The sequence below is a fragment of the Candidatus Nitrospira nitrosa genome, from assembly GCF_001458735.1.
GTDB classification, from domain to species: Bacteria; Nitrospirota; Nitrospiria; order Nitrospirales; family Nitrospiraceae; genus Nitrospira_D; species Nitrospira_D nitrosa.
The window spans coordinates 1-57671 of record NZ_CZQA01000014.1 but is presented as its reverse complement, the minus strand read 5'-3'; the positions used below and the strand labels follow the sequence as shown (position 1 = coordinate 57671).

At 54.4% G+C, this 57671-nt stretch carries 48 protein-coding genes and 1 tRNA gene (1 of these 49 running past the window's edge); 27 read left to right on the top strand and 22 right to left on the bottom strand.

Going from position 1 to position 57671, the window contains the following annotated elements:
- Together COMA1_RS19750 and COMA1_RS19745 are read left to right on the top strand one after the other, a co-directional pair.
- Positions 1–310: the 3' portion of an ABC transporter ATP-binding protein gene (locus COMA1_RS19750; RefSeq protein WP_218055438.1), read on the top strand. 392 nt of this gene lie to the left of the window's left edge; the window shows 310 of its 702 coding nt (coding positions 393–702); its start codon lies beyond the left edge, outside the window; the stop codon is at positions 308–310.
- A complete protein-coding gene (locus COMA1_RS19745) occupies positions 304–1233 on the top strand; it encodes a dihydroorotate oxidase (protein ID WP_176698215.1) in 930 nt (309 codons plus the stop codon). Before COMA1_RS19750 ends, COMA1_RS19745 begins: the two co-directional genes overlap by 7 nt.
- Position 1234: 1 nt before the next feature.
- Here COMA1_RS19745 and COMA1_RS19740 read toward each other — a convergent pair whose 3' ends face one another.
- Positions 1235–1522 carry a response regulator transcription factor gene (locus COMA1_RS19740; RefSeq protein ID WP_090751253.1) on the bottom strand — a complete coding sequence of 96 codons (288 nt, stop codon included), beginning with the start codon at positions 1520–1522 and terminating at the stop codon, positions 1235–1237.
- A 118-nt stretch (positions 1523–1640) separates the two neighbouring features.
- On the opposite strand from COMA1_RS19740, the gene COMA1_RS19735 reads away from it, so the two are divergent.
- Complete coding sequence (locus tag COMA1_RS19735) at positions 1641–4292, top strand: FtsX-like permease family protein (RefSeq protein ID WP_141654434.1); 2652 nt, start codon at positions 1641–1643, stop codon at positions 4290–4292.
- 55 nt (positions 4293–4347) lie between these two features.
- On the opposite strand, the gene COMA1_RS22055 is transcribed toward COMA1_RS19735, so the two are convergent.
- Positions 4348–4719 carry a DUF3703 domain-containing protein gene (locus tag COMA1_RS22055; protein ID WP_090751316.1) on the bottom strand — a complete coding sequence of 124 codons (372 nt, stop codon included), beginning with the start codon at positions 4717–4719 and terminating at the stop codon, positions 4348–4350.
- 479 nt (positions 4720–5198) lie between these two features.
- Here COMA1_RS22055 and COMA1_RS19725 point away from each other — a divergent pair, with 479 nt between their 5' ends.
- From COMA1_RS19725 to COMA1_RS19705, 5 genes are read left to right on the top strand one after another with little or no spacing between them, the layout of a single operon-like run.
- The gene (locus COMA1_RS19725; protein WP_090751251.1) at positions 5199–12413 is read left to right on the top strand and encodes a cupredoxin domain-containing protein; all 7215 of its coding nucleotides are present in this window, start codon (positions 5199–5201) and stop codon (positions 12411–12413) included.
- A gap of 23 nt (positions 12414–12436) precedes the next feature.
- Positions 12437–14332 carry a YncE family protein gene (locus tag COMA1_RS19720; protein ID WP_090751250.1) on the top strand — a complete coding sequence of 632 codons (1896 nt, stop codon included), beginning with the start codon at positions 12437–12439 and terminating at the stop codon, positions 14330–14332.
- Positions 14329–14904 carry an SCO family protein gene (locus COMA1_RS19715; protein ID WP_090751249.1) on the top strand — a complete coding sequence of 192 codons (576 nt, stop codon included), beginning with the start codon at positions 14329–14331 and terminating at the stop codon, positions 14902–14904. The genes COMA1_RS19720 and COMA1_RS19715 overlap by 4 nt, the downstream gene beginning before the upstream one ends.
- 15 nt (positions 14905–14919) lie before the next feature.
- Positions 14920–15537 (top strand): SCO family protein, encoded by a 618-nt coding sequence (locus COMA1_RS19710; protein ID WP_090751248.1) that lies wholly within the window; start codon positions 14920–14922, stop codon positions 15535–15537.
- Positions 15538–15548: 11 nt separating this feature from the next.
- Positions 15549–16949 carry a c-type cytochrome gene (locus COMA1_RS19705; RefSeq protein WP_090751247.1) on the top strand — a complete coding sequence of 467 codons (1401 nt, stop codon included), beginning with the start codon at positions 15549–15551 and terminating at the stop codon, positions 16947–16949.
- Positions 16950–17048: 99 nt separating this feature from the next.
- Here the strand turns inward: COMA1_RS19705 and COMA1_RS19700 are convergent.
- Positions 17049–17124: transfer RNA gene (locus COMA1_RS19700), tRNA-Met, on the bottom strand.
- Between the two features lie 210 nt (positions 17125–17334).
- On the opposite strand from COMA1_RS19700, the gene COMA1_RS19695 reads away from it, so the two are divergent.
- Both COMA1_RS19695 and COMA1_RS22250 read left to right on the top strand, forming a co-directional pair.
- Positions 17335–18234: an integrase core domain-containing protein gene (locus COMA1_RS19695; RefSeq protein WP_090742504.1), complete on the top strand. Its 900-nt coding sequence runs from the start codon at positions 17335–17337 to the stop codon at positions 18232–18234.
- Between the two features lie 383 nt (positions 18235–18617).
- A complete protein-coding gene (locus tag COMA1_RS22250) occupies positions 18618–18821 on the top strand; it encodes a transposase (protein ID WP_090751245.1) in 204 nt (67 codons plus the stop codon).
- Here the strand turns inward: COMA1_RS22250 and COMA1_RS21260 are convergent.
- The 3 genes from COMA1_RS21260 to COMA1_RS19670 all read right to left on the bottom strand — a co-directional run bounded on the left by COMA1_RS21260 (position 18771) and on the right by COMA1_RS19670 (position 22452).
- On the bottom strand, positions 18771–18968 hold the full coding sequence (locus tag COMA1_RS21260) for a hypothetical protein (protein WP_176698203.1): 198 nt from the start codon (positions 18966–18968) through the stop codon (positions 18771–18773). The genes COMA1_RS22250 and COMA1_RS21260 overlap by 51 nt on opposite strands.
- A 413-nt stretch (positions 18969–19381) precedes the next feature.
- A complete protein-coding gene (locus COMA1_RS19675; RefSeq protein ID WP_090751243.1) occupies positions 19382–19651 on the bottom strand; it encodes a hypothetical protein in 270 nt (89 codons plus the stop codon).
- An 86-nt stretch (positions 19652–19737) separates the two neighbouring features.
- On the bottom strand, positions 19738–22452 hold the full coding sequence (locus COMA1_RS19670) for a two-partner secretion domain-containing protein (protein ID WP_245631171.1): 2715 nt from the start codon (positions 22450–22452) through the stop codon (positions 19738–19740).
- Positions 22453–23112: 660 nt separating this feature from the next.
- Between COMA1_RS19670 and COMA1_RS19665 the strand changes: the two genes are divergently transcribed.
- Positions 23113–23976 carry an SDR family oxidoreductase gene (locus COMA1_RS19665; protein WP_090751241.1) on the top strand — a complete coding sequence of 288 codons (864 nt, stop codon included), beginning with the start codon at positions 23113–23115 and terminating at the stop codon, positions 23974–23976.
- Here the strand turns inward: COMA1_RS19665 and COMA1_RS19660 are convergent.
- The 6 genes from COMA1_RS19660 to COMA1_RS19640 form a co-directional block, all read right to left on the bottom strand.
- Complete coding sequence (locus tag COMA1_RS19660) at positions 23970–24944, bottom strand: hypothetical protein (protein ID WP_141654432.1); 975 nt, start codon at positions 24942–24944, stop codon at positions 23970–23972. The two genes, COMA1_RS19665 and COMA1_RS19660, sit on opposite strands and share 7 nt — an antisense overlap.
- Entirely contained in the window at positions 24928–25314 is a 387-nt protein-coding gene (locus tag COMA1_RS20840; protein ID WP_141654431.1) for a hypothetical protein, read from the bottom strand. Before COMA1_RS20840 ends, COMA1_RS19660 begins: the two co-directional genes overlap by 17 nt.
- 94 nt (positions 25315–25408) lie before the next feature.
- Positions 25409–25849: a hypothetical protein gene (locus COMA1_RS19655; protein WP_090751239.1), complete on the bottom strand. Its 441-nt coding sequence runs from the start codon at positions 25847–25849 to the stop codon at positions 25409–25411.
- 49 nt (positions 25850–25898) lie between these two features.
- Positions 25899–27080, bottom strand: a complete 1182-nt coding sequence (locus tag COMA1_RS19650; RefSeq protein ID WP_090751238.1) for a hypothetical protein — start codon at positions 27078–27080, stop codon at positions 25899–25901.
- An 86-nt stretch (positions 27081–27166) separates the two neighbouring features.
- Positions 27167–27388, bottom strand: coding sequence for a hypothetical protein (locus tag COMA1_RS19645; protein WP_090751237.1), 222 nt, complete (start codon positions 27386–27388; stop codon positions 27167–27169).
- Positions 27389–27593: 205 nt separating this feature from the next.
- Positions 27594–28316, bottom strand: coding sequence for a chlorite dismutase family protein (locus tag COMA1_RS19640; RefSeq protein WP_090751236.1), 723 nt, complete (start codon positions 28314–28316; stop codon positions 27594–27596).
- A 165-nt stretch (positions 28317–28481) separates the two neighbouring features.
- Here COMA1_RS19640 and COMA1_RS19635 point away from each other — a divergent pair, with 165 nt between their 5' ends.
- The 3 genes from COMA1_RS19635 to thpR are packed head-to-tail and all read left to right on the top strand — an operon-like array spanning position 28482 to position 30964.
- On the top strand, positions 28482–29057 hold the full coding sequence (locus tag COMA1_RS19635; RefSeq protein WP_090751235.1) for a hypothetical protein: 576 nt from the start codon (positions 28482–28484) through the stop codon (positions 29055–29057).
- Positions 29058–29072: 15 nt separating this feature from the next.
- A complete protein-coding gene (locus COMA1_RS19630) occupies positions 29073–30368 on the top strand; it encodes a competence/damage-inducible protein A (RefSeq protein ID WP_090751234.1) in 1296 nt (431 codons plus the stop codon).
- On the top strand, positions 30365–30964 hold the full coding sequence (gene thpR, locus COMA1_RS19625; RefSeq protein WP_090751233.1) for an RNA 2',3'-cyclic phosphodiesterase: 600 nt from the start codon (positions 30365–30367) through the stop codon (positions 30962–30964). Before COMA1_RS19630 ends, thpR begins: the two co-directional genes overlap by 4 nt.
- A 285-nt stretch (positions 30965–31249) precedes the next feature.
- Here the strand turns inward: thpR and COMA1_RS19620 are convergent, their stop codons facing one another.
- The gene (locus tag COMA1_RS19620; RefSeq protein WP_090742504.1) at positions 31250–32149 is read right to left on the bottom strand and encodes an integrase core domain-containing protein; all 900 of its coding nucleotides are present in this window, start codon (positions 32147–32149) and stop codon (positions 31250–31252) included.
- Between the two features lie 124 nt (positions 32150–32273).
- Between COMA1_RS19620 and COMA1_RS19615 the strand changes: the two genes are divergently transcribed.
- Together COMA1_RS19615 and COMA1_RS21910 are read left to right on the top strand one after the other, a co-directional pair.
- The gene (locus COMA1_RS19615) at positions 32274–33389 is read left to right on the top strand and encodes a hypothetical protein (protein WP_090751232.1); all 1116 of its coding nucleotides are present in this window, start codon (positions 32274–32276) and stop codon (positions 33387–33389) included.
- Between the two features lie 347 nt (positions 33390–33736).
- The gene (locus COMA1_RS21910; protein WP_281176280.1) at positions 33737–33859 is read left to right on the top strand and encodes a hypothetical protein; all 123 of its coding nucleotides are present in this window, start codon (positions 33737–33739) and stop codon (positions 33857–33859) included.
- 657 nt (positions 33860–34516) lie between these two features.
- On the opposite strand, the gene COMA1_RS19600 is transcribed toward COMA1_RS21910, so the two are convergent.
- The 7 genes from COMA1_RS19600 to COMA1_RS19570 all read right to left on the bottom strand — a co-directional run bounded on the left by COMA1_RS19600 (position 34517) and on the right by COMA1_RS19570 (position 39100).
- Complete coding sequence (locus COMA1_RS19600; protein ID WP_090751229.1) at positions 34517–35062, bottom strand: ankyrin repeat domain-containing protein; 546 nt, start codon at positions 35060–35062, stop codon at positions 34517–34519.
- A gap of 205 nt (positions 35063–35267) precedes the next feature.
- Complete coding sequence (locus COMA1_RS19595; protein ID WP_090751228.1) at positions 35268–36494, bottom strand: ankyrin repeat domain-containing protein; 1227 nt, start codon at positions 36492–36494, stop codon at positions 35268–35270.
- 128 nt (positions 36495–36622) lie between these two features.
- The gene (locus COMA1_RS19590) at positions 36623–37693 is read right to left on the bottom strand and encodes an alkene reductase (RefSeq protein ID WP_090751227.1); all 1071 of its coding nucleotides are present in this window, start codon (positions 37691–37693) and stop codon (positions 36623–36625) included.
- A gap of 70 nt (positions 37694–37763) precedes the next feature.
- A complete protein-coding gene (locus COMA1_RS19585; RefSeq protein WP_090751226.1) occupies positions 37764–37994 on the bottom strand; it encodes a YgiT-type zinc finger protein in 231 nt (76 codons plus the stop codon).
- Between the two features lie 2 nt (positions 37995–37996).
- Positions 37997–38305 (bottom strand): DUF4258 domain-containing protein, encoded by a 309-nt coding sequence (locus COMA1_RS19580; protein ID WP_090751225.1) that lies wholly within the window; start codon positions 38303–38305, stop codon positions 37997–37999.
- A gap of 208 nt (positions 38306–38513) precedes the next feature.
- Complete coding sequence (locus COMA1_RS19575; RefSeq protein ID WP_090751224.1) at positions 38514–38807, bottom strand: type II toxin-antitoxin system RelE family toxin; 294 nt, start codon at positions 38805–38807, stop codon at positions 38514–38516.
- Positions 38804–39100 (bottom strand): type II toxin-antitoxin system Phd/YefM family antitoxin, encoded by a 297-nt coding sequence (locus tag COMA1_RS19570; RefSeq protein WP_090751223.1) that lies wholly within the window; start codon positions 39098–39100, stop codon positions 38804–38806. The genes COMA1_RS19575 and COMA1_RS19570 overlap by 4 nt, the downstream gene beginning before the upstream one ends.
- Positions 39101–39683: 583 nt before the next feature.
- On the opposite strand from COMA1_RS19570, the gene COMA1_RS19565 reads away from it, so the two are divergent.
- Complete coding sequence (locus COMA1_RS19565) at positions 39684–40445, top strand: hypothetical protein (protein ID WP_090751222.1); 762 nt, start codon at positions 39684–39686, stop codon at positions 40443–40445.
- A 548-nt stretch (positions 40446–40993) separates the two neighbouring features.
- Here the strand turns inward: COMA1_RS19565 and COMA1_RS19560 are convergent.
- Positions 40994–41545: a hypothetical protein gene (locus COMA1_RS19560; protein ID WP_176698201.1), complete on the bottom strand. Its 552-nt coding sequence runs from the start codon at positions 41543–41545 to the stop codon at positions 40994–40996.
- A 537-nt stretch (positions 41546–42082) separates the two neighbouring features.
- Here COMA1_RS19560 and recA point away from each other — a divergent pair.
- The 10 genes from recA to COMA1_RS19510 all read left to right on the top strand — a co-directional run bounded on the left by recA (position 42083) and on the right by COMA1_RS19510 (position 56022).
- Positions 42083–43162 (top strand): recombinase RecA, encoded by a 1080-nt coding sequence (gene recA, locus COMA1_RS19555; protein WP_090751221.1) that lies wholly within the window; start codon positions 42083–42085, stop codon positions 43160–43162.
- The gene (locus tag COMA1_RS19550; RefSeq protein WP_090751220.1) at positions 43137–43673 is read left to right on the top strand and encodes a regulatory protein RecX; all 537 of its coding nucleotides are present in this window, start codon (positions 43137–43139) and stop codon (positions 43671–43673) included. The genes recA and COMA1_RS19550 overlap by 26 nt, the downstream gene beginning before the upstream one ends.
- Positions 43660–46296 carry an alanine--tRNA ligase gene (gene alaS, locus COMA1_RS19545; RefSeq protein WP_090751219.1) on the top strand — a complete coding sequence of 879 codons (2637 nt, stop codon included), beginning with the start codon at positions 43660–43662 and terminating at the stop codon, positions 46294–46296. The genes COMA1_RS19550 and alaS overlap by 14 nt, the downstream gene beginning before the upstream one ends.
- Positions 46297–46302: 6 nt before the next feature.
- Entirely contained in the window at positions 46303–46887 is a 585-nt protein-coding gene (gene ruvX, locus COMA1_RS19540) for a Holliday junction resolvase RuvX (RefSeq protein WP_090751218.1), read from the top strand.
- Complete coding sequence (gene mltG / locus COMA1_RS19535) at positions 46802–47884, top strand: endolytic transglycosylase MltG (protein ID WP_090751217.1); 1083 nt, start codon at positions 46802–46804, stop codon at positions 47882–47884. The genes ruvX and mltG overlap by 86 nt, the downstream gene beginning before the upstream one ends.
- Positions 47885–47887: 3 nt before the next feature.
- Positions 47888–48565, top strand: coding sequence for a deoxyribose-phosphate aldolase (gene deoC, locus COMA1_RS19530; RefSeq protein ID WP_090751216.1), 678 nt, complete (start codon positions 47888–47890; stop codon positions 48563–48565).
- Between the two features lie 1126 nt (positions 48566–49691).
- Positions 49692–50849 (top strand): phosphopentomutase, encoded by a 1158-nt coding sequence (locus COMA1_RS19525; RefSeq protein ID WP_090751215.1) that lies wholly within the window; start codon positions 49692–49694, stop codon positions 50847–50849.
- Positions 50850–50891: 42 nt separating this feature from the next.
- Positions 50892–51353 (top strand): RidA family protein, encoded by a 462-nt coding sequence (locus COMA1_RS19520; protein WP_090751214.1) that lies wholly within the window; start codon positions 50892–50894, stop codon positions 51351–51353.
- Between the two features lie 599 nt (positions 51354–51952).
- Positions 51953–54175 carry a hypothetical protein gene (locus COMA1_RS19515; protein WP_090751213.1) on the top strand — a complete coding sequence of 741 codons (2223 nt, stop codon included), beginning with the start codon at positions 51953–51955 and terminating at the stop codon, positions 54173–54175.
- Complete coding sequence (locus COMA1_RS19510) at positions 54172–56022, top strand: hypothetical protein (protein WP_090751212.1); 1851 nt, start codon at positions 54172–54174, stop codon at positions 56020–56022. The genes COMA1_RS19515 and COMA1_RS19510 overlap by 4 nt, the downstream gene beginning before the upstream one ends.
- 544 nt (positions 56023–56566) lie before the next feature.
- On the opposite strand, the gene COMA1_RS19505 is transcribed toward COMA1_RS19510, so the two are convergent.
- A complete protein-coding gene (locus COMA1_RS19505) occupies positions 56567–57583 on the bottom strand; it encodes an IS110 family RNA-guided transposase (RefSeq protein ID WP_090751211.1) in 1017 nt (338 codons plus the stop codon).
- Between the last annotated feature and the right edge of the window lie 88 nt (positions 57584–57671).

Genomic DNA, 57671 nt, shown 5'->3' with positions numbered 1-57671 from the left:
GAGTCATCGGCGCCGCCATCGTCCAGGTGAGCTCTCGGGTGGCGAGCAGCAACGAGTGGCGATTGCGCGGGCATTAGTCCACCAACCACGGCTTCTGTTGGCTGATGAACCGACCGGCAACGTGGATTCGCATCAAGGTGCAGAGATCATGACACTGATCCGTGGGCTCGCCCAGTCTGGGGGACAGACGGTGCTGTTGGTGACTCATAGCACACAGGCTGCGTTCGCGGCTGACTATACGTGGGCGATGCGTGACGGTAGACTGGTTTCACGCACGACCCCTGTTACTCATTCGGTTTGCCCATCATGAACCTCTCGACGACGATTGCAGGCGTGATGTTCCCCAGCTGTTTTATGAATGCAGCTGGTGCGCTTTGTGTGACGCGAGAAGAATTGGAGGCCCTCGGAGGGTCCACCGCAGGGGCGATCGTCACAAAATCGATGACGATTGAGCCGCGTCAAGGGAATCCAGAGCCGAGGTATTATGGGTTTCCGGGAGGCTCTATCAACTCCATGGGACTGCCGAATCTTGGCTATCGAGCATATGCTGAATTAATTCCGCAGCTCAAACGATTTGGCAAGCCCGTCATTGCCAGTGTAGCCGGACTGACGGAGGACGATTTTCCGACGATTGCGGAAACAATCAATGCCGCACAACCGGATCTTATTGAGGTAAATTTATCCTGTCCCAACATCCCTGGGAAGCCGCAGATCGGGTATGACCCGGACGCCTCTGAGCGAGTACTCAAAAAGGTGCGTCCAAAAATCACCGTTCCCATGGGGGTCAAGCTGCCGCCCTACTTTGATCCAGCCCATCATCATGCGATGGGCACCATGCTAGGGCGATGTGGCGTGGACTTTCTGAACCTGATCAATTCAGTCGGCAATGGACTCGTGGTTGATTCGGAGCGGGAAACGGTCGTGATCAAGCCGAAAGGTGGATTTGGTGGATTAGGCGGACGCCTGATCAAACCCGTGGCTTTGGCGAACGTCCGTGCCTTCTATAAGATCTTTGGAGAGAAGATGCCCATCATTGGCACGGGTGGAGTGATGGATGGCGGTGATGCGTTTGAACATATTCTCTGTGGAGCGTCAGCGGTGCAGGTTGGAACAGTATTGGTGGAGGAGGGGTTGGGCGCCTTCCGTCGTTTAGAGGCAGAACTCGGGGCGGTATTAACCCGAAAGGGATACCGATCGATTCAGGAGTGCCGCGGACGTCTCAAGGAACTCTAGCTCATTTGGTGCCGAAGTTGCGCGGCAAGAGATTTTGCTGCAATGCTTGGCGTAGCAGCTGGGCCACGTTGCGAACGTTCAGCCGCCGCATCAAGTTGAAGCGGTGGACCTCAACCGTCCTGACACTGATCCCCAACGATCCGGCGATTTCGCGATTTGTATGGCCGAGTGCGACGAGTCTCAAGATTTCACGTTGCCTGGGGGTGATGGACACTGCAGACTTAGGGGGGCGGGTGGTTCGTACGAGATGTTTGGATGCTTTTGCTGCTGTGCGAGAGTGTCTTGCCATTGGTGCTCCTTCTGTATAAGTACGCGTCAGTCTAGCAAACGGTCCTCAGCGTGTAAACGAAACTCAAAGAATTTGCAGAAACAGGTTGGGACTGTCAGCTTCGGATAATCAGTCTCTGGTGTGTGTCCCTCGCGGTTCCGCTTCTTCTACCTTCATGCTGTCCTTTATTAAAGTCGTTCTTCTGATTCTTCTCTCCCACCTGCGACAATGGCCATTGCGGACCGCACTAACGATCGGCGGTGTGGCCCTTGGGGTTTCAGCATCCGTGGCCGTGCGTACGGCCAATGTGGATGTGCTGAGCTCATTTGAGCAAGCGGTGCTGACCGTGGCCGGTCCAACCACCTTGGAGGTGGCAGGAGGTGAGGCAGGTCTTGATGAGCGACTGATCACGCACCTACGTACTGTTCCCGGCGTGACCACAGTATCTCCCGTAATTCTTCAAACCGCCGTTCGAATAAGAAGGGATCAACCTGAACAGGCGATTCAAGTGCTTGGTCTGGATCTCTTGGCTGAATTCAATACGAGAGGGTTTCGTGTGAGTCAGCCGACTACCGAACGCCAGATGCTTGACATGATCCATCCATACTCGGTGTTTATGGGGGAAAAACTAGCGACCGAATGGAACCTGTCGGTAGGGGATGAGGTTCATCTTCTCATTGGGACCGGCAGCTGTCGTTGCCGAGTCGCAGGAATTCTTCACGGCGAATCCGATCAACGTTCGTCCTGGGAGCGTCTGGCGGTCATGGATATTGCTGCCGCTCAGGTGACTTTTGGCATGGTTGGTCTGGTCGATCGGATTGATCTCGTGACCGCTCCAAACCTGTCTGTTGAGGAGGTGGCAGAGAAGGTACGAACGGTCTTGCCGCCACATGTGACGGTCGAGCGACCGGTGAACCGGACGAGTCAGGTCGAGCAAATGATCAGTGCGTTCCGCTTGAATCTCACGGTGCTCAGCTGGGTTGGCCTGTTGGTGGGGATGTTTTTGATTTATAACACCATGGCCTTCGCCGTTGCACAAAGACGGCGGGAAATTGGTATCTATCGAGCGGTGGGGATGACTCAAGGGCGGGTGGCGCTGTTGTTTCTCATTGAGGCTGGGCTGTTCGGTATCTTGGGAGGTGTTCTCGGAAGTATCGCGGGAATGGTGTTGGCGCAGCAGCTGATCGCACTGCTGAGCCGAACCATCTCAGATCTCTACGTTCCGGTGAGTGCCGGTGGATCAGAATCATTATGGGCCGGACCATGGTTCACGATGGGGGTGGAAGGCGTGCTCATCGGTTGTGTGGTGTCCATGATCGGAGCAATCGGCCCCAGTGTGGATGCCAGCCGGACGGCGACCGTTCGTGCTCTTGCTCCGGGAGATTATGAAGCGAGTCAGCAGTTGCGAGTGGGCCGTCTCGCTCTCATGGGATGTGCACTGCTTGGCCTGGCAGGATTCCTGAGCTGGCCAGGGCCGATTCAAGGGGTTCCGGTCTTGGGCTACATGGCCACGCTCTGTCTCTTAGCTGGGTTGGCTTGTCTGGCTCCATTATGTGTCACGAGAGGAACGCATCATCATCGATCGATCGGTCCAATAACCGGATTGCCAGGGGTGATGAGAACGATTGCGGTGGAGCACGCGTCGAGAAATCCCGGTCGAAACGGTGTTACGGTCTCAGCGTTTATGGTGGGGCTGGCGATTATGATCGGGGTGCTGGTGATGGTGCGCAGCTTTCGGCATACCGTGGAGGTCTGGGTTGCCGATACGGTTTTAGCCGATGTGGTCGTGGCGCCGTCACTCTGGTTGCGAGGTACGGAGATCGGGACCATCGGGCGGAGCCTGCCGCCGGCGTGGACGACCATACTATCCTCGATTCCTGAGGTGGCGGCAGTAGATACCTACCGCGATGTACGTATTACGCTACAAGGCCATCGGGTGGCCGTTGTTTCGAGAGATTTGCGCTTACATGCGCAGTGGAGCCAGTATCTGGTCCGAAACGGTGATTCGTCAGAACAGCTCAATCGAGCGGCTGAGATCGGTGGCTTGCTCGTTTCCGAAGTGTTGGCCGATCGCTTGGGTGTGCGGGAAGGGTCCTCCCTTGACATCATGACGCCAAGTGGGGTGAGGCAGTTTCCTATTGTCGCAGTGTTTTATGACTATTCAACGGACGGGGGTAAGCTCCTCATGGATCGAGCCCTCTATCAGTCCCTGTGGCACGACGAGTTCGTGACCGTCTTTCCTGTATATCTGCGCGAGCGAGCCAGTCTGGATCGTGTACGAGCCAGGATCGGCGAACAATTGAGCGTTGTGACCAAAGGAGGACTTCCCCCATTAGTCATCAGTAATACCGAACTGCGGAAAGAAATCCTTGAGATTTTCGATCGGACCTTTCTCCTGACCTATGTCTTAGAGGCTATCGCCGTCGTCATTGCGATGCTGGGGATCGTCAACACACTCATTACCTCCGTGCTCGAACGACGTCGGGAGTTCGCCACTCTCCGGGCCATCGGTGGCAGCCCGGGGCAGATTCAACAGCTGGTACTCTGGGAGGCCATCTATCTTGGTGCGATAGGGATTGTGCTGGGACTTATTGGAGGAGGTCTACTGTCGTTGTTGCTGATCAAAGTGATCAATAAGCAGTCGTTTGGATGGACCATTCAAATGATCATTCCGATCGGCTCGCTCCTTCAAGCCGTGGCACTTGCCGTATTGGCAACATTGGTAGCCGGCTATTTTCCGGCCCGATGGGCCGCGCGGCAACCGGTTGTGGAGGGCCTGAGGGACGAATAGATTTCGGGCTGGATTTGCCCGCGATAGTCGAAGAAGTGAAATATTCACATGATGTTCATAAAGTCAGCCATTTATTTGGCTTATGCCCATACCTATCAAGTAGTACTTGAAGTTCATGTGGGATAGGCATCGTCTTAAACAGAGGCACTCGAGCGCCTCCGGTATTGCCGATTGGAGCCCAGATTCTCGAGAAAAGTAACGCCCCCAGAATCCTTGGAATCTGGCCCAGAATCTCTACGATATCTCGATTTCGCAAACCAACCCTCAACATCCACCAGTGCGTTCGTGCATGAGCAATATTGTAGGACTGGCCGAGGATATGCGCACGTTCGAGATTAGTGAATGCAAGTTTCAGGTAGCCGCTATGGTACTGCTCTATAGCGGCTACCAATTCTTTGTCATAGGCTTCTTTTAAGAAAGGATGCATCTTGTATGTCATAGAGATCAAACCGTGGAGTTTTTCTCCTGCTCTGCCAGATCTAAAAGCTGCCTCGCAGTTTTCCTTATGCGCGATTGACTTATTAGACCACTCCTAACAAAACGACACGTACTGGCGTTCATACCTTGACATGTCAGAGGACCCCTCTGATGCGATTGCACTGAATCTGTTTAGATACGGGGTGGATCAAAAAAGATTCACCTCAACTTATTCTCATCATTAGATATCCGCAGGATTGTAGGTGAGTGTGTAAAATCTCCTTCAGGTCCGGTCCTTGCTTTGGGCACACGATAGCAACGTTCTCTCTAAGAATACGAGTGAAAAAATGAACTTGACTCATCACGCGAAAGTGCGTAAGTAGCACGCGGATTGTAATGAATGCGTATTGATTACGAAGATTGCCTCATTAGCCGGTTCTATAAATAATCATGCAGGATGGGTTAGTTGGTTTGGTGAAGGAGGATTTTATGACGGCGCGTTCCTATCCGAATCTGGGTGTGGCGGTCTTCATGGCACTGACCTTCGCGGGGATTGTTTTTGCGGAGCCTCCAACAGGAGCCACGGCGCCAGTAAGCAAACAGATTAACGCAGGTCGAGCTGCACACCCCGAAGCTGGCCTTAATAAGCCAGGGGTAACAATACCTGGGATCATAAAGCCACCGATTGTGATCAAACCACCTGTCGCCTCCTGTCCGGCTGATGTACTTCGAGCCGATGTCGTGGCGATTGACCATCCGATGGTGTTCAATCGTCTTGGTGCGCAGAATGTCAATTGGATGATGTATGCGCTGAGGCATGATCTTATTGATTTAAAAACTAATAAATCCCTCGATTATTCGACGAAAGGGGAGGAATTATTCGGCGAAGTTGTGAAGCGTACCACAAGCCGCGACATTGCATTGCGGCCCGATCTACGGCCAAGGCCGTTGGTGTTGCGAGTCGCCGAGGGTGGCTATCTCAAGGTGCGGTTTACAAATTTGCTTGAGGACAAGGCGGTGCCACCGCACCACACACCAGGGAATCCATTTAATTCGTTTCCAGACCCGTTGCCCAACGTCGATCATCCGATGGAGCATGCAGCTAAGGATCCCATCGGTACGCCTGATGATCAGCGGCTCAATCACATCGACGATCAAGTTGCAAGCCGAGTGGTTGGGTTTCATCCACAAGGGTTGGAACTAGTGAGAAACATTGACGACGACAGCTCCTATGTTGGGAAGAATAACAATAGCCTTGCGAGGCCAGGAGAAACAAAAGAGTATTGCTTTTTTGCTCCTAAAGAAGGGGCGTATCTTGTCAGTAATGGTGGCGCGGTGTTTGGGGGGGAAGGTACGGCTGGCAATAGTGGCGTCGGGTTATTTGGTGCCGTGGCAGTGCAGCCGAAGCAGGCAAGGTTTTATCGTGCCCAAGTGACTGAAGAGGAGATGCGTTTGGCAACGACGGGTGTGACGCCTACTGGCCAGCCGGTTGTCAACTATGAAGCCCAATATCCGGCAGGTTCGCCATGGTCGAATGAAGGGAAGTCAGGTCTTCCAGTTTTGAACATGGTTCAGAACAATCGGATTATTCATGGAGATATTAATGCCATTATAGTTGGGCCTAACTCTGATGGATCATTTCCCCACACGACGTATCCAATCGAACAAGATATTCATCCCGCGGCACCGTGGGCTCGCAACCCAACTTTGCCTAATCGGCTAGAGCCATTTCGAGAGTTTGTATCAGTCTTTCATGATGAGAATGCAGCGACTCAATCGTATCCGTATTTCTTCGACCATCCGGAATTGGGCCATACGCTGCATGGCGTGCGTGATGCGTTCATGATCAATTATGGATCAGGAGGTATTGGAGCGGAGATCATTGCCAATCGCCTGCATTCCGGTCCCATGCACGACTGTTTGGATTGTGCGTATGAGGAGTTCTTCTTGAGCTCATTTGCGGTGGGTGATGCTGCAATGATTGTGGACCAGCCGGCCAACATGGAGACGTATCGATGTCAGCCGGAATTTCTCCCTACTACCCCGGCTGAAAAGGAAGCTGGCACGTGGCCGAATAAGGGCATGTTTGACAAGTTCTGTGTACAGAAGAACTGGGCGACCGAGGCCTATTATCCGCATGATCCTGCCAATCTTCACCATAGCTACATCGGCGATTTTGTCAAATTCCGGAATATCCATTCAGGAAAAGAGCAGCATATTTTCCATCTCCACAACCATCAGTGGTTGTTTAACCCAAACGACGACAATTCCAACTACATTGATGCGCAAGGGCTTGGGCCGGGTTCTGGTTACACCTATGAGATTGCCTTTGGTGGCTCGGGTAATCGCAATAAGACCGTTGGAGATGCCATTTTTCACTGCCACTTCTACCCGCATTTTGCGCAGGGTATGTGGTACATGTGGCGCAATCATGATGTCTTTGAAGCCGGCACACACTTGGCCGTCAGCGATACGAGGACCGGTTATCACACCGAGCAATTTGGGTTAATGCACGGCAGGCCATCTGAGAAGGCGCGAGCCTTACCGGATGGGGAAATTGTCGCGGGAACTCCAATACCTGCCATTGTGCCACTTCCTGGTAAAGGCATGGCGCCGATGCCAGTATCCGTGAGGGTCAAACCGCGCATCGGGGATGACAGCCAAACACATGGATCTGTAGCAGAGGTATCACCCGCAGGGAAAGGGAGTGAACATGGCAATCCAGGGTTCCCTTTTTGGGTGGCAGGGGTGTCTCAGCGTGCTGGACAAGCAGATCCTGTTTCTATGGGGTCTCGCCCAACGACTCCACCGTTGGATATGGATCTATCGGCTGGTGGACATAACGGAGGACTGCCAAGACATGCTTTAGCGGGTTATTCGTCAGGTGGGCACGATCACTCGGAGATCACTAGGTTTACAGCTACCAAGGATATCGAGAAAGCGAAACCTCTGTATTACGACGAAACTGGTACTCCGCTTGAACAGTTGGCAATGAAGTTTCATGCACAACGTATTCATCCAACCAGTAAGATCGACATGAGTGGCGTGCCGTCGGGTAGTGAGTTTATTACAAATGGAGCCCCTCCAACTCCTGGTGCGCCGTACAACGATCCTTGTATTGACGATAAAGGTCGGAGTTTGTTGAAGGGGCAGCATGGGGAATTCTTTGGCGGAAGGTATAAGGGACCTGAGGAGTACTTTTCGTCTCAATTGGACCTCCTTGGAGGGATAGAATTTGGAGGGAATAACCCTCGTGTGTACAAGGGCGCGAATCTGCAATTGGATGTGGTGTTCAATAAGGTTGGCTATCACTATCCCCAGCAACGCATTCTCACTCTCTGGGAGGACGTTCCTGGGTTATTGACCAGGCAGCGTCCACCGGAGCCGTTGGTCTTGCGGATGAACACGTATGATTGCGCCGTGTACCAGCACACGAATCTTGTTCCCAAGGAATTCTATTTGGATGATTATCAGATCACGACACCAACCGATGTGATCGGACAACACATCCACTTGCCTAAATGGGATCTCACATCAGCTGATGGAGGTGCCAACGGATTTAATTATGAAGACGGCACCTTTTCGCCAGGAGCGGTGCGCGAACGCATTCATGCGATCAATGAATGGAACAAACAGAGCGCAAATCCGGTTCCTCCTCCAGTTGGCAATCCTAATCCCCTTGTCCCTACAGCGCATCCGTATTTCGGGAAAAACCCAGCTTTTCAAAGTGGGGCGGCTGTGTTGCAGCTTACCGACGAGGAATGTAAAAACGCATGGGCGAGCGCAGCCACTTTAAGAGAGTTTGAAAAGGGCTGGGGTATTCCTGGAAAGTGCGATTGGTTGGGCGCTCGCACAACCATTCAGAGATGGTTCTCAGACCCTATTGTGAATAAAGGATTGCTGCATCGTGGTCTTGGAATCACGTTTACCCACGACCATCTCGGGCCATCGACTCACCAGCAGCTGGGGCTCTATGCCACGATGCTGACCGAGCCGCCCAATTCTGAATGGGTTCACAATGAAACGGGAGTCGCACTGTACACCAGACCGGATGGTGGTCCCACAACATGGCAAGCAAGAATCCGAAGCAAGGCAAGAAACAAGTTCGGTGAAATTCTTCCATTGGATGTCGATAAAGATGGTCGGGATGAATCGCATCGAGAGTTTTTCTTGCAATTCGGCGATTTTCAGCATGCGTATGAGAAGGGCGTCTTTGTCGGCGTGGATGAGGATGGAAAACGCATCAATAGTCCGGACACGTTAGAAAAGGACCTGCGATTTATAAAAGTAGATGGTCCTGGCGCCGATCTGATGGTCAAGCATGACCAATCTATGACCGAATCATTTCGCTATGCCATCCATCCTTCGTACCGAAAGCCGGCCAGCAAGACCAATGTTGGCAGTGGCGTGCCAGTCGATATCTTTGAGTACCCTGCGACATGCCCTGGTGGTCCCAATGAGGAAAAACTTGTTGGTTCGGTGTATGGCAATCCCTTGGCTCCCAAACGCCCTTGTCCTGAATCGATTTCAGCTGACGATGTGGGTATGATGGTCGTCAATTACCGAAATGAGCCAATCGCATCACGGGTGTACGATCCTGGGACAAAGGTGCAAGCCACTGGTTTCCCTGGAGATCTTGCATTTGCTTTCCAAACGAGAGCTGATCGGAAAATTCCGGAGCTGAATACCCGGTTGGGCAAGACCCTGGTGAAGACCGGATCGAATTGGGTGGTACAACGCCCATATCCGGCTTTGACAAATGGGATATTTCCTGGTGACCCCTTTACACCTCACATGCGCACCTATGCAGGAGACTTGGTAAAGGTGAAGGTCCAGGGGGGGGCTCATGAACACGAGCACAACGGAACGATCAATTCCTTAACCTGGATTCAAGCGGGGTCTGGCTTCGGCCAGGCGCCCCATTCAGGCTGGCGCAATTCACAAAATACCGGCCTTTCTGAGCAATTCACATTTACCGACCGAATAACGGAAAAGGGGGCATTTTCCCAGGGAGGATTGGTTGATCGGCTTTATACGGTGGATACGAGCCAGGATGGACTGTGGAGCGGTGTTTGGGGGATTCTCCGTAGTTCCATCAGGCGGTATCAGGCTCCTGTGAGCCCACTCAATCTCAATATTGCGTCACTGCTTCAAATATCTGAGCGAGAAGAGGATCTTGCTCCTCCGAGATTTGACTTGGGAGGGTTGCCGAAATTTCAAGTAGCAAAGAAGACGAACAACAATAACGCTCGAATCAACTCAGAGGTAGAAGGGCTTAAGCCTAAATTACTGCTAGAAGAAAGTAACCTTCAGGAGGTAGTTAATGGAATCAAAGTGCCCAGTACGTTTCTGCAAGGTAGTTGTCCTAAGTCAGCGTCTGTTCGTCCCTATCATTTAGTGGCGGTTTTGGCCAATCAGGTTTTGGATCCTGTTCCTGGAATAACCATCCCTGGTGCTGCTCCAAACGCAAGACTCAATCAAAATGGCGGAACATTGGTCTACAACCCAAGAACCACGTTGGTGAACAAGGGGGCAGGTCAAGCTGGCCCGCTCCATGACCCTACGGCCATTTTAATTGTATACAAGGATGATCTTGACCCAGTGACGGGTAAGTTACGTGCGGATCATCCTCTAGAGCCCGTTGTCCTAAGGGCCGCCGCAGGCGAGTGTATTCGAGCAACATTAGAGAACCGGCTTCCATTCTTTCGCTCGTGGATGCCTGATTTAGAGGGCTACACGTCGTTGTCAGGAATCCAGATACGGGACCGAGGTCTCCCTGGTTCCAGTATGGTGTCGTTTAATAATAACCTCATACGCCCCTCTAATCATATTGGATTGCATCCACAAATGGTGCTGTACGATACGAATAAACATGACGGGAATAATGTCGGAATTAATCTAGTAAGCACCGTGCCGCCGGGCCATCACAAGATCTATGAATGGTATGCGGGTACTGTCGAGAGAGTCGGTGCTCATGAAGAATGTTTGCCGGACCCAAATGCGCGTGTGGTCGTTGTCGATCTCAAAAATGCATTGACGAAGATAGACATGCTGAGGTTTTCACCGTTTGGCACCCTCGAGGTAGATCCACAGCTGCTGTCAAACGTATTAGTCTCGAAATATCAAGACAGGATTCTCCAGGTTACCGGACTGAGCCAGAGTCAAATCCCCGTACTTCAGGAGGCGATGTCGTTGGCACTCAGTACCATGTCCATGAAGCAGGATGGAGGACAACTTCGGCAACGGTCGGTGGCACCCAATAAACGACTTGGGGCTCGCGCAGTGGGCGCAGAACCGAAAGCCTCGGTCAATATTCCTCAGTCAGCTCAGCTTGCCACTAGTCAGATAGTCCTTCAGGACAACCTGGCTCTGCAGAACCAGTTTAAGAATAATCTGAATTTAGTGGTGGACGCTCAACCGCAGCAATTTAGTACGATTAAACCTAGGTTGGAAAAACTGGACCAAGCTGGTGTGTTTGGCGAACTAGCCACCGAGCTCAGGATTCTGACTGAGCTCAATCCCAAAGGGCTCGATGCGGGTCTTGCCCAACGGCCTGAGGAGGTCTTTCCCTGGCAGAATATGGTGCTGAAGGCAGGATTCTTTAACTTTGATTCAACCGACACCGATTTTGTGGTAGCGCGGAAAGAGCCTCATCAGGCTCCTGATCGCAGTAAAGAGTGTCGATTTGTCCCCGTTGAATTTGGTGCGACAAATTTGACTCCACCTGATCGAATCAAACAAGGACAAAAGGGTGCGGTGGGAGCTCTCGTGGTTGAGCCAGAACGCTCAAGCTGGACCCCCGAGTGGGTGGATAAACCTGTGGATGATTTGGTGGCTGATAGGCAGCAGGCTGGTCAAATTCGGAAAAGTCGAGCCACGACCACAGTGCAATATCCTTTACTCAAGGAAGCGTCTTCTAGAAATGGCATCAAGCGATTTCGTGAGACGGTTCTCGTCCATCAAAAAGGTTTAAATCTTCGCTATGCCAACGGAGATGCGGTGCAAAGCTTGGCGGCAGAAAAAACCGGTGCAAACGAAGCGCCTCAGAATACGGCGCCGGAAGATGCACACGACTCTGGACAGATGGCCATTAACTACGGCACCGAACCTATGTGGTTTAGGTTCGGGTTATCTCCTGACTCGCCATTTGGAAAGGAAGGGTTTGGTGGGGTCATGCATGCGTGGCAAGCGTTTAGTAATCGATGTTGTGACACGGGAGGAACGTCTCTCCATTCTGAACCGAATGTTGGGGATCCGTATACTCCGGTTGCAACAGTTTTTGCTGGCACTGAGTTAAGAGTTCGTGCCTTGTTGCCCACGGGAGTTGGGAGAGCGACAACCTTTTCGCTCCATGGACATAATTGGGCGCGCGATCCGTATCTCGCGGAAGCGGTCAACAAGAAGCATCCGAATGGGCCTCGTCATGAGACATGGGGCGTCCCAGCCAAGTGTATTGGCGAGAGTGCGTTACAGATGGGAATGGGTGGTCAAGAGAGTCTTACGCCCATGGCGCATTTTGATGTCGTGTTGAAGTCCGCTGGTGGCGACAACGCAGTACCAGGGGACTATCTCTGGCAAGATCATGGAGGGTTTGGTATTACTAGCGGACTTTGGAGTATTGTTAGAGTTGTACAGCGTGAAAACTCAACAAACATTCGCTTCACCCCTGAACTGCTACGTTCTTCATGCAGACTTGCTCCATAAGACGAGAGATTCTTCTTGTTCTAATGGCCCTGCTCTTCGGAGTAGGGCCGGCTGTTTCTCACGCCAGTTATCTCAAGAAGACCATCGAGCAAGAAGGCCTGCGGGTTCAGTTTTTAATTGACCCGGTCACAGAGCAGAGCGCCCCTGCGAGAATCCACGCTGATCAGCTGATCAGAATCCGCATGGCAGTCACGCGCCAGGCCGATGGTCATCCGTTGAATAACTGGAACGTTGGGGCCTGGCTGGATCACGCGATGTCGACCGCATCCGGTGCCATGCCGGCTTGTGGTCAACGCGTTGCGGGCTATCTTGGTGGCGATCTCTTGCAACGTCCACTTCTCGACCTCACCGGCTACTATGTTTTGACGTTGGATGCCGAGCCAAGTGTGTCGGTGCTCGATCCTTCAGTCAGCTTTGCCGGCCGAACCAGCCTGTACAGTTCACTCAAATTAAAAGGCAGGGGGTTCGATTGGATTAAAACATCGGATGATGCCAAGCTCTTTGTCGGGCTGGCCGAAGAGCCTGCCGTGGCGATTGCGGATCTTCAGACGTTACAGGTGCTTACTCATGTGCCCGTTCCTGGTCTTCCCACTCGGCTTGCCCTGGCGCCTGATGAACGGTTGCTCTGGGTCGGGCATATTGCGGCCGGCAAGGCCGGACGGCAGGAGGGAGTCAGTATTATTGATACTGTCACAAACCAGTTGGTAAAGAGTCTTCCGTTGCCAGGTGGTCACCATGAGTTTGCGTTTAGTGAAGAGGGGCGGTATGTGTATGTGACGAACCGCCAGGCCGGAAGTGTTACCGTGGTTGATGCCACGACGTTCGCCATCATCCGTACGATGACGGTGCCTGGTGAACCGTTGAGTGTCATGAGCATTCCCTCGAACAGTACGGTCTGGGTAGTCGATGGCAAACACGGTCGGGTGCATCGGTATGCCGCACAAGGTCAGGCGATCGATAGCGTGGCCCTTCAACCCGGTATCGGGCCAGCCAAACTCTCGCCCGACAAGCGCTACGTGCTCATTGTCAATCCGAGCCAGCATCGTGTGCATGTCCTGAATGCAGGGACTGGGCAACCGGTTCATGCCATCACGGTCTCAGGTCAGCCGTATGATGTGATGTTCTCCGATCAATATGTGTATGTGCGAAGTCTGGCGAGTGAACAAGTCGCCATGGTTTCGCTAGCCGCCCTCGATAAGCCGCATCCTGCGCCGCAATATATCCCGGCTGGGTCCGGTATTCTCGCCCAGACGAAAGAAGGCCTACCGATTGCCTCTACGATGGGTCTTACTCTGAACAGAAGCGGGGCCTTTCTCGCGTCTCCTACGGAACGTACGGTCTATCACTATATGGAAGGGATGAACGCACCGGACTCCGGTCTTCGCACCTACGGCCATACGCCGATGGCGGCCCTTGCGATTCAACGAGGACTTCGACAGGTCGGTCCGGGAGAATACTCCGCCGTCGTGAAACTGCCGTCGGCTGGGCGGATGGTCCTGGCCATCGCGAGTGATGCTCCGAAGATAAGGGAATGCATCGGCTTGCACGTCGATCGTGCCCCAGTAAATGAATTGTCGGAACTAGTCGCATTTGAATGGCTGGGAGATCCGGTGCACCGTGCCGTGGTGGGGCAGCCCATTACAATGCGCGTTCGTCGAAAGGATGGCCCGCACTCACGTGCCAGGATGGGGGACGTATTCGAACTGCGAGTAGTCCCGACACGAGGAGGGAGAAGTCTTCGATGGCCTCTGAAGGTCGATCAGAACAATGCCGGCCAGATGGTTGGAGAGGGAACACTCTCAGAGCCAGGCGGGTACTATGTTCACATTGGCGGCTCTCAAGCAGTTGAAGCAACATTCTCGACTCTCATTGTGGAAGCCTCCACACCTAATACTGACGGTAATGAGAACTATCCGTGATACCGAGCATCTGGCTTCTTAGGATTCTCTGTCTGAGCGTCCTGTGCCTGCAGGGCCTAATTCTTATCCGCGTTACGGTTGCGGGAGAATCGACGACGGTACGGCTGCCAACAGTGGCTCTCGTTGATCAAGAGAACCGTGCCCAACTGCTTGACAGGCTGTTGGAGGGACGCACTGTTGTGATTGACTTTGTCTTCACGTCCTGTAAAACGAGCTGTTCCATCCTCAGTGCCATCATGGCGCAAGTGGAAAAGGATGTGCGAGATCGCCTAGGTGATGAACTGGTTTTGGTCTCTTTAACAGTCGATCCTGCTAATGATACGCCTGTGCAGCTCAAGGACTATGCGGGTCGATTCGCCACAACGGCCCATTGGTATTGGCTGACCGGGACGGTTCCTGATGTGAAACAAGCGCTCCGCGCGTTCAATGTTCCGGTATTCGGTAGGCCGGAGGATCATCCGCCGATCATGATGGCCGGCAATCTTCGAACAGGGAAGTGGCAGCGCTGGGTTGGCATTCCTGATCCTCATGACGTGGCCAAGACGGCGTTGCTGATGGTTGGGGCGCAGTAGCTGGGGAACTTGTGTATGTATAACACTCAAACCTCGGTAAGGATGTCGTGGTGGCGTATACTTCTGATCGTAGTGGCGTTTCTACTGGCTCCGACTGGGCCAGGCGGGCTCGATACTGCAGCAAGTTCAGAGGACGTGCGTCTACAAAAGGCGCGTACCTACTTCGGTGATGCAGAGTTGTTCGATCAGGACGGTGTCCTGCATCGCTTTGTCAGTGATCTCCTATACAATCATATCGTCCTCATCAATGTGGTGTATACCGAGTGCCGGGACGCCTGCCCGTTGATTACTCGTTTGTTAGGACAGGTGAAGGACCGATTTGGTGATGAGTTTGGTCACTCGGTGTTGTTCTTGTCGCTCTCATCTGATCCACTTCGAGATACGCCTGATACGCTGAAGGCTTTTGCGAAGAAACATCAGGCAGATCATCCCGGATGGAGGTTTTTGTCAGGCCATCAAGAGGTCATGAAGCCGCTGCTGAGTCGGTTAGGGCAGTGGTCTGATGATCCGGCCGATCATAAATCCCTATTCCTTGCCGGTAATGCCTCTCGAGCCCACTGGGTGAAAATCAGGCCCGATGCGACCCCAGAGTTTATCTACGCGGAACTGCAACGAGTGGCCGCCAAACAATAACGGAATACTTCATGGCAAGGTCTTGTTGTGTATGGACAGTCACCTTTCTATTCGTGGTGGGGTGGTCTCTGTGTGCCGGTGCCGACGCTCCTGACTCGGAACTCGGCCAGAGTATTTTTGAACAAGGAATCGGACGTGATGGCAGAGAAATAGGCGGGCGTATTCACGGCAGTCTAGATCTTCGAGGAGCTGCCGTAGCCTGCGTATCTTGCCATGGCGCGAATGCGCGAGGTGGCGGTGAAGCGTTTATCCATGCGCCTGATATTCGTTGGCATACTCTCAGCAAAGTGTTCGCACCTCGTCGTGCCGGTGGGGCGAGGCCTCCGTACAACCGATTGACATTTAGTCGAGCTATCCATCAGGGGGTGGCTTCCAGTGGAAGATCGCTCGATCCAGCAATGCCTCGGTTCGATCTCAGTCAGGATGAGACAGACGCCTTACTCTCATACCTTACACAAATCAGTGAAGGTTCCGTTAGTGAGGACGTAACGACGAAGGTTGTACTGGGTCTCTTACCCAATTCCGTCGCCATAGCGTTTGCGCGAGAAATCGGCGACCGATTGCTTTCGTGTCCATCCATCGGCACTACCACGCGGTTTCCACCGTTTGAAATCATTCGCTACGCTGATCCAGACGATGCATTATCACAGATGAAGACTCAGATTGCACATGAACGGGTCTCTGCTGTTTTGGCGCCGTACATTGTGGGGTGGGAGCGGCAATACATCAATGCGGCAATGGAATGGCCCGTTGTGACCGCACTGCCGGTTACACCACTAGATCTCCCCGAGAATCCAGGTATCGCATTTCCTTTGCCTGGACTAACGAGTCAGGTTGGCGCGCTCCTTGACCGAGCACTAGGAGACCGTGCAAGGGCCGTGACCGTTCTCACCACGGCGAGCGGACTTTCGACATCAGAGATTGTAGACTTCGTGAGAAACGAGCTGAAAATGCGACGGGTCCATTTCAATGAAGCCCATCTTGATCAATTAAGCACCATTCGTCCCAATACTACATGGTTGCTACTCGCACCATTGACACAGGTGGAGAAGCGATTCCATCTTCTCGGGTCTGCATCTGGCCAGAAGGTGTTTGTACCGGCTATGTATTTCGATCCGGATGCGGCTCAACGGATCGGTCGACGTTTACCAGGAGTATCCTGGTACGTTGCCTATCCGTATCAACCGACGGATGTTCGTACAGGCCGCTGGCGAAGCCCGGCAGAAGCCTGGTCTGAGGCGGGCTGTGCATTGATGGCGGCCATGGGTGAACATGAGGAGGGTAGTTGGGATCTGCGGCAGTCTGCAGTTGTGCTGGGCAATGGTACGACACTCACGAATATACAGGGCGTTGTCCGGCAGCGTCAGCGAGTCGTGATTCATACATGGGACTCGTCAAAGATAGCCCAGTAATGAGGTCACTCGGAATGTGATAGGCTCCTGGCTAGAACCGTCATGCACTTAGGAGCTTCTCATCGGCGGCAGATCATAAGTTCAAATGGGATGTTGGTTTGGTGGCGGTGACCCGGATTGAACGGGTGACCCGCGGCTTATGAGTCCGCTGCTCTACCAACTGAGCTACACCGCCACTTTTGTTTTAAGAGAGCTTGCGTGGGTTCTTGTGGTTTACTCGATCGTTCACTTTTGGCTGATGTCTTCTAGCTAGATACCCTAGCATAGACCGACCTGGTTCTGTACTGCAACCCAAAGAAGGCAATACTATAGCACGCTCGCAGTGGGCTGTATAGATTGCGCATTGTTGCCGTAAATATCCGACAGTCCAGAGTAGACTCTGGACATGGACACAAGAACTCGGATCATTCTTGCAGCGGAACTGGCGACTCAAGGGCTCTCCGTTTCCGCGATCGCGGGCCAACTTGAGCGCCATCGAGAAACCATAGGACTCTGGCTGAAGGCAGTTCGAATCGAAGGACTCTCTGTCTTTCTGGATCGCTATGCTGCGGCCAAGACGGGGCCACGTCCGGCACGACAGGTCCCGGGAGCGGTCAAACGCCTTGTCTGGGCGATTCGCGCCCGTGAATACGACTGCTGTGGGCAGAAGATTCAGTACTTTCTGGCTCATGAACAGCATATCCATCTCTCTGTTCCCAAGATCTATGAAATCTTGGCTGAACGATACGTCTTACGGCCTCGGGGCCGGACCAATCAGCCACGCGGCGTTGTGCCGATTGCCACGGCTCCCCGCGCGGTCATTCAGATGGATACCGTGGTTTTTGGCGAGGTCTTCGCCTTTACCGGGGTGGACATCTATACGAAGGAAGCGGATGTCGTTCTGCGGACCGGACTAACAAGCGAGGATGGGGCCATGTTTTTGCGCACAGCCATGACTCGCCGCTTTACCGGGCCTGTGCAGATCATCCAGACCGATGGGGGCTCAGAGTTCAAAGGCGTGTTTGCCCAACAGGTGCTCCAGTATTGTACACGACATCGCATCGCCCGTCCCTATAAGAAGAACGAGCAGGCGTATATTGAGAGCTTCAATCGAACCCTGCGCAAGGAATGCTTGGGGTGGATCTCCTATCGAGTAGAAGAACTGCCCACACTCCAGGGCGAGGTGCGTGCATTTCTGGACCGGTATCACTATCATCGGCCGCATCTTGGATTCACCCCGATGCGACCGCCGTTATCGCCAAGCCGTGAAGGACCTGACGGACTGTCGGATATTTACGGAGAATAGTGCGGATTGCCGGACAGGGTTTCAGAAGGGATGGTGGTGTGCAAGTAAGGTGGGTAAGATCGAAAATGGGAGAGACAGTCTAGACCTCGAGGGGTTTCAATTTGATTCTCTTCCTGGTCAAACAGTTGATGAAATGAGCGCACCCTATCCTGGTAAAGTCATTATACTCTTCAATTATTGGATTATGAGGAAGATTGGGAAGAAAGCCACACCAGCATTTCTGATTCAGCCGGTAAGCGTAAGAGCGTCTAACAAAATGCCCGTCGAGGAGATGGCAGCATTTCGTCACATGATACAGCATACTGGCATTCACGGAGGAATGAACGCTAAAAGCGGTTTCAAAATGGCTTCCCGGTGACCTCTGGGATCGGGCTAGCCCGCTCCTGCTTCAGCCACGCCGTCGGCGCACACGGTATCCGAGGCGCAAGCCCCTGAATGATCGCAAGGTTCTCACTGGCATCATCTTCGTGCCACGCACGGGCATTCCATGGCGGGAGCTGCCCGCCGAGCTGTGGTGCGGCTCTGGGATGACCTGCCTACGTCAGCTCAAGCAGCGGCATCGGAATAGCGTGTTCCTGCAGCTGTAAGAAGTGCTGTTGGCGGAGTTCGACTGTGCCGACAGGATCGATTGGTCCCGCACGCTGCTTGACAGTGCGACCACGAAGGTGTCGAGCGGCGAAAAGAACACAGGCACCAACTTCACCAATCGTCGCAAGCTGGGCTCGAAGCTGCACATCCTGGTTGATGTCATGGGCACTCGGTGGCGATCCCGATGACCGGGGCCAATACCCACGATGTCACCCAAGTGTTCCCGCTGGTGGATGGGGTGCTGAAGGTGCGGGGAAAAAAACCGGCCACGATGACGGCCTGATCGGGTGCAAGGAGATCGTGGCTATGACTCCGAGCCGCTTCGAGGTCAGCTCCGACACCGCAGGATCGAGCCAAAACTCGTGAAATGGTGAACGGAGCTTGGCTCTGGATTTGGCAGGATACGCTAGTATGTCGAGCGAGCCCTGGCTTAGTTCAAGCGCTTCGGGAAAATCCGGAACCGTATCGAGCAACGGGCTTACAACTATGACGCGCTGGTCAAACTAGCGGTCTGCCTCATCTGCCATCAGAAACTCTGATGGTCATTTTGTTATGCCATCTAAGGCAATTGTTCGGGAGTCGTATGGCCAAGCCTATTTGAACTTAAGTAGGAAACTTGAAGCCACTTGCGAGGGACACCTTTCAGCTCTTCGGTATAATTTCCCGGTCCAGTTCCTTCTTTTGTTTTGCCGCTATAAATGTCGTCAAGGCCAGGGCTTGTGCCAACCAGGAAACGATACTTCTGCACGTTCCTCCTTGTCGGCCACGTAATGCTATATTGAATGTTCCCATTAGGGTCACGAGATTTCTTGATGATGAATTGTGACATTCAAATCCTCCATTTTGTAGATGCGGAATATTGTTAAGTTGCAATAAATTAAATTGCAATTGCCCTAAGAACAGCTGGGGGATACCTCATGGTTTGCAGTTCGACAGCCACTCTATGGGAACAGGCTGAGTGAGTAATTCTGGGAAGACAATGTGCCGCATAGGTACGAATGGTGATGCTTCTAGTTTCCTGCTGTCTCTCGTATGCAGACCCACACTGCTCATCATGCTGCCGTCGGCTTCAGAGCCGGCAAGGGTAAGCGGACTTAGAAGCCAACCGCCAGGTTCGGATGGGAGTGTGCCACGGCCAGCAAGAATAAACGTACTTTCACGGCCACCAACTAATGCGGCACAACGGCTATGTAACAGCGCCTGGGGCGGGCTCGTTTTGGATACCAGTTGGCCCACGGTACCACTCAAATTCGACGTTGGCGATTGAATGGTTACAGTTCCGTTCACGCCGGATCCTGAATCTGCATTGATAACACTGTTAGCATCCGGAAGGAATACTCCAGCGGTAATGGAAATTTGACCTCCTCTTCCCTCATCAGCCTGAGCCAAAATGTTGCTGCCCTGAAGAATAATAAGTTGTGGGTCAATGGAGATATTTCCACCGCCGCCTCGTCCGTCACCGACCGAGGCGCTGATCGTGCTGTTTTGCAGATGTATGGTTGCTGATGGTGAGGTTGTAATTTTAATGTTTCCACCGCCTGAGTTCCCCCCGGTACTATTTTCAGACACTGACGTTGTGATATTGCTGTTCTGCTTCATACTGAAGCCATTAGTAGCGGTGATGGTGATGTTGCCTGCGTTACTTCCCCCCTCGGAGCTGTTTGCTGTAATTTGGGCACCATCATCGAGCTGTGCCTGATCAGCTTCGAGCGTGATATTCCCGCCTGCACCGGTGCCTTGGGTGTCGGTAACAATCCCACTTGATACCCCAGACCTCCCCTTCCCACTGATACTGATAGAACTTGCGCGACTTCCAGGGCCTTCGACACCCTGGATGATTACGGTGCCGGCTGCTCCAGTTGGAGGAGGTATCAGGTCTTCAAGCGAACTCGTGCTTGTTACTTGTCCTCCACCAGCCAACGTCATATGGCGTGAATTGATTGTGACAGTTCCCGCGTTCCCAGAAGAGGTAGTACTTGTCGATATGAAGCCCCCATCTTCAACCAATAAAATCGGGGTGGTAATTACAATATGGCCACCGGTTCCTGTACTGGCTTCACTCACATCACTCGTTACGAGGCTCTGCGAGATATGAATTGATTCTGTTGTGTTGAGCGTGATGTTGCCAGCGTTACCGGAGTTGGTGTGGCTCGGGTCACTGTCGCGCGAGGCGGTTGTGATGATACTTTTCTCCATGAGCGACAACCGCCTGGCATCGAGCGAGATATTCCCGGCGGTGCCGGTACCTGTTCCTGTACCATTCAGAGTCTCACTTCGGAGACTGCTCAAACCTGACAGCGTAACGTCTTGTACACGACTGCCAGATCCAGTGATGCCTAGAATAGAAATATTTCCACCGTGACCTGGTCCGGAGGTAGTTGCACTAATTTCTGTACTCTTAAGATCTTTAGGGTCGACGGATACGAGTTGTAAGGCATTCGCCCGTAGGGAGATGTTGCCAGCATTTCCTGGTCCAACGGTAACAGCGGACAGCGTGCTATCCGTTATGTCTATAGATGGTGCATGTAGAAGGATGTCCCCTCCTGCCCCTGCATCGGTGTTCTGGCCTTCGCTCGCAGAAGACATTGAAGAGTCTGTAATGTTGATCGAGTTTTGTGCATGAACCTCAATAGCTCCCGCGTTTCCTATCCCGGTAGATCGGGTAATTATCTCGGCTCGATCCATTTGTAGCGTTGCTGTGCTGATCTGAATGTTGGCGCCGGGCATTGAACCATCATTTGCCGAGATAATTAAACTGGTAGGTTTTAGTGAGATGAAATTTGGCGCTACCGTATTGTCAGTGGTACTGAGGGTCGTGTCGTTCAGACTTAGGACAAAGTGGCCTCCTCGGATCGAAACGGTGTTTGTGCCACTGACGTTGACAGTTGAGTTTGGCGTAAGTGTAATGGCCCCAAAGGCTGCAAATGAATGACCATCAATATTCGCAAGTGGTTCTACAAGCGAAAAAGCATTTATATCAGCAGGAAATTCTCCCGGCGATACCGTGGTAGCGAGATGAAGGTTGCCATTTGGCACTAAGAGTTGTGCCGAGCGGACTGCCCCGTTAGTCATCGCAGACTCGATAATGATGTTGCCACCGACTAGTGAAAGGCTGGCTCCCTCCGTCACTTTCAATTGGCTACCCTGTACGGTAATTGCTCCTGGACTTGAACCCAGAAATCCAAACGCAGCGACCGGCCATGGAGTGAGGAGGCTTGGGTTAGCTGGGTCGGTATAAAAATATCCAGTTTGGGCTTCGTTCGATAGACGCAGGTACTCTGCACTCGTGAACGCAACGGCTCCACCGACATGCAGGCTTGCATTGGGCCCAAATAGGAACCCGGCTGGATTCATAAGAAAGAGGTTCGCCCCACCGAATTCAGTGGTCTTGATGGTACCGAGAATGTCCGAAACGCTATTGCCGGTGACACGTCCTAGGATATTGTCCGTGGGGTGCATGGACTCGTTGTGAAAGTTTGCAATCGTATTTTGAGGAACATCAAGGTTCCCGAAGCTGTGAAATAAATTTGCTCCTACTCTGGTCCCACCCGTAATGTCGTATTGTGTCTTCCCATCTACCGAGACCGGACTGCTAATGTGCGTGTTCAAACCAGATGACGTAATGGGCATTTCCGCCGATACAGTGAGAACCCCATTTGTTAAATGCAGTAAGAGAATGGCAAGTGACAAGCAGGGACTCAACTTTGGGAAAGATGGGAATCGAGGCCATGAAGTAGGAGTCCTAGATTCCAACCTCAGGAATAAATGTCCATACGTAATCATTCTTGGTTTGATCTTAGCTCTGACGACATGCTGAATGTCTGAGATCTAAGCAAATTACAAGCCACCGCTCACTGCAATCTGGCAAGGGCTAGCAGAATTGAGCAATACGTAGCCTGTGAGCTCAACGTGGCCTCTATAGGGTAGTGGGAAAGGCCTCTGTTTGGCGTTGAAATAGGGTATGACGGGTGAACACAAAAAGATTCAGGTTGTATCTAAACTGATTCACTTCGTATCTAAAACGATTCACCTCAAGCCGAGTGACTCTTATCGCTTGGAAGGGGCTTTCCATCCAACCGTCGTGGCATGGTTGAGGCTGGCTGTAGGTGCTCATTGGTATATCTGGTTATAACCCGGTTCCGTCTGGTTAATGTGGCTGAGTTGCAATCGCAGCGATCAGAAATGAAATCAAGCGGAAGAGACCCCGAGCATCAAGAACGGCCGGCTCCATCTGGAGAAAGCCGTTCCAAACCTGTTATGGTTTCTCGGTAGAAACTTGAAAGGGGTGTGATGTCAACCAGAGGCGATCGGGCCATAGTCATTACTGGCGCGTCCACGGGCATTGGGGCGTCCTGTGCGCTGCGTCTTGATCGATTGGGGTTCACCGTCTTTGCCGGAGTGCGGAAGCCTGAAGATGGGGCGGTGCTTCAACAGTCCAGCTCTGATCGACTCATGCCGATCCTGCTCGATGTGACTGATTTGCCATCCATTCAACGTTCTCGTGCAATAGTGTCCGAGCGATGTGGAGCGAGTGGGCTGTATGGGCTTGTGAATAATGCCGGGATTGCAGTGCCGGCACCGCTCGAAGCGATCCCTCTTGCTGATTTTCGGCGGCAGCTTGAAGTGAATGTGATCGGCCAGCTCGCTGTCACGCAGGCGTTTCTGCCGCTGATCCGTCAGGCCCGTGGGCGTATTGTGAATATGGGCTCGATTGCGGGTCGTTCGACGATTCCGATGATGGGCGCCTACTCGGCGTCGAAGTTCGCACTGGAGGCGATGACCGATGCCTTGAGACTTGAGGTGCAACCATGGGGCATCCAAGTCTCAATTATCGAGCCTGGTGCGATTACAACACCAATCTGGACTAAGTCTGCCGAGGATGCCGCTGGGCGAGAGGCCGTGATGGGAACGGATCTTCGACGACTGTATGAGCCGACTGTGGCGGCGGTGCGAAAGGTGGTGGAGGAGGCAGCGAAACGAGCGATTCCAGCAGACGTTGTCGCGAAGGCGGTTGAGCACGCCTTAACGGCTCCGGTGCCCAAGACTCGCTACCTGGTCGGTACGGATGCAAAGATCCGTGCGTTTATCGGGCAGATTCTACCAGACCGGATCATGGACCGCCTTCTTACGGCTGTCCTCAAACTCCCTCACTGATCCCCTGATGTTGGTTGAGCAAGGCCAATCCCAAGATCTTGCTTTGAAATGTCGAATGAAAAGCGGAGCTGGAGCGCGAGATATTTTTGAACAAGGCCGGCTCGATCCAGCGGCTGATCTTGTTCGTGATAGACCGCAAATTCCATGTTGCGCCAGCGTACGGCGAGCCCGATGATCCAATCCAATTCGGTCGGGCTGGCCTGATTTCCTGCATCCCGATCCGTAAACATATTCACATCGCCATAGAGCACGATCTTGTTTTTGTAGAGATCGAGGTCAGCATGGGCGACGTACCGAAAGAGCGCTCGGCCGGTATTGTCGGGCCTGGCGAAGTAGTTTCTGTTATGAAAAAGCCAGCCGGCCCCAGCATAGGCCGTCAAATTTTGATGGGGGAATCGGCGTTGCCACCAAGGGAAATCTTGCACGGCTTGAAATTTCGCTGTCACCAGCCCGTCGGCATACTCTTGCGTCACACCCTTCCGGTCAATTGGCGCGTCGCGTTCATACTGGAGGCGCCAGTTGACGTGGCCCAGTACACCGGTAAACGCATAGGTGCCGTCCCACTCACTTAGTTCAATCCATCCATTCGTGCGATCTGAGAAAAAATTCTGATCTGTATAGAAGGTGAGGTACTGCTTGTAGAGATCGGTTTCAAGATGGAGCATATGACGCAGACCCACGAGACCTGTATTGTCAGGTCTGGCAGCAAAAGAGGGGTTTGAGGCAAATACGCCGGTGAGGAAATAGCCGGCGAAGAGGGATTCCTCCGCCTCACGTCCGTTTGAATCGTTAATGGAGGGGAGTGGGCGTCCGTACTTTTCGAGGGCCAATGCGGAGGGGGTACCACTCGAAAGGTAGCTGAGGAGGAGGCCCAGGATGAGGAGTCTCAATGTGGGAACGCTGAACGAGATCCAAAAGCCATGACAGTGATGCAGCAGCCGGAAGCCGCCGCTACTGACAGGAATCAAAAATCTCTTCGCAGTCGTTGGATGCATCAAATGTTGGAGGGACGAAACGATATTGAACATCGACAACACGGTCATCGACCAGCACCACGGTGGCCCAACAGCCATGACGAATTGTCGCAAAGCTGCCTTTCCCAACCGGCCGAGATTCTTCCAGTATCGGCGCTTCACGGTAGTAGCGCAGAAGAGTCCGCTCACTGTCGGATGTTTGTTTTTGGGGTGTCCCTGCACAGGCAAGGATCGCTGACGTTGATTTCCCAACCACGCGTTGTTGATTGGGGTATTCACCCACATGTGCAGGGGCGCTGCAACTTGCCAGCGATACCTGCATGGTGAGTCCTAGCATCACTGTGACGAGGCTTTGCCGTATCATGTGAGCCATTGTTGGCTGGGAATAATAGGAAAGCAACCACTTTCAAGATGTACTCGAAACAAAGTCCCAAAGGTGTGAAAAGCGATTGAAGCGATCAGCCGACCAGATCTGGATTGAGGCGTGTCATGGGCTTAACCGAGATGGCCTTAATCTCGTTATAGACAATGGTGCGGCCAACTTGGCGGAGACGACTGAAGACACCTTCCACGATCACTTGATCACCTTCGTGAACCTCAAGCTGGCCAAGGCTCACGACCTTGAGGGTGCCGGCTTGATCTTGGAGGAGAAATCCGTAGGCTGGCTGTCCCTGGCGATTGGTCGCCAGCTGGACATTCATAACCTTTCCCGTGACGACGACGTCCTGATGATCGTATTGCTCTGGGTGCGCCAACAATTCCGCTATCTCAATCAGACCGTTCGCGAGAGCTGATGTCGTACTAGGTGAGCCAGGCGCACATACACACAACAGGATGAAGAAAAGAAACGGTCCTAGAGAGGTGACGAATGTTGGTCGACTGATGGCCTGCGTCGTCATGGCTGGAGGTAATTATACCGAACCGCCCCTGATTGGCAATACCGAAAGTTCACCATTTGTCGGATGGCCGACCGGTCACATCCTCCCCGATAAAGTTATGGAGAATATGCCGTTGGAAGTCTGTGAGTTCCCCCTGACCGGACTCTGGTGCTGGAGATGGAAGCTCGCCGGCCTTAGGTGTGGGCATCGACCGTTTCAGTAGTTCCTCGTCCAACGCGGCGGTACTGGTGTCCAGATCCTTTTGAATGGAGACCAGCCGTTGGAGTCCGAATAGGGTTCGGGTTGTTTCGGTATGGATGGCGTTGGAACTGGCCCCATACACGAGAGAGTTCCAGAACTTGGTCTCCGTCGCTTCCGATATCCCCATCATCGCATAGATTCCCAATTTTTCAATCAGTGCGGACTCAGTCCCTTCCAGTCCGTCGTACGTGGCAATCGACCGCTCAATCGGAGTCTGGGAGAGTGCACGCAGTGTGGCTTGCCACATCTCGGGTGACGGAACGGACGATCCGCTCCCTGGAGAATCTGAACATCTCGCTTGGGTTGCCAGTAGATACTGGGAGAGAAATTTGACCTTGCGTGCAGCGAGGGTTCCGGCTGGGATGCCCCAGATGTGGCCGATTTCATGGTCCTGCAGCGTTGTAGAGTCGGAGGTTCGACGTTCGCGATCTGCCAAGGTCAGACGTTTTCTGAATCGTTCAACAAAGCGCAGCTGTGTCTGCATTTCGACGACCAAACGATGTTTCTGGTACTCCTCGGAGCTGATTTCGTCTTTCTCCCACTGTTGTTCCAGGAGTCGTAATGTCGTGGACGGGACTGCAGAACGAGCCTGTGCGCTAAGCGCCGCGATGGTGTCAGCCGAGACACCTCGATCAGCGAGGAGGACCGTAGCACGGGTAGCGAATGCGTCGGCTGTCTTGATCAAATGTTCGAGGGCCATACATTGCAACCAGGTTCGTTCCCGGCGCAGTCTGGCTCGTCGGCGGTATTCATCCCGGCGGTTGACCATGGCGATGATGGATTCTTGGGTCATGGTCGTGATCGGTTTCTTGCCTGAGACGCAGCGAGGGTCTGGTCGATCTGCCACCATAAACAGAATTTCATCCTGTGTGACGTCGAGATATTGCAGGAGCAGTAGACGGAGGATAATGCGTCCCTGAATCGGCAGGTTGGCAATAGCCTCCTCAATGATGTCGACAGTGAGGGGAGAGGATGCGAGTGTTGGTGTCATGGTGTTCCGCTTGACTCATACAGAAAGAGGGGGTGATCTCTTCGTGCAATGTCCTTTTCTAATCCGTTGATCTGTGGCGATGTTGGTTATGCCGTACCGGCCTTCTGCCGAGAGACTTGCTCCAGCTGACGCGCGACATATTCCCGAACATCCTGGATCGTCCCACTAATGAACATCTCGCGTGGAATTTCCACCCGGACGAGCTTGGATGGATCGATCCCTTTATCCTGAGCATACTGTTCATCGATGTAGAGACTGACTGAGCCATCGGGGAAACGCAAGGCATAGAGGGAGGTCGTGTCAGCCATGGCCACTCACTTTCTTGATAGTGCTATCTGTACAGGTACCATAGCGTTTGTCGAACTGTCAAAACTAGGGCCTAACGTCTATTCCAGCTGGAGGAACAGCAACGTGAGGACACTCTCTGTGTGACAACGAGAGGTCATCGCCGAAAAACAAAAGGCCTTCGGTCGGATGACCGAAGGCCCTAGTCCGTACGGATATCCTCAGCGCTTAGCCGCCAAGAGTGTCGAGCGTTTCCTTCAGACTTCTGCGGACGCAGGTGAAGATCGGGGTATCTCGCAAGGTATATCGTGATCCTTCCGTTTCCCGTAGGGCCATCACCAGGTCAAGGAAATCTTCTGGCTTGTCGCTTTCAAACGCAACAACCCATTCCTGATCATCCAATCCAAACGAATAGGTGGTATTCAGCTTCACTGATGGAAACCGATGACCTACTTCGATATGCTCGTCCATCATCCCCTGGCGAGCCGCCTTCGTCAGGAGGAACCACTCCCGTGTTTTAAGAAAGGGGTAGACAAAGATGTACTTGCTCTTCCCTGGCACGACCGTGAGCCGCTTCCCTTCCTGTCCCGCATGCGAATGGTTATCGACATAAATGGATCGCTTGGTCATGGCCAAGTACGAATAGGGAGTCGAGAGGTACTGTCCAAGACCGGAGGCAAGCATCTTGGCGCTCATATCCTGTAACAGATCGAGATCGTAGCTGATACGCCACAACATGAAGTCACAGTCGCCACGGATACCGACAGTGGAATAGGGGACGACCAACACCTTGCCGTTAAAATCTTCAACAGCCCGTAAGAACTCCTGTTTACCCTGGGTGCGCACATCTTCTGGGAGACGCCGCCATGCCGGGTCCACTTTGTAGAATGCAAAATTGACGAACTGGCGCCGAGGTGCTGGCGTAGAAGGGGGGGTCTCCGGAGTCGACATTACAAAGCTCCTTTAGTAAATTGAGAGGCAGTGCTCTTTGTATTTTTCTTTCGTTTAGCATTTCCCCTTCCGTGTTGTCAACCGGAGGACGAGGCGAGGAGGCATCCATTGACAAGGTTGAATCGTTCTGTTACCCGCTGACAGATGAGGGGTTGGACTCATGCCGTGATTGGACAGACTGTCGTCTGCCTGCTGAGTTTCGTCGGTCTTGCGGCTGCGATCGAGGTGAATCCGACGCCGGCCCAAATTCAACTTGCACTCGATCGAGGACAACAAGCGGCGGCACAACACCACTCGCCTGAAACCTTGTACCATCGATTCAGGGGCGTTGATTCCGGACAGGCCGAAGGCATTCTCCTCACGAAGCTTGGGAGCCTGTCGGTGATGGCCGCCCATATGGCGGTACGCGGACTTAAACCGAGTGCAGCCGATGTCGCCCACACGATCGAAGCCGCTACTATGCTCGTGAGCGCGACGATTGTCGGAGAGCGTCCAGACTTTGCTGTGAACAGTTACATGATCATCGAGCAAGGGGGGAGAACGATCACCCCGCTCACGGTGCGAACCGATGGCCGAGCTGATCGTTCGACCATGTGGCTAGAGTCGCAGAAATTTCAGGCCAAAATCGTTGCGATGTTCCGCTATGCCGATTTCGATCCGAACGCCAAAACGACGATCACGATCTTTCCTGCCGGCGGAGGAGAGGTGCGTTTCTTGGTTGATTTTGCTCATATCGAATAGAGGTTCAATCGGCCTATGCCAATGTCTGCGTCATCAGCTCGTACGTGCCTTGCGGAAACCATTGCGATTGGTTCGGAGTTGCTGGTCGGGGGGCGGGCCGATAGTAACTCACTATTCATTACGGAGGCCCTTGCTACTGTTGGTGTAGAAGTCCGGTTCAAATCGATTGTCGGTGATGATGAGGGTGAGATCGGGCACGTGCTCAACATTGCCCGGCAGCGGGCTGGTGTGGTGATCATGACGGGAGGGCTCGGTCCTACGGTCGATGATTGCACCAGGGAGGCCGTTGCAGCGGCGACCGGGTCCCGCCTTGCTCGTCGCAAAGAAGCGTTCGAGGCGATGAAGGCTCGATTGGCTCAGTGGGGGAGGGTGCCGAATCGGGGCCAGTTGCGACAAGCGCTGATTCCCGCCAAGGCCATTGTCTTGCCCAATCCAGTCGGGTCTGCGCCGGGATTTGCCCTCTCTTGGAAGGGGACGTACATCGCGGCGCTACCGGGTGTTCCGAGTGAAATGCAAGCCATGATGCAGGAGACGGTCATCCCCCTGATCGTCGATCGACTGAAACAATCGAAGCACGCACAACCCCACCCCATTAGCCGGGTGATCTTTCAGACCTGGGGATTACCGGAAGCTGATGTCGATAGCAAATTGCAGGGAGTGCTTTCCAAGCGGGAGCCGATCGCACTGGGGCTGCTTGCTTCGCCAAATGGCGTGCTGGTGTCGTTGACGACGAGCGCGCATCGTGCGATCAAGGCTCACGTCTTCACCTCGAAAATCGAAGCGGTGCGTCAGCGATTACGCGAGTGGATCTATGCTGAAGGGCACGACACGATGGAAGACGTCGTCGGACGATTACTGGTCGAGCAGCAACGCACGATTGCGGTTGCCGAGTCCTGTACCGGTGGGCTGATCGGCCATCGACTGACCCAAGTGCCGGGAGCGTCTGCCTATGTCGATCGCGGAGCAATCTGCTATAGCAACCAAGCCAAAACGGACATGTTGGGTGTGCCGGTGAGTCTCATTGAACAACACGGGGCAGTCAGTCGAGAGGTTGCCCAAGCCATGGCGATGGGGATGCGTGAACGGGCTGGTGTGTCCGTGGCTTTGTCGGTCACGGGGATTGCCGGACCAGGAGGAGCCACAGAAACGAAGCCGGTCGGCTTGGTGTATGTGGGGCTCGACGGAGGAGTGGGAGGGCCGATCACAAAGGAATTCCGGTTCCATGGCGACCGATCAGTCATCAAGCAGCGGTCTTCACAGGCAGCATTGGACCTCTTGCGTCGGTGGCTTCTTGAGAGGAGACAAGTATGATCCGGGCTTTTTTGGCCGTCGAGATTAGTGACGAGGTGAGAACAGGGATCATCCAGGTCCAGCAGGACATCAAGGAACGGCTCACGGCTCATCTCTCCAAGGAGATCCGCATCGCCTGGGGGCAACGGAATTCATTTCACCTCACGATGAGGTTTCTCGGCGAGATAGAGAAACAGCTCATCGATCCACTACGCGAAGCAATGACGCGTGTCAGGCAATCTCATCCGACCATTCAGATCCCGATCGATCGGCTCCAGGCGTTCCCCAATGCCCTGAAACCGCGAGTGCTGTGGGTGGGACCATCTGAGTCGTGGCTTCAGAGTGAACCAGCCAAGCGATTGGTGGAGTTGCATCAGGAGATAGAATCTTGCTGCCACTCCTTCGGGTTTGCCTCAGATGAGAAACCCTTCAGCCCCCATCTGACTGTGGCGAGGATTAAAACTGGAGAACGACAGGTCGGGCCGCTGTTGGCTCAAAGTGGTGTGTATGAGCGTAGCGTCTCGCTAGGAACGATGACAGTTGGGCCGGTTGTGCTAATAAAAAGCCAGCTGCGTCCGACCGGACCTGTCTATACGAGGCTGTGGGAAGTGGGGTGAGGCGGTGGTGATTTATGTCAGTCGTGACTGGGGCAGTAAAAAACGTAATCATTCTGGGTGCCTGTTGCCCGCTCAGTCACAAGGACGTCAGCACCACCATGATGTACGCGCACGTGTTGGGCAAGGGCGTTCACGGGGTGAGGAGTCCGATCGATGGTCTGTAAACTGTCTTATACAGACTGTATAAGACGAGTGCCCAAAAGTGGCATTGGAGACAAACGTGCTCTGTTTCAATTGGTTAGAGCGTGCAATCGGTGGTTATTCGCCGGCTTAAGCAGAAGCGCACTATTCTCCGTAAATATCCGACAGTCCGTCAGGTCCTTCACGGCTTGGCGATAACGGCGGTCGCATCGGGGTGAATCCAAGATGCGGCCGATGATAGTGATACCGGTCCAGAAATGCACGCACCTCGCCCTGGAGTGTGGGCAGTTCTTCTACTCGATAGGAGATCCACCCCAAGCATTCCTTGCGCAGGGTTCGATTGAAGCTCTCAATATACGCCTGCTCGTTCTTCTTATAGGGACGGGCGATGCGATGTCGTGTACAATACTGGAGCACCTGTTGGGCAAACACGCCTTTGAACTCTGAGCCCCCATCGGTCTGGATGATCTGCACAGGCCCGGTAAAGCGGCGAGTCATGGCTGTGCGCAAAAACATGGCCCCATCCTCGCTTGTTAGTCCGGTCCGCAGAACGACATCCGCTTCCTTCGTATAGATGTCCACCCCGGTAAAGGCGAAGACCTCGCCAAAAACCACGGTATCCATCTGAATGACCGCGCGGGGAGCCGTGGCAATCGGCACAACGCCGCGTGGCTGATTGGTCCGGCCCCGAGGCCGTAAGACGTATCGTTCAGCCAAGATTTCATAGATCTTGGGAACAGAGAGATGGATATGCTGTTCATGAGCCAGAAAGTACTGAATCTTCTGCCCACAGCAGTCGTATTCACGGGCGCGAATCGCCCAGACAAGGCGTTTGACCGCTCCCGGGACCTGTCGTGCCGGACGTGGCCCCGTCTTGGCCGCAGCATAGCGATCCAGAAAGACAGAGAGTCCTTCGATTCGAACTGCCTTCAGCCAGAGTCCTATGGTTTCTCGATGGCGCTCAAGTTGGCCCGCGATCGCGGAAACGGAGAGCCCTTGAGTCGCCAGTTCCGCTGCAAGAATGATCCGAGTTCTTGTGTCCATGTCCAGAGTCTACTCTGGACTGTCGGATATTTACGGCAACAATGCGAGAAGTGGACAAGTTACTGTAACGGGATTATACAGTCTTTCTAAACATTGTTAGGCCTCGAAGATTAGGGTCCACACGATGGGGATGAAAGAAGACACAGCAAAGGCCCTCGCGGGTAGTTTTCTGACCTACTTGCACCTCCCCTCGTGGCTGGATCAGAGGATCAAGTCTCTGCTCTCTGGACGCGCCCCAGTTGATTTTATCTCGATCTCACAGTTCTGTCGCGCGCTCTATGGCGAGGAACTTCACGCCGGCGACCGAGTCAGATTCAAACAGGCCTTTGTTTCAGAGTGGGTTCCTCGCTTGCCAGGAGAACTGTGGTTCAAGGATTTCTCTGGACAAACGATCAGTCACAAAGAGCGAATGTCCGGTAGAATCTACAAAGGGAAGGGCTATCCGAAGCCGGAAGAGCTGACCGATATCCGTTGGATGGCAAGTAGCCCGGACAGGCCAGTGGGCGTCGTGCGCTACCCGTTTCACACAGACAACACAACGTTCGCGACCATGTCTCTGACAACTCTTGATTACTGGTCGTGCGACCTTGCAGTGCCGCTTGTGGTATCCTCATCCGTATACGACGCTTTTGTTCGTGCAAGGCAGCCACTGCAAGCTGTCGAGGCAACAATCGAGGGCGTTCTCCAGTTTGCGGCCATCCCGAGTTTGGATGCAGGGATGATCTCGGCAATTGGTGCACAGGTCGACCAAGGGTTCCTGAGAAGCGTTGTCACACCCTTGGATGCACCGTCTGTCTTTCTTTCCATCGTTTCGCCCCTTGATGTTCGTTTCCGAACAAATGACACTCATCCATCCGGTACGCTGTGGACGATTTCGCGCCGCACCGCTCTAACGAAGAGGGCGATCCGGTCATACGGAGGTCAAGTTGTAGATTACATAATGGAGGGTCTGCAATTCGATCTTGGTAAGAAGGAGCTGGTTGATGACGCAATACTTCACTTCCAGGACAGTTCACATCATCCCTGCAAGATCATCCCCGATTGGCCACGAATCAAGGACAGCAGCGCCCCAGAGGAGCGCCAAGTCGAGTATGAGACTCTCACGGAGTTCGACGCTAGACGAAAGCTGTTTTCGGCAAGGGTGCCGTTGGCTCCACGCACATGGGAACGTCCGCAGTTGCGTGGCGAGATCGTGCGTGTACTTGGCGACCTAAAAGAAGAGGCCGAACCAGGGAATTGACACGTACCCAGTACAGCCCAAAGAGTATGGGGTCGGATACCTTTGCTCGTTCGGTTTGCGATGCAGTGGGATGAAAGGTGGAAACTGCTCGTTGAGGACGATATTGGTAATTGAGTTGGCAGGTGTCTGAAGGGGAAACGCGAGGGTGTCTCAAATGGCTGACTGGCTCGCTCAGGAACTGTTCGCGGTCTCCTATTTCCCCCTCGAGACTCAGGAAGCCATGCTGCGGTTCCAAGAGAGTTGAATTCCCTCCAGACGAAAAACCGTGTCTATTCGGAGTAGAGGAGGAGCAGTACGCCAAAAAGAATCTCGGATCCCGCCCAAGCGATTTCCCATCGTGTCGTCACATGGGGGGACGCACTGGGCAGCCAGGATGCAAAGCCCTTCGCCAGGGCGGCGCCGATCCCAACGATCCCCAACAAGGAATGCTGAAACTGGATCTTGGCAAGAGCGGGATGCCCGCTGTGTGAATGGGCGAACAGCCACAACGAACCGGCCAGGGTCAAGAGGACGAGAGGGGCTGCCGACAGAGGATGCCAAGCTCTTGTATTTCGACGGCATGCCTCAAAAAAGGCGATGACAAGGGCAAGGACTCCATAGAGTTTATGTTCAATCAGTTCCTGGTCTTAGCTCCGCACGGTGTCGAGCACATCAAGTGAACGAATCGGCCACGCACCATGGTCATTCCCGAATAGCACCAACAGACCGATCGCCGTAAGCGCACCAGGGAGCATGAACCAGGTCCACAATGACAGGGGATACCGGAGCGCATGGCCTAGTTCGGCTAGGCCAAACACGACAATAAAAAAACCAGCGACGTGATGGTGAAACTCTGAGAAGTCTGTTCCTCCGGGGCACTGATATGTCCTTGTGGAGAAACAGTGGCAACCCTTATGCCAGTTGCATCATGCAGATGGGCGGGAGCTTGTGCTTGAGCATCAGACATGCCGGTCGACGATATGATGAGGAGAAGGACTGATAGCCGATAACACCACCTGTTCATAGACGAAGAGGCACCGATCAGAAGAGCAAGGGGAACGGTGTCGTAGTGGAGACGACCGACACATCTTGCATTACGCGGTGATTGGCCAAGTGACGTATCCTGCCCGGTTGTTCTGTTCAGTCCCTCATGGCTCAAGCAGCGGAATCAACGCCCGGTGACCTTGCTGCTGAGCCAAATCCACAGGGCGTTCACCCGATGTCATTCTTGCCTGCTTATCCGCGCCATGCTGCAGTAAAAGGCTCACGATCTCCAGATCCCCTCGGTAGGCTGCGACGTGCAAGAGCGTCGTGCCACCGATCTGCGCCTGTTCATTTACCTGTGCACCGTTCGCTAAGAGTAGCGCCACCATTTCTTGCCGCCCCCCTTGGACTGCGACGGAAAGCGGCGTGACGCCGTCCTGGCTTGCTGGGTTGACTGCTGCACCTTGTTTCAGTAAAAGAGCGGCCACGTTCCGATGCCCGTGCTTGGTTGCGAGGTGGAGTGCTGTGATTCCACGCGCATCGGACGCTTGGATGTTGACTCCCTGCCAAAGAAAGGTCTCCACTCGGAGCAGATTCCCGTCTGCTGCGGCTAGGCGTAGTTGCTCCTCCGGTGTGGTGACACAACCACTAATGAATAGGACGATGAGTGAACAGAGGGCTCGTTTCCAATTCGGCGCAACCGGTTTCATGTCATCTACTCCTTATTCTAGTGGCCCGATTCAAGCGAGTGAGATTCTCTGGACTGGGTGGAGTTGGCTCGCGTTCATGATCGAGGCGCTATAGGTCTACGGTCGGTCGAATCCTTGTGCAGAGGTGGATCGTGGGTCTGTTAGAGGGCTTGACGGTTTTGTGGCTCGCGCCGTGGCTGCACGAAGTGAAAGTGCATGAAGGCTCTTATTGCTTCAGGAGAGCAAACAGCGTGCGGTGGCCTTGTTGACGGGCGAGATCGAGCGGACGCTCGCCCGATAGGGTTTTTGCCTGTTTGTTCCCTCCGTGCTTGAGCAGGAGCGACACGATTTCTCGATTGCCATGATAGGCACCCAGATGCAGAGGGGTCTTCCCGTCCGCAGTCTTTGCGTTGATCGAGGCTCCTTTTTTTAGGAGAAGGGCGGCCATGTCGCGATAGCCTGCTGCGGTTGCGATGTGGAGAGGCGTGGCGCCATCAGGCGTGGGTTGGTTCACCAAGGCACCTTTTTCTAAGAGGAGTGTTGCGACATCGCGGTGGTTATTTTGTACGGCAAGGAAGAGCGGGGTCGCGCGGTTTCGTGCTTGTTGATTGATGGCAGCCTTCTTTTTTAGCAGTAGTGTGACCACTTCCCGATGGCCGTTCTGCGCGGCAACGTGGAGTGGAGTCACACCGTTCTGGACCGATTGGTTTACGAGTGCGCCACGTTCGAGCAAGAGTTCCACGATGGCGCGATGTCCGTTTTGGGCGGCGACCAGCAGCGGTGTTGCGCCATCCGTCATGGCCTGGTTCACGGCTGCACCCTGTTCCAGGAGCAGCGTCACGGTTGGGAGATGGCCGTTCTGGGCGGCGACGAACAGAGGCGTCGATCCGTCAGCCAAGGTCGTATTCGCGGTGGTTCCATGTTGCAGCAGCAGCTCCACGACCGTATGCTGGCCTCGTTGTGCCGCGATGAAGAGTGGCGTCACTCCGTCTTCCGCAGCTTGATTCGCGTCGGCCTTATGTCGGAGCAAGAGCGCCACGATGTCTCGATAGCCGTTCTGTGCGGCGATAAAAAGCGGCGTCACTCCTGTGGTGGTAGCAAGATTCGCGGTTGCTCCGTTATTGAGCAACAGGGCGGCTACTTCCGGATGACCATTCTGCGCCGCAATGTAGAGTGGGGTGGCTCCGTCGCTGGTCACGTGATTCACCGGCGCGGCTTTCCGAAGTAAGAATGAAACGACATCGCGATGTCCATTCCAGGCTGCCGCATGCAGGGAGGTCGTCCCCTGCGCATTGGCTGCGTGGACATCCGCTCCTTCCTCAACAAGTTTCTTGATCTTGGGGAGCTGTCCATCCATAGCGGCTGTCAGCAGAGTCTCATCCACTGGTCGCATGGCCAAGAGCAGCGGGAGCAGGGCACAGAGGGCGGAAAGTATTATCCGTTGCGAGATCATGTCGGTCTCCAAATTGATGCGAGTAGAGGGAGGGGATTATGCACCAATCCGATTACTACCTTCCAGTCCGCTGTAGATTGTCGGCACGCCGATATACAACACAAACCCTGAAAGATAGTGGTTGGATGTCATCCGACCAATGCAGGGTAGTCGCTGTAGCCGTCCGCGCCACCTCCATAGAGTCGAGCGAAATTTACCTCGTTGAGCGGAGCCTGCTTCGCGAAACGTTCAACCAGGTCAGGATTGGCGATGTACGGTCGGCCATAGACGATGGCGTCAGCGGCTCCTTGTGTAACTGTCGATTCGCCGCTTTCACGCGTATAGCTTCCATTGCTCATCAGCACACCACGGAATTGGCGACGAGCAATCTGTAACAGGGTCTGCTCTTTAGGCAGCGCATGGTTTTCATGTCGAATTTCAAGGAAGGCAATCTCGCGCCGGCTTAATTCTTGCGCCACATAGGTCACGAGGGCTTCGGGTTGGCTGTCGACCATGTCATTAAACGGGACCAGAGGCGAAATCCGCACCGCGACACGCCCAGCACCCCAGACACTGATGACGGCGTCGGTTATCTCCAATAGAAACCGAGCACGGTTGGGTACGGAACCTCCGTAGGCGTCCGTGCGGGCGTTGACGCCGTCCCGAAGAAAATTGTCGATCAAATACCCATGGGCGCCGTGGATTTGTACACCGTCAAATCCGGCCACCTGTGCGTTCGTTGCGGCAAGTCTGAACATCTCTACATAGCGTGGGATTTCCTCGGTGCGGAGGGCGCGAGGGACTTCGTAGGGCTTGTCACCTTGAGGGGTGTGGGTCATCTCATTAGGAATGGCCTTGGCGCTGCTGGAGACCGGCTGCTCACCGTCGTTCAACAACGAATGCGCGGCGCGACCAGGATGCCAGATCTGCATGAAGATGCGGCCGCCCTTGGCATGGACCGCATCCGTCACGCGTTTCCACCCAGCTACGTGAGCCGGGCTGTAAATACCACCTTCACCCATGAAGGCGCAGGCATGGGCATCCACCATTGTGCATTCCGTCATCATCAGACCGCTTGACGCGCGCTGGGAGTAGTAGTCCACCATCATGTCGTTGGGGATGTGGGTCGTGCCGGCACGTGCACGAGTGAGGGGAGCCATGACGACGCGGTTGGGTAAAAGGAGTTTTCCAACTTGGAGCGGGGTGAACAATGTTGGCATTGGACATTCCTTTGAGTCAAAGGTGAATTGCTGTGGGAGAATGTACAAGTGAGAGAATTGTCAGAGAAAGCTAGCGGTAGGCGAATACGTCCATCTGAATCGACTTGATCGGTTTGGCCTCCCCATGCACCATCCGGCGAACTCGCTCCGTCGTATCTCGACTGAACACCGCTTCACCGCAATGGAGGCACACCGTTGCCGGAATCTGCTCAACCTGCACCGGCCTGCCATCAATGTCAAAAACCTCGCTGATGCGCTCCTCACGGCTCTCAGCTTTTCCGCACACATGACACCGGAACATGGTTACCTCCGTTTGGTGTAATCATACCACTCAGTCGGATTCGGCTGATAGATCGTGATGATCTTCAGCAAGTCAGAGTCCGCATGAGAGACTTGAATGTGTAGTGGTCGGTCTGCTGCAGTGAACCCTAGCATGAGGCTACTGGGTGCGTACTTGTCCTCCGGATAGTCTTCGATGATCGAGGCCTCTGCTCCGGCCTGCTGGACTTCTACGTCACTGATGTTTCGCTCGACGGCTCGTTTAAACGCATGGTGACTAAATTCGAATTCACCTGCGGAAAGTTGTCGACGAATGTTATCCAGTGTTTTCATCAGCTGTATTGTGACTATAGCGAAAGCCTTGATTCAGTACAACACGATGGGATGACCGGTAGGTGCGGTCAGCTCACTGTGCGAATGCGGACAAACCGCTCGCTGAAATCGCTGAACGTGTGAAATGGGGGCAGTGAGAAATGAAATCTTGGGAGGTGGCGTATCATGAAGTGCTGGTGCACAAGACTTGATCATTGTTTAGGTACGGCTATGTTCGAGGCTTCCGGAGAATTCGCTCGGTCAGCTCCTCATACACAGATCGCCGGTGTCCTACGGCCATGAGGCTCATGACTCGTCTCTTGTGATCGACCGCATAGACGACGCGAAAGCGGCGAGCGCGATACTTGCGTAACCCATCGAGTTCCCGTTTAAGCGGTTCTCCACATTCAGGATCAGCTGCAATGGCACGAATGGCTGACTTGATCAGTTGCTTGATGTCGGGATGGAGTGTGCGGATGACGGCCGCGACATGTGGAGGGATGTCGGGTCGGAAGGAGATCACGCCGTGCGTCGTTTCTTGACAGGCGTGAGAGGTTCGCCGAATACATCCTCAAATGAGAGTCCTGTGCGTTTCGTTTTGTAATGGACCAGGCTCTCGGCAATCTGGCTCATGAGTTCAGGATCGCTTAGGACATCCACGGTTTCTTTGAGACGGGTGTATTCATCGATATTCATCAAGATGGCCGCTGGCCGGCCATTTTTCGTGACGATCACTTCCTCCTCGCGCTCTTGGACACCTGCTACCAGTTCAGGAAGCCGGGCTTTGACTTCCGATAACGATAAGGTTTTTGCCATTAGAGACCTCTTGTTTAAGTGACCAGAATTCTGGTCACTTAAATATCGTGAGAAGTAGGGTGACATCAAATGAACTGGCTCGTGTCTACTGCCAGCCGTGTGCAGGAACGGTGGATGTTTCGCCGCTGTGCTGACGAGAAAGACCCAGGATGCTGAATGGCAGGAGACGGGATGAGAGCCTGGTTCTTATGTGGTTCTACTTGATAGTGTGACAGGCTCGGCGCAAGAATCTGACGCTCCTGTTCAGGCTCTGCATGGATAGAAGGACGGGATAAGGCATTGATCATACCGTCAGTCCAGGAACTACTCGGTCAGAAGGACGTCAGCACGACGATCATTTACACCTATGTGCTGATCAAGGGGGGCACAGGGTGAGGAGTCTGATCGATGGCCTGTGAACCGTGTTATACAGACTGTATAATACGGTAACCTGGAACTCTTGTTGGATCGCAACTAATCCCAAATCAATTGGTTAGGGCAGATATCCAGTGTCCGCCTGCCGGGATTAGGTAGGCGCGGCAAAGACTGCTTCTGAGAGGTTATTCAGACCGTCTAAGCATTGTCGAACAGACAGGCACAACCGATGATCACCTGGATTGGTTTCGCCGGAAAGCTCATTGAGTTCATTGCAATTAAATTGCTCGGTAAGCAGCTGGACCTTGCTCTCGATGATAAGAAGAGGGCCTGTCGAGCGTTTCTCGATCTTCATGACGCACTCTTCGACGTAGAACAAGTCGCCTCAAAATTTCTCTCAATGCTTCAGCGCATCGGCGTCGACAAGAGGCCGCGCCTCTACAGTGCTTGGGTTAGAGGATTTCAAGAAGAAGTCGAGAGCTGCACAGCTCGTTTCGTTGGTGCGGCCAACCAGGTCAGTCGGGTACTTGAGGTTCTTGATCCTGCGGTCCTCTTGATGTTCGGGCAGGTACACGTCTCCAAGATGGGAATGGTAGCGGCTGCCTCCAAGGTCTTTTCAGGCGGGGCAGCTCAATTCGAGGTTCAATGGCAGTCTGGAGAGGTCCGCAAACTGGCGGGAATCTCGTACACCTCTCCGCCGTTGTCACTCATGGCGCTTGACCTCGAGGCCCTCTATCACAGCCTCGGTGACATGAAGTTGCCACGAGGTATGTTCGAACCCGGTATCGATATGCTCGCGCGAAGCCTGCCAGAGGAAAATGCGCCTGAAGTCTTGGCCCCAAACGACTTGGCTGGTATGGCTAAGCTAGCCATGGACCTGCAGCAGCATATCCAGGTTGTTCGAGCAGCGAGAGATCGTGTGCGACAATTCATTTCCGCCAAGTTCTCAGTCGAGGATCTTTTATACGTCGGCTCGGGAAAAACTGCATAACGGTGCATACACCGGAGGTAAGGGGGGCGTTTTGTGCCGCGAGTCTTTTGGCGATATGCTCTGTGGGCTGGGTTGCGGTAGCGGCCGACGGTGTTGAGGAGGATGCACATGTAGGTGCGAGTTGAGACGGGGTGATATCTAGGGAAGGTCTGATAAATTCAGTTTTTTAAACTAACGAACTCTCAAAACACCTAATACTTGACTGGCCCGTGATCGAAATTCAGAATAAATCAGACCTTCCCTAGGATGATGCGGTAAAACTACTTACTATCGCGGCAATCCGCTGATTGATGTTCTCGTCGATAATCGAAGACTTGTGCCACGGAGAGAATATACTCTTCGGTGAGATATTCGGTTCGTCTTGCGTTTTCCGATCGGCAGAACGAAGACCATCTGAGCCAGAGGGGCAAGGTAGTGCCGCCAGGGAAGAAGACGTAAAGGTTTGCGTTTGCAATGAAAAGGGGCCGTGTCGACTGGGCTTGATGGGGAGACGCCGTAATCGGTACCGGGTTCCTTCAATCGTAACGACAGGGATGATCAGAACTTTGCTATTTGGGTTCCTTAAGCGGGTAGTTGGAACTGGCTTTCTGCTGGGTCTGCTCTTTCTTGTTGGCCAAGTAGAGATACCGGATGTACCAGGCGTAGAGCAACAGCAGGAGCATAAAGTTGAGAATGAGAACGCCGGGCGTCGTCCATTGCCACCCGTCGAATTTCCAGTTGGAGAGGGGCCATAGCACCGGTGTCGGGAAAAAGGCATACGAATGCAAGGGCACGTCGGCCAAGACATGCAGCCCCCATGCTCCGAGTTCCCAGACCGGTCGTTTCAGGAAGAGCCACAGGAAGACAAAGGCGATGAGAAAGACGACGAAACTATGGGTGAAATTGTAGAGTTGATGGACGTATTGCGGAATGGTCGATTCCGGAGGAGTGCCGTGACTGAAGTCGGGCTTCGGCGAGAAGCCGAAGGCGGCCGCGATGTACAGAACTCCGAATGAAAAAAGATCCGGCGCCATACCGATGGCGAATGCCAGCCCGAAACTCCATCGGCTCTTGCGACCAAACGTAATCGAACCCCAGAGGCCATGAGAGATGAAGTCCATCAAGTCCTTTCACGGAGGCGTAACAGCACTATTCTACCTGTTCGAGTCTTTTCCGGTCCATTGAGGCCGTGACTCGAAGGATCTGGCTTCATGGTCCCGGGGGCAATATCAACGAACACATGATCAGGGTGGATTAAAGTACAGGCCGGTCCCACCTGAGATGTAACAAAATGAGGGGTCAGGCGGTCTTTCCTACGGGACCTTGAATGAGAGGCAGTTTCAGAATTGCTCTGTGTCAGATGGCCCTCGTTGCGAGTAATGCGAGGTGCTCCCTATCAAGGTGTATCGTCTGCGTGGTTTCAGTCGCCTGCTAAGCCTGATGCGCGGGCTTGCGGATGGAGTTGGCGGCTTTCAGGAGTGTGCGGATGGCGGCTAGAGGGCTTCTAGCTATTGATTTCCCGCTTCCTTACTCATCAGCTTTATGTGCTCCCTTAAAGATCGTGAATGACATCCCGCCGGTAAGATCAGACTAGGTTTCCCCTGGCCGCTTCGGTATAATCCCCTGATACATCCCGTTCACCCTGTGAGGAGATTCGTATGTCCGAAAAAGACGACAAGAAGCGCGCACTGGACTTGGCCCTGTCCCAGATCGAGAAGCAGTATGGGAAGGGGGCGATCATGAAGCTGGGCGCCGAGGAGAAGGTCGATGTCCCGGCTATTTCCACCGGTTCGCTCGGTCTCGATATTGCCCTTGGGGTCGGCGGGCTTCCGCGCGGACGGGTGATTGAGATCTTTGGCCCGGAGGCGTCAGGGAAGACGACGATGACGTTGCATTGTATTGCCGAGGCACAGAAGGTGGGAGGGGTCGCCGCGTTTATCGACGCGGAACATGCATTGGACCTGACCTATGCCAAGAAATTGGGAGTGCAAGCCGATGATCTCCTCGTGTCACAGCCCGATACGGGGGAGCAGGCATTGGAGATTGCTGAAACGTTGGTTCGGAGCGGGGCGATTGATCTGATCGTGGTCGATTCGGTCGCGGCGTTGACGCCGCGGGCTGAGATCGAAGGTGAGATGGGTGATGCCCACATGGGGCTTCAGGCACGGTTGATGTCGCAGGCCTTGAGAAAGCTCACGGGGGCTATCTCAAAATCGTTGACGACCGTCATCTTTATCAATCAAATCCGTATGAAGCTCGGTGTCATGTTTGGCAATCCAGAGACCACGACGGGTGGGAACGCGCTCAAGTTTTATTCCTCCGTCCGTTTGGATATTCGACGGATTGAATCCATCAAGGAAGGTCAGGACGTGATGGGGAGCCGGGTCCGCGTGAAGGTGGTCAAGAACAAAATGGCACCGCCGTTTCGTCAGGCGGAGTTCGACATCATGTTTGCCGAGGGGATTTCCAAAACCGGCGAGCTCGTGGATATGGGGGTCGACAAGAAGATCATCGATAAGTCCGGTGCCTGGTATTCCTATAACGGCGAACGGATCGGCCAGGGACGCGACGCGGCTCGAGAGTTTCTGAAGACGAATGTCGTCGCCGCTCGCGAGGTTGAACAGAAACTTCGGGAGGCGGCCGGCGTTCCCGCACGTGGAGAGAAGAAAACGGAAGGGAAAGAGACCAAAGAGGACAAACCGGTTGCGCGAAGTGAAGAAAAGCGGGCGCATCGGTGACGGGCGGACGACAAGGGCTCGCTCCCGTGCCATGCCCACAAGCCTGGATGCAGTAATCCGGCTCGCGGTTCGCTTTTTGGCACAGCGAGAGCGCACGGTTGCTCAGGTCGAACGGTTTCTCCGCTCACGAGGGGTCGACCCTCCCCACATCGAACAGGCCATTTGCCGCCTGACGGACCTCCGGTACCTCGACGATCGTGCCTATGCCCAGCGATGGGTGGAGAAGCGCCTGGCGACCAAGCCGATGGGGCCGGAACGGCTGAAGGCGGAATTGCTGACCAAGGGCATTTCCGATGGCGTGACCGACCTGGTTCTCACTGAGGTCTTTCAGCGTCATAACGAGGAGATCGTTGCGCGCCGTGCCCTCCAGGCCATGCCCCATCAGGGGACGCGATCGGCCCAGGGGTACATGGCGCGGTTCCTCCATCAGCGGGGTTTCAGTGACGAGGTGATTGAACGTATGATGACGGAGTTCAAGAGAAGTGAGGACGTGGTCCATGAAGACGAATAGTGCAACCGAGCTGCGGCGGGCCTTTATCCGATATTTCGAAAAGCACGGGCATCAGGCGGTGCCGAGTGCCTCCCTTCTGCCGCAAGCCGATCCCACCTTGCTCTTTACCAATGCCGGGATGAATCAGTTCAAGCGGGTGTTTCTTGGGGAGGACACACGCGCCTATACGCGGGCCGTGTCGGTTCAGAAGTGTTTGCGCGCGGGGGGGAAGCATAACGATTTGGAGAATGTCGGATATACCAGGCGCCATCACACTTTCTTCGAGATGTTGGGGAACTTTTCGTTCGGAGATTACTTCAAAGAAGACGCGATTGTGTTCGGGTGGGAATTTCTTACGCAAACAGTCGGACTCACCAAAGATCGGCTTTGGGTGACGATCTTTCGAGAGGACGACGAAGCGGATCGCTTGTGGAGAAAGATCGGGGTTCCTGCCTCGCGTATTATGCGGTGCGATGAGAAAGATAATTTCTGGCAGATGGCGGACACCGGTCCCTGCGGGCCCTGTTCTGAAATCCATTTCGATCAAGGAGCCATTGTCCCAGGCGATGATCGACCGAACAGCGAGGGCGACCGAGTCATCGAGATTTGGAATCTGGTCTTCATGCAGTACAACCGGGACACGTCCGGAACCCTCCACCCCTTGCCGAAGCCCAGTATCGATACCGGGATGGGGTTGGAGCGGTTGGCTGCGGTGGCTCAGGGTGTCCATAGCAATTATGACAGTGACCTCTTTACGCCGTTGTTGGCGGCCATTGCCGAGCGGGCCGGCACAGCGTACGGCAAGAAAGAGGTGTCGGATCGGTCCATGCGAGTCATCGCCGATCATTTGCGCGCCGTGACATTTTTAATGACGGATGGAGTCTTACCGTCGAATGAGGGGCGGGGGTATGTCTTGCGCAGAATCCTGCGCCGTGCGGCTCGACATGGCCGATTGCTGGGGATCGTTGAACCATTCCTCCACGAATTGACTGCGGCGGTCGTGAGCCAGATGGGCGCTGCCTATTCGGAGATTACCCGCGCGGCCAACACGATCACTGAGGCGACCCGTGGGGAAGAAGAACGGTTTATTGCGACGCTCGATCAGGGGTTGCCGATCTTGAACGAGATGATCGAGAAGACGCGATCTGCCGGGCGAACGGTGTTGGCCGGCGGAGATGTCTTCAAACTCTACGATACCTATGGGTTCCCGATGGATCTCATGACCGAGGCCTGTCGTGAACAAAGTATGACCATCGATGAGGCGGGATTTGATGCAGCGATCGACGAACAACGGACTCGAGCCAGGAAAACCGGCGGGTTTGAACAAGATACGGCCAGGCCCGCTGTCGCCGAGTTAGCGAAGCGGGTTGGTCCCACACAATTCATCGGCTATGACCGACTGGAAAGTGATGCCGTGCTCCGTGCAATTCTCAAGGGCGAACAGTTGGTGAAGGAAGCGAGGGACGGGGACGAGATTGAGGTGGCTCTCGATGTCACGTCGTTTTATGCCGAAGGGGGTGGACAAGTCGGAGACCGAGGAACCTTGTCGGGGCCGGAGGGGTTGGTGGAGATCACGGAGACCACAAGGCCTGCACCGATGCTGATTCTTCACAAGGGGACGGTTCGCCAAGGACGCATTCGTGAAGGCGAGCGGTTACACCTAACGGTCAATGCCTCGACACGCCAGGATGCGGCGCGCAATCATACGGCGACACATCTGGTCCATGCGGCCCTGCGCGATCTGCTCGGCCCACACGTGAAACAGTATGGCTCGTTGGTCGGGCCCAATCGGCTTCGGTTCGACTTTGCCCATTTCCGGCCATTGTCCTCTCGTGATATCGACGAGATTGAATCGACGGTCAACAAGGAAATCAGAAAGAACGAGTCGGTGTCCACCGAGGTGATGAGTATTCAGGACGCGGTGGCCAAAGGCGCGTTGGCATTTTTTGGTGACAAGTATGGCGAGCAGGTTCGGGTGGTGTCCGTTGAGTCCTTTAGTAAGGAGCTCTGTGGAGGGACGCATTGCCGACAGACCGGTGAGATCGGACTCTTTCGGATTGTGTCCGAGACCGGTGTCGCCGCCGGCGTGCGACGACTTGAAGCTCAAACCGGCAGCGGCGCGTACAATCAAATCAAGACACTGGAGGCTGAAGTTCGACAGCTGTCTGACTTGTTGAAAGTGGGGCAGTCGGAGATCGTCGCACGGACGAGAAAGCTGCTGACGCAGCTCAAGGACAAAGAACGTGAGCTGGAGGACGTGAAGCTCAAGATGGCCGGGGGAGCGGCAGCTGCCTCAACGATCAAGAGCATTGCCGGTGTGTCGGTCCACGTACAGCGGACTGATGGATTGGATGCGAACGCCATGCGGGCGCTGGCCGACCAGTTGCGGGACAAGATGAAGAGCGGTGTCATCGCGCTTGGTGCGGTCATGGATGAAGGAAAGGTTTCGTTGCTGGTCGTTGTGACAAAAGATCTCATCGGACGAGTCAAGGCGGGAGATCTCATCAAGCCGATGGCCGCCGAAGTCGGTGGCACCGGCGGGGGCCGCCCGGAAATGGCTCAAGCGGGAGGGAAGGATGCCTCACGTCTTGATGCGGCGCTCGAAAAGGTTTTTAGCCTGGTCGAAACTCTGCTCCAGCGGTAAACTGTCATGGCAACTAGGATCTTGGCTCTTGACTACGGCACCAAGCGGATCGGAGTGGCATTGAGCGATGAGCTTGGGTGGACGGCTCAACCGCTTGAAACGTTGGAACGGAGGACGCTGGATCGGGATCTTGCACACATTCAACAGCTGGTGAATGCGCACGATGTCCGAGAGGTGGTGATTGGACTCCCGTTACGACTCAATGGTGAAGAGGGACCGGCGGTTCAGGCGGTCCATATGTTCGTCGACCGACTCGGTGAGATCTTATCCGTCCCCATCGTCATGTGGGACGAGCGGATGACGACTCGATCGGCTGAAGAGTTATTGATTGCCGCCGATGTCAGTCGAAGAAAACGTAAAGGAGTCGTCGATCGTGTTGCCGCAGCCATTCTTTTGCAAGGCTATCTTGAAGCCAAGACGGCTGCAGTAGGCTCTGGCGAGGAACATCGCTCGGCACAAGAGACAGAAGAAGAGTGGGTAGAGTCGTCGTCAATCGATCAATCGCATGATGGTTCGTGGGATCCTCATCACCGCCGTCACTCTCGTCGTGCTCGCCGGGGTGGTCGGCTATCTAATGATTCGATGGGCTGAAGCGCCCGTCCTTTCCGAGGCCGATCGTCCTCCCGAGAAAATTGTGGTCATCCCGGAAGGGGCCACCTTCAACCAAGCGGCGACCCTACTTGAACGGGAGCAATTGATCAGGAGTCGATCCGCTTTTCTCCTCATGGGAAAATCCCAGGAGGCGGACCGCAAGATTCATCCCGGAGAATATGCGCTCCATGCCGCCATGCCGCCGTCCGAGATTCTCTCGAGGTTTCTGGCCGGTCGCGTAGTCTTGCATCCCATCACCATTCCTGAGGGTTATGCCATGAGCCAAATCGCTGATGTTCTCGAGGAACATCATATTACCACTCGCAAGGAATTTCTCAGTCTGGCCTCGGACAAGTCATTCCTGAAAACGCTGGGAGTGGAGGGTGATTCAGTGGAGGGCTACCTCTATCCCGACACCTACCGGTTTGCGAAACCGACGGCGGCGAAGGATGTGATTAGGGCGATGGTGGAACAGTTCGATCATGTCATGACGCAAGAGTTGAAAGTGCGGGCCAAAGAGATCAACCTCACGGTCCATCAAGTCTTGACTCTCGCTTCGGTGATTGAAAAAGAAACTGGGGCAGGAAATGAACGCCCACAGATTTCAGCGGTCTTTCACAATCGGTTGAAGAAAAACATTCCGCTCCAGAGTGATCCAACCGTCATCTATGGGTTGCCGACTTTCGATGGGAATCTGCATAAGAAGGACCTTTCCCATCCCAGTCCTTACAATACGTATCGGTGGGCGGGGTTGCCGCCTGGTCCGATCGCCAGTCCTGGAGCGGACGCGATCCGTGCGGCCTTGTATCCTGTTCCATCCGCGTACTTGTATTTCGTGTCGCGAAACGATGGGACTCATCAATTTTCCGCCACCTTGGTTGAACACAACAAGGCGGTGGAACGGTACCAAAAACGTCCATTCAGAAAAGAGCGTCATTCGCAGACATTCATGATCCCCAAGAATAATGCCATCCATCACGAACAAGGAGTCTCGTAACGCATGTCACGTTGGAATCTTCCTGCGCTGATCGACCATACCGTCTTGAGGCCTGAGGCGACGAAACAGGATGTGCTTCGGCTTTGTGAGGAGGCGAAGGCCCATGGGTTTACCGTCATATTTGTCCCGCCTTGTTACGTCGATGAAGCGGCAGCGGCGATCGTTGGCACGACCATCCGGCTTGGGATCCCGATCGGATTTCCGCTGGGTGGGCATACGACGAGCACCAAAGTCGCTGAAGCGGTCGACGCGGTCTCTCGCGGGGCCCGGGTGTTGGATATGGTGCTGAACGTCAGCCGACTGAAGTCCGGTGACTATGACTCTGTGCGGAGGGATATCGCGGAAGTTGTGAAGGCGACACCAGGGGTCGAACATAAAGTTATTCTCGAGACCTGTTATCTCACCCAGGAAGAAAAGCGAACCGCTTGTCATCTCGTGGTTGAGGCAGGAGCAGAGTATGTGAAGACCTCGACGGGGTTCGGTGCTTCCGGAGCGACTGTGGCAGATGTGCGTTTACTGAAAGAGACCGTAGCGGGGAAGGCCAAGGTCAAGGCTTCAGGCGGGATCCGGGATTGGAAGACAACCCTGGCAATGCTCGACGCCGGTTCGGATCGGATCGGCACGAGTGCAAGCCTCACGATTCTTCAACAATGGCATACATCGCTCGGCCAGGGTGGATAGGCTCACAGAGCGTAAGGGCAAACTCTTCGCAATCGCGTGAACTGCTCGGTTACCCTATCGTCGAACAGCTCTTGAAACTACCGCAAGATTGAAAACCATCTGCAATCTGTCGGCAGCAGAATATACGAGAGAATCAGTGGGCTCCCCGTTGTTGCTAGCCCGCATTATTCATGACTGTTCGTGGCGAAACCGCCCAGCCGCGTTGTGAGATCGGCGCGCGGAGCCTTGAGGACCTGAGGCGTACTCATGCAGTACGTCGAAGGTCTGAAGGGCGAGCCTGTCGGCCGCAGGCTTGTCGTAACAGCGGATCGGTGGTTGCAGCAGAAGAGTCATGAATAATGCGGGCTAGGCTAGACCCATTTCAATAATTTTCTTCCTACGTCCTCTTGGATCCTCTTGATGGTTCCATACGTCTCTATGGCGACTCACGGTGATTTGGTAGAGTGAGTCGACGATCAATCGCGTCATCCTCCTCGTGATGGACGGGTGTGTGACCGAAGCCTTACCGGATGCAGCCGACGACGGCGGTGGTGAGCCCGATTCTCGTGTCTATCTAGCAGAGTATGGATGAAGTGGTCTTGTTGCCAGAATTCTGTTTTCCGGCTTTGTCCAAGGTCTTGGTGATGGCTCGATACGTTTCTCCGTTGACATGTCGTAATTTAGGTGAGGTGAACAGATGATTCAACGCGTCATCCTCCTCGTGATGGACGGGTGTGTGACCGAAGCCTTACCGGATGCAGCCGACGACGGCGGTGGTGAGCCCGATTCTCGTGTCTATCTAGCAGAGTATGGATGAAGTGGTCTTGTTGCCAGAATTCTGTTTTCCGGCTTTGTCCAAGGTCTTGGTGATGGCTCGATACGTTTCTCCGTTGACATGTCGTAATTTAGGTGAGGTGAACAGATGATTCAACGCGTCATCCTCCTCGTGATGGACGGGTGTGCGACCGAAGCCTTACCGGATGCAGCCGACGACGGCGGTGGTGAGCCCGATTCTCGTGTCTATCTAGCAGAGTATGGATGAAGTGGTCTTGTTGCCAGAATTCTGGTTTCCGGTTTTGTCCAAGGTCTTGGTGATGGTTCGATACGTTCCTCTGTTGACATGTCGTAATGTAGGTGAGGTGAACAGATGATTCAACGCGTCATCCTCCTCGTGATGGATGGGTGTGGGGTCGGGGCCTTACCGGATGCGGCAGACTACGGCGATGCTGAGGCGAACACCCTTGTCCATCTTGCTGAGACCGTTGGGGGACTCAGTCTGCCGAACCTAGAAATGCTGGGGTTGGGGCATGTCGCTCCGATTAAGGGTGTACGAGCCATGGGACAACCGAGCGGGTGCTTTGGGCGTCTGGCTTTCGCATCGGCAGGGAAAGATTCCGTGGCGGGATATTGGGAAATGAGCGGGGTGGTCCAGCAGAAGGGAGCGGCCGTCTGTCGTTCCGGTGTCCCCACGTCGATCGTCGATATGATCGAGCAAGTATTCGGACGAAAATCGATCGGCAGAGAGGTGGCATTGATGGGGGCGATGCTTCGTCGGTATGGTGTGGAACATATGGCGACGGGAGCGCCGATACTCTGGGCCGATGGAGGTAATACCTGTTTCCTGGCCATGCATGAATCCATCATGGCCGTGTCGGAATTCCATCACCGCTGTCGTGAAGTTCGAAAAGCCGCAAAGGAGGCGGGGGTGCTCCTTCGTGTCGTCGCCCAACCGGTGAGTGGAGGACATGATCAACTTCGTCCGTATGGTGGGAGGAAAGACTGTGTGCATGAAGCGCCCGGTGTGACGATGTTCGATGTCTTAAGTCGATCCGGTCAGATCGCGATGGGGGTCGGGAAGGTGTATGATCTCTTCAGCGGTCGTGGATTTACGAAAGCCTTTCCGATTGCATCGGGGATTGCGGGCTTGGAGGAAGTGGTCGGCCTATTGAACAAGGTTCCGCGTGGGCTGCTTGCGGCCAGTGTGGATCAGTGGTCAGAAGAGCCGACGCAGATGGCCACGGCCCTGCAAGAGTTTGATCGTCGTTTGCCGGAGTTATTTGATAAGTTGCGTCCCGGCGATATGGTCATCGTGACGGGTGATCATGGGAGAGACGGCTCCTTGACGGGCAAGACGTCCACGCGCGAATATGTGCCACTCTGTGTCACCGGTCCCAAACTGGCTCAGGGTGTCGATTTAGGGACAAGGGGGTCGGCTGCGGACGTGGGGCAGACGATAGCCGAAGCCTTGGGTGCGGATCGGGTCCTCCATGGCGAGAGTTTCCTGGATGCGCTCAGACCGGGGTAGGGATAGCAACACGTGAAGGAGGAAAGGAAATGAGAGGATAGCATGTCGTATGAAGCGAAACTGAAAGAGCTGGGATTGACGCTGCCGGATCCTCCGAAACCCGTCGCGAATTATGTTCCAGTCGTACGTGTTGGTGACCTCCTCTTTCTGTCCGGCGTGTTACCATCCCGAGACGGGCAACTCATCATGACTGGCAAGCTCGGGGGCAATCTAACCATTGAGCAAGGGATAGAAGCATCCCGAGTTGCCGTATTGAATGGGCTCAGTATCATTCGGAGTGCTGCCGGGTCGCTGGATCGTGTACAGCAAATCGTCAAGATGGTCGGCCATATTGCTTCGGCTCCTGGATTTACCGATCAGCCTCAAGTCCTCAACGGAGCTTCTGATCTTCTCGTATCGTTGTTCGGTGATGCGGGTCGTCATGCCCGTGTGGCCGTCGGTGCCGCGGAGTTGCCGCGTCATGCCCCCGTGGAAATCGAATTGATCGTCGAACTCGCCACGTAAATCATGTGAACGGCTTGCCCGTACACAATGGTCGCATCAACGTCGTGCGGACGCGGTATCAGCGATCTTCACGAGGCCGATCTTCATCGCTCGTAGCGGCATCAGGGGACAGGGGAATAGGTCGCAGGAGAGACGAGCTCCACGGACGGGACTCGACGACGACGTACCAGATCATCGTCTCTGCTGGTGAGCCGGTGGACACCGGGGATGTGAGTGGTCCGGTATGGGGCGGAATGCCCACGAAGCTGAAAGTGTCCTGCCGTATAAAGACTCCCGACCCCTTTAATGAAGGAGGCACTCCCGCTCATTGCTCAATCCCTTGTATCCGTACACAATCGCTTGGCGACCAGGTAGATCCAATTGGCCCTACCATAAGAGATCAAGTGATGGTAGGAGTAAGACCTACGATGTTTCACGAACACCGCAGGAAAGTGTCGAACAGTAGTAAGCAGTACGCATGCCAGATTCTATAGGTGTTGATCCGCGGCAGTCAACACTCTAACGGAGTGCTCGAGACATTCAAACAGCGAATGTGAGCCGGACATCAGTGGCCTCAGTACGAACAGGAAGCGTTCTGAAAAACCTATGGAGGCGTACGTATGAATAGAATGATACTCGCTTGTGCCCTGATCGTGCTTCCGGCCTTACTTGGGGCGGACCAGCAAAAGGAGTTAATGATAGAGAATCTCACGGGGTATGCCGTGGATGTGCTCTACATCACCGAGGGGAAAACCGGCTACACGAAGCACGCGATGATCGAAGCCGGCGCCATCATGGTGCAACCGGTGACACCGAACCGCACGTGGTACTTCAGGGTGCTGACGGATGGGATCATCGGCCAATACACCACGAACGCCAATGAAAAACAGCGGGTGATACTCGATCAGCACGTCCTGGATGCCGCCGGTATCCCCGCAGCCCCTCAACCGCAGCAAGGCACACGCGGCAGCACCGGCAGTCTCTTGCCGCAGCCCATGCCACCTCCGACCTTTACTAAGCCGTCTGTTGAGCCGACACCGTTGCCTCCCAAATCAGAACCGAGTGTCCAGAAAGCGCCTCCACGCGGAGCGCTGGTTGCTTGGTATGACGGCGCGCCTCCGGAGGCTCGGGCGATCACTACGAACCAGACAAAACTTCTGAATGTCGGCGAGGACGGGCTGGTCAGTGAGGTGTCCTCCTCGAAGGGCAACGAGGCGAAAACAACTGCCGCGTTCATGCTCAAAGGCGTCCCGGGGAAAAAAGATACGTATCGCATCCAAAATGTCTATTACTTGGACCGCTATCTCTACCTTGATGCCCATGCCACGGACAACGCCCCGATCCGTTGCGGCCCGGACGGCGAGACCTTGCCCACCGGCGAATGGCGCATCGAAAAGGGCCAATATTATTACAGTATTACGAATGTCGCCATCCCGAGCCTGCGCATCGGGGTGCGAGGAGGATCGGCTGTGGCCAGCGCGAAAACATACGGTATAGAAATTCCTCCTCAATTCGCCGACCTTGACGCGTCGGATGCGGAGAAGAAAAAACTTGCTTTTGACATGGCCGACAGCACGGCGTATCACGCGGGTGATGCCTTCGTCCTGTTTGATGTCGAGAGCTTTCGGTCACTGCTTGCTATGGCGCCGGCATTGGAACAATGGGGCAAGAAGATGGAGGCCCTCGAGAAAGAACGCGAGGCCAGACGCGCGGCGGCCCAAAAAGCGAAAGAGGAGGCTATCGCGCGCGAGAAGCAACGTCGCGCGCTTGCTGCCGAACCGGAAGTCATGCATCCCTTTGGATCGGACAGCGTGGGGATTCGCCTAGGCGTTGGACCCGTGTTTGAGACGAAGGAAGGGTATAAGGCGATCAAGTACAAATTTGCGCCGAATAACCAAACCCCCTACCTGACAGCAGATCTGAGAACATCCCCGAACGACCCCAGCAAAAACCAGAAAATGACGTTGTCCATTCATCCTCAAATCGCGGCCTGGGTTCAGGATGGAGAACTCTACATCGCCATCGACACGGACAAGGAAACCAGCATCGAGCTGCGGCACGGCTCTAAACCCAGCACCGACATGGCCACCGATGGAAACTTTTACGTCGGGCACGTGCGGATGAACATCATGCCGTGGGAAGCCAAGGAAGTGATGATATACCCCGCGACGGAGAATAGAGAGGTCGGCGCCGGGTCAAGCGCGGACACGAGCAAATCACTCAATGTTTCGGCGGAAGAAATCTTGGGCGCCGATATCTCCGAGTCCAAGGGATCGAACTTCAACTTTCAGGCACGGGAATACGAGGTGAGCGGTGGGCGCGGCCCTGCGGAACACGAAGCCTTCGGCTCCGTGCAATACGAATGGCATGCGTGTGGCATTGCCGATAAACTCAAGACGACCGAGAACTGCACGTATGCAACGCCCGTCGATCTCTTCGATCAGGAAACCCTCGGTCTGCGCAAGATTCCGAAAATTGCTCAGTCCATGAGAGGGCTTGAGACGCGGACGGTGCTGAAGACCCGGATACCCGTGTCGGGACTCAGTGATCGTCAGATGATCAATATCGATGTGGCTGTCCAGCTTCATATGGTGAATCTCGTCGCCAGCACCAAGCAAAACACGAAAAACAAGGACTGGAACGATTTCAAGGCCGGCTTCACGTACGTCTTTCGGCCGGATCTCTGGGACTTTGACAAGTCGTTTGAGGACCAGCACATCATTAAGGAAGCCAAATATAAGCCCATCGGTTATACGCACGCTACCACCCTCAAGCTTCAGCTTTGGATCCAGATCGAAGATCTGAAGCCGTTCATGAATGATAAGTGGAGATTCGCGCCATGAAATTATTCACGCTTCGCGATGTGGCTCTCGCGCTTCTGTTCGCATTGCTGACGGATGCAGTCTATGCCGGCAGCAGCGGCCCGACCCCCGGGCAACGAGAAAACCGCCGGGATCAAGGCGGCCAACGCGACCAGTTCACAGGGAATCCGCAGAATCGAAATGAGGCGGATGCCGACACACGGAATAATCCGGTCGCCGAGCCTGCGATCCCGACGGATGGCAATCCTGCCGCCCGTCCTGTTCCACCAACAGGACCAACTGCTGGCACTACAACCGTTCCTGCGGCTCAACCCCATCAACAAGGGAATGTGCGGCAGCGGGGACAGCAACTGGGGCTCGATCAGAAGCTAAGGGCTGGCCCACAAGGTCAACTGCACCCGCCTCAACCGCAAGCAGCGCCAATCGCTGGTACTACAAACGGTCCTGCGGCTCAACCCCATCAACAAGGGAATGTGCAGCAGCAACAGCGAGAGGGTGGACCCCCCCGAGGAGTGCCGGCTGGCAATGGGGCGCCGCCAGTAGTGAACCCTCGTAATCCTGGGGGACCAGTCGTGCTGGGTGATGTCAATGAGGCCGGAGAGGGTGGTCTCCCCCGAGGAATGCCAGCTGGCAATGGGGCGCCGCCAGTAGTGAGTCCCCGTAATCCTGGGGGACCAGTCGTGCTGGGTGACGTCAATGCGGCCGGAGAGGGTGGTCTCCCCCGAGGAGTGCCGGCTGGCAATGGGGCGCCGCCAGTGATTACACCCCGACAACTACCGTTAGCCGAACCGCAGCCACTTGCAGAAAAAATCAATTCAGAGCCCAATGCGTTACGCGTCTATGACAGGCCACGTGTTGTGAAGCCCACAATTTCTCCCTCCGCGCACCTAATCTACGAAGGGGAGTTGATCTTCAGCGGTCAGGTTCCACGCCTTGATTCGGAAGGTTTTCTACAGTTTCCAAACAAACCAGGTGAGTCACCAAAAGGGATTGGGACGTTGATTGGCGGTGGTGCCAACTCCAAAGTCTATACGAGCTCAGATGCTGGGGTAATCAAGAAGTTTGTCTACCTCGGCAGTAGTGATGCGGATCCTAATAGGAGAAGAGGCTTAAATACACTTTACGAACAAGACACTAGCCGGGCCATTCTTGGCGATATCAAACAATTAATGGCTGACGTTCCGTTTCAAGTTGTGCAGCGCGTTGAAGACTTGCTGTGGGTGAAAGCGCGAGATCAGAACAAGAAAGAGCACTGGTTTGCCCTATCGCGTGAGCAGAACATCAGTGGAGAAGAGCAGGTGACGGCTCAAGGGCATGGTGCACTCAACAACCTTGCGGGGGTCACCAACGCGCTTGACCGCCTCCAAGTTCGAGCGCCGGATCGTCGCGGGGAAACAACAAGTCTGGCGGAACGGGAGGAGTTCACGGTCAATCTCGTGATACGCACCCTCAACCAGCATGGTGTGGTGTGGACCGACCACAAACTTGCAAACTTTGACATTGTCCCTGACGGGACATCATTTACCGGTTTCAAAGTCGTGTTTTTTGATCTCGATGGATTTCGCCCGGTCAAGGGGGCCAATCGGGATGAACGCGAACGGACTGCCCGTGAACTCCAAGTGATCCATGATTCCTCAGTGGATTCTACAGATCTAACTGGTAAATTACATGCCTTCGCGCAGCGACACGGCTTGAACGGAGGCTACACCAAGGCATTTGATAACACCGTGTACGGTAAAGATATAGGTTGTTGTATTACTACGCCGGGTGCCAACGAGAATCGGGATACGTACAAGACATATAATGCGCTGAACGACGAAGTTTTTTCCAAAATAGTCAGCAGCATGAAAGCCGATCCCAAGTCATAACAACAGACATCCTGCACCAGGAAGACCGTGAAATCTGACAATATGAAGGCGGTTTCAAGTTCCAAGAACGAAATAAAGGGGTCGCCCATCTCGAAGGCTCCGGTCAAGAGGGCACAGCCGATCATGCCCTCCGTATCCTACAAACGGGGCGAGGTCTCCGACGACGTCTTCCCTCGCCATGGTGGTCGCGTGACTCCGTCGCATCCCGGTTGTCGTCGTCAGCAGTGTCAGCTCGGATTTGAGCCGCACCAGTCACCCATCAGGATCAAGGCGTGGGAGCGAGCCCCGTCGGGGATCCACTCCAGCCCCTGGCACCTCGTGCCCCAGACAACCGTCGGTTCCCGGCCGTGTCCAGCATACCTACGCACAGGACGTCTGGCTACCAGCGGGCTGGCGCCAACCCCATCATGGCTCACGGTCGAGGCGTCTCAGTCCCCACGCCAGTGGCGAGGGAGTTGAAGGGGGAAGACCGGGGCTAATCGGGAGTGCGAGGTGTGGCCTCAACCCCTTTGCGAGCTCCCAGCTCCCCCCAGCTCTGCCGCGCCTAGCCAAAAGCGCGGGACAGATCGAATGGCACCTGCGCACGGAGCATGTGATAGCAGGCCCGCGCCAATTTATGGGCCACGGCCTTCAGCGCCACAAGGGGATGCGTCCGTGCCTGCTTGCGCTGATAATACGTGCGAATCCCGGCCCCATAGCGAATGGCGAAGTGCGCCGCCTCGATGAACGCCCAGCTTAAATACTTGTTGCCGTTCTTCGTGTTGCCAGCCCCTTTGCGTTTGCCGTTACTCACATGTTCGCTGCCGACACAGCGACAGTAGGAGGCGAAGTGTCCCACGGTCGCAAACCGCCGCAGGTCACCGGCTTCCAGGAGAATGGTGCCCGCCAAGATCGGCCCGATTCCGGGGACGGTCGGTAAGAGCACATAGCCCGGCTGAGTCCGCCCCGCTTCCCGAACCGTGCCCTCAATCGTGTGAATCTCGTGCTCCAGACATTGCAGCACAGCCAACGAACTGCTGACCGATTGCACATGTTCGGGAAATGGCACAAGTGCCTGAATGCCCTCTGGGGTGAGCTGTCGAAGCCGAGGGAGGGAGAGCCGATTGCCAGTCAGTCGTGTCAGCAGGCTTTGTAGGCTCAGCACGACCATGGTCTTGTGCCGAACCAACTGACTGCGCTTCCGCAACAAGTCCCGCACGGCCCGTTCCGCTTTGGGGTAAATGTACCCGGTAGGGAGCAAACCTAGCCGGAGTAAATGGGCTAACCACTGCGCATCGTGTTGATCGTCAACATGCTTGAGCCCACTATACTGCGGCAGGGCTGGTGCATGAGCGAGGTGGACCCGGTACCCTGCTTCCATGAGCCCGTCGACTAACCAGTACCAATTATAGGTGGACTCAACGACCACGCCCTGCAGCGTGGTCTGATACGGTGTTAAGGCCGTGAAGATCACGGCCAGGTCATTGCGGAGGCGTTTCTGATACAGCACTCGATCCGCTTCATCAATCACGACCAGCACACTATTCGTGGCATGGAGATCAATGCCCGCATAACACATCATCGCAACCTCCTCGGTTAAAGTGGATGAGCCCGTCGCGTTAGCAACGACTCTACTCTTCAAGAGAGGAGCCTTCGAGATGATTATCGGG

Excerpts from the sequence above, each read along its gene's own strand:
- COMA1_RS19740 (WP_090751253.1), bottom strand. The coding sequence starts at position 1,522 with ATGGCAAGACACTCTCGCACAGCAGCAAAAGCATCCAAACATCTCGTA.
- COMA1_RS22055 (WP_090751316.1), bottom strand. The coding sequence starts at position 4,719 with ATGCATCCTTTCTTAAAAGAAGCCTATGACAAAGAATTGGTAGCCGCT.
- COMA1_RS19725 (WP_090751251.1), top strand. The coding sequence starts at position 5,199 with ATGACGGCGCGTTCCTATCCGAATCTGGGTGTGGCGGTCTTCATGGCA.
- COMA1_RS19720 (WP_090751250.1), top strand. The coding sequence starts at position 12,437 with ATGGCCCTGCTCTTCGGAGTAGGGCCGGCTGTTTCTCACGCCAGTTAT.
- COMA1_RS19710 (WP_090751248.1), top strand. The coding sequence starts at position 14,920 with ATGTATAACACTCAAACCTCGGTAAGGATGTCGTGGTGGCGTATACTT.
- COMA1_RS19705 (WP_090751247.1), top strand. The coding sequence starts at position 15,549 with ATGGCAAGGTCTTGTTGTGTATGGACAGTCACCTTTCTATTCGTGGTG.
- COMA1_RS19695 (WP_090742504.1), top strand. The coding sequence starts at position 17,335 with ATGGACACAAGAACTCGGATCATTCTTGCAGCGGAACTGGCGACTCAA.
- COMA1_RS19675 (WP_090751243.1), bottom strand. The coding sequence starts at position 19,651 with ATGTCACAATTCATCATCAAGAAATCTCGTGACCCTAATGGGAACATT.
- COMA1_RS19670 (WP_245631171.1), bottom strand. The coding sequence starts at position 22,452 with ATGCCCATTACGTCATCTGGTTTGAACACGCACATTAGCAGTCCGGTC.
- COMA1_RS19665 (WP_090751241.1), top strand. The coding sequence starts at position 23,113 with ATGTCAACCAGAGGCGATCGGGCCATAGTCATTACTGGCGCGTCCACG.
- COMA1_RS20840 (WP_141654431.1), bottom strand. The coding sequence starts at position 25,314 with ATGATACGGCAAAGCCTCGTCACAGTGATGCTAGGACTCACCATGCAG.
- COMA1_RS19655 (WP_090751239.1), bottom strand. The coding sequence starts at position 25,849 with ATGACGACGCAGGCCATCAGTCGACCAACATTCGTCACCTCTCTAGGA.
- COMA1_RS19650 (WP_090751238.1), bottom strand. The coding sequence starts at position 27,080 with ATGACACCAACACTCGCATCCTCTCCCCTCACTGTCGACATCATTGAG.
- COMA1_RS19645 (WP_090751237.1), bottom strand. The coding sequence starts at position 27,388 with ATGGCTGACACGACCTCCCTCTATGCCTTGCGTTTCCCCGATGGCTCA.
- COMA1_RS19640 (WP_090751236.1), bottom strand. The coding sequence starts at position 28,316 with ATGTCGACTCCGGAGACCCCCCCTTCTACGCCAGCACCTCGGCGCCAG.
- COMA1_RS19630 (WP_090751234.1), top strand. The coding sequence starts at position 29,073 with ATGCCAATGTCTGCGTCATCAGCTCGTACGTGCCTTGCGGAAACCATT.
- thpR (WP_090751233.1), top strand. The coding sequence starts at position 30,365 with ATGATCCGGGCTTTTTTGGCCGTCGAGATTAGTGACGAGGTGAGAACA.
- COMA1_RS19620 (WP_090742504.1), bottom strand. The coding sequence starts at position 32,149 with ATGGACACAAGAACTCGGATCATTCTTGCAGCGGAACTGGCGACTCAA.
- COMA1_RS19615 (WP_090751232.1), top strand. The coding sequence starts at position 32,274 with ATGGGGATGAAAGAAGACACAGCAAAGGCCCTCGCGGGTAGTTTTCTG.
- COMA1_RS21910 (WP_281176280.1), top strand. The coding sequence starts at position 33,737 with ATGGGGGGACGCACTGGGCAGCCAGGATGCAAAGCCCTTCGCCAGGGC.
- COMA1_RS19600 (WP_090751229.1), bottom strand. The coding sequence starts at position 35,062 with ATGAAACCGGTTGCGCCGAATTGGAAACGAGCCCTCTGTTCACTCATC.
- COMA1_RS19595 (WP_090751228.1), bottom strand. The coding sequence starts at position 36,494 with ATGATCTCGCAACGGATAATACTTTCCGCCCTCTGTGCCCTGCTCCCG.
- COMA1_RS19590 (WP_090751227.1), bottom strand. The coding sequence starts at position 37,693 with ATGCCAACATTGTTCACCCCGCTCCAAGTTGGAAAACTCCTTTTACCC.
- COMA1_RS19585 (WP_090751226.1), bottom strand. The coding sequence starts at position 37,994 with ATGTTCCGGTGTCATGTGTGCGGAAAAGCTGAGAGCCGTGAGGAGCGC.
- COMA1_RS19580 (WP_090751225.1), bottom strand. The coding sequence starts at position 38,305 with ATGAAAACACTGGATAACATTCGTCGACAACTTTCCGCAGGTGAATTC.
- COMA1_RS19570 (WP_090751223.1), bottom strand. The coding sequence starts at position 39,100 with ATGGCAAAAACCTTATCGTTATCGGAAGTCAAAGCCCGGCTTCCTGAA.
- COMA1_RS19565 (WP_090751222.1), top strand. The coding sequence starts at position 39,684 with ATGATCACCTGGATTGGTTTCGCCGGAAAGCTCATTGAGTTCATTGCA.
- COMA1_RS19560 (WP_176698201.1), bottom strand. The coding sequence starts at position 41,545 with ATGGACTTCATCTCTCATGGCCTCTGGGGTTCGATTACGTTTGGTCGC.
- recA (WP_090751221.1), top strand. The coding sequence starts at position 42,083 with ATGTCCGAAAAAGACGACAAGAAGCGCGCACTGGACTTGGCCCTGTCC.
- alaS (WP_090751219.1), top strand. The coding sequence starts at position 43,660 with ATGAAGACGAATAGTGCAACCGAGCTGCGGCGGGCCTTTATCCGATAT.
- ruvX (WP_090751218.1), top strand. The coding sequence starts at position 46,303 with ATGGCAACTAGGATCTTGGCTCTTGACTACGGCACCAAGCGGATCGGA.
- mltG (WP_090751217.1), top strand. The coding sequence starts at position 46,802 with ATGATGGTTCGTGGGATCCTCATCACCGCCGTCACTCTCGTCGTGCTC.
- deoC (WP_090751216.1), top strand. The coding sequence starts at position 47,888 with ATGTCACGTTGGAATCTTCCTGCGCTGATCGACCATACCGTCTTGAGG.
- COMA1_RS19525 (WP_090751215.1), top strand. The coding sequence starts at position 49,692 with ATGATTCAACGCGTCATCCTCCTCGTGATGGATGGGTGTGGGGTCGGG.
- COMA1_RS19520 (WP_090751214.1), top strand. The coding sequence starts at position 50,892 with ATGTCGTATGAAGCGAAACTGAAAGAGCTGGGATTGACGCTGCCGGAT.
- COMA1_RS19515 (WP_090751213.1), top strand. The coding sequence starts at position 51,953 with ATGAATAGAATGATACTCGCTTGTGCCCTGATCGTGCTTCCGGCCTTA.
- COMA1_RS19510 (WP_090751212.1), top strand. The coding sequence starts at position 54,172 with ATGAAATTATTCACGCTTCGCGATGTGGCTCTCGCGCTTCTGTTCGCA.
- COMA1_RS19505 (WP_090751211.1), bottom strand. The coding sequence starts at position 57,583 with ATGATGTGTTATGCGGGCATTGATCTCCATGCCACGAATAGTGTGCTG.